The sequence below is a fragment of the Desulfonatronum thiosulfatophilum genome (assembly GCF_900104215.1).
GTDB classification, from domain to species: Bacteria; Desulfobacterota; Desulfovibrionia; order Desulfovibrionales; family Desulfonatronaceae; genus Desulfonatronum; species Desulfonatronum thiosulfatophilum.
In genome coordinates this window covers 230,686-275,463 of the sequence record NZ_FMXO01000002.1, presented here as the reverse complement: position 1 = coordinate 275,463, position 44,778 = coordinate 230,686, and the positions used below count along the sequence as shown (strand labels likewise).

Genomic DNA, 44,778 nt, shown 5'->3' with positions numbered 1-44,778 from the left:
GCCTCCCAGGTTCCCTGACAATTCCTTGAGTACATGCCGTCTCCAAACACCCCGGGCGGATGGTGCGACGCTCCTGTTTTCCCATCGCACCAATGGCAGATTTCCCCATGTAGTTGCAGGGTCACCTCCGCCAGTTTGCTGTAACGAGGCCGAAGCGAGTTCACTTGCGTTAAGGCCTGCACTCTGTCTCGGCCTTTCGGCCTTCTTCCGGCTCGCTTGGCGTCTCGGGTCACCCCTGCTCGCCGAGCCTGGACTTCGTGGTGAACAGGCAATTACCACGGTGGGAACTTTGCATCCCACTGGAATCGCCAGGACTTCGCCTGGCGCACAACTACTCAGCACGTTTCATGACAGACATTTAGTGTTCCGGCTTGTCTCGATTTATTGGCATCGCCTGTTTGACTGAGCCAGGACTCGTTCATTGAACCATTGCCGGACACCTGAAGCACCAACTGATGTTTATTCAGGCAATGGTTCAAGGTTACGAAGCCGGCGAAGAAGTTGCGATGCCGCAAAATCGAGACAAGCCGGAACGCGCAGCTGAACAGTTACGTTGGTGGGCTGATTCATGGCCTCGGTTTACATGACGGTATTGGTTTTGTCCTGAGCTTCGTACTCACCTTTTCCGCCCATGCACAAGGCGCGGGACCTCCAAGCAGCCGGCGGCATGTCCATGGTCTTGGGGTTTAGGTATCTATGCTCATACCTGTTGATGAATGGATGAGGCAAGATGCAGCGGCTGTTTTTTGAATATGCCTAGACGGGTATGGATTCGCAAAAAAAAGAGGGGCCTGATGCAGGCCCCTCGAAGAGAACGCGGAAAGATCCGGCGTATGCTATTTGGCCATTTTGGCCAGCGCGTCGCGCACGCCGGCGGCATAGTCCGGATGGACCTTTTCGAAATGGCCGAGCTGGCGATCGACGATGAACTCCGGAACACCTTGCATGGCTTCGGCGATATTGGAGAACAAGCGGCTTTTCTGGCCGTCGTCGAACAGGTTGAACAACGCCCGGGGCTGGCCGTAGTCGTCGTTGCCCTCGCGGTGGTCGTAGCGATCCGCGTCGCCGCTGATCTTCAGAGGCGGCTCGGCGAATTCCGGGCTCTGCACCGGGCCGTTGAAGGAATTGGGTTCGTAGTAGGCGTCCGGGTTGGGGTTGTTGGCGAAGAAACGCATCTGCCCGTCCTTGTGATAGTGATGCATCGGGCACCTGGGCGCATTCACGGGCAGGGCCTCGTAATGGGTGCCCAGGCGGTGACGGTGGGCGTCGGCATAGGAGAAGATCCTGGCCTGGAGCATCTTGTCGGGCGAAAAGCCGATTCCGGGAATGATGTTCGACGGCGAAAACGCGGCCTGCTCCACCTCCGCGAAATAATTCTCCGGATTGCGGTTCAGTTCCAGGATCGCCACGTCCATGGGCGGATAATCGCCGTGGGGCCAGACCTTGGTCAGGTCAAAGGGATTGTAGGAAGTTTTTTCGGCATCCGTTTCCGGCATGATCTGGACCTGGACCTTCCACTTGGGGAGATCTCCCCGCTCGATGGCGCGGAACAGATCGTCCTGGGTGGATTCCCGGGTCCGGCCCACCACCTCGGCTGCCTCGGCATTGGTCCAGTGCTTGTGGCCCTGCATGGTCTTGAAGTGAAACTTGACCCAGAACCGTTCATTCCGGGCATTGATGAAACTGTAGGTATGGCTGCCGTAGCCGTTGATGTTGCGTACGCCCACGGGCAGCCCGCGGTCGGACATCAGGATGGTCACTTGGTGCAGGGATTCCGGCGACAGGGACCAGAAGTCCCACATGGCCGTGGCCGAGCGCATGTTGGTTTTGGGATGGCGCTTCTGGGTGTGGATGAAGTCCGGAAACTTGTAGGGATCTCGAACAAAAAAGACCGGCGTGTTGTTGCCCACCAGATCCCAGTTGCCCTGTTCCGTGTAGAACTTCAGCGCGAATCCCCGTACATCCCGCTCGGCGTCCGCCGCGCCGAGTTCGCCGGCCACGGTGGAAAATCTGGCGAACATCTCGGTCTTTTTGCCGACCTCGGAAAACGGCGCCGCTTTGGTGTACTGGGTGATGTCGTGAGTAATGGTCAGGGTGCCGTAGGCTCCCCAGCCCTTGGCATGGACCACGCGCTCGGGAATGCGTTCCCTGTTCTGGTGAGCCAGCTTTTCCAGTAGCTGATAATCCTGCATCAGAACCGGACCGCGAGCCCCGGCGGTCAAGGCGTTCTGGTTGTCCGCCACGGGTGCTCCCGCCGTGGTAGTCAGTTTTGGTGCATCGCTCATTCCGGCCTCCTTGTTTGTTATATGGGTTGCCACATCTTCCAACACGGAAATTATCGCATGCCTGCCCAATCCCTTCTCACCCCCTACCTTCAAATCACTCCTGGCATTCTCCACAAACCCCAAAAAAATCCAGGCGATGGGTCGTGATCCGGAAGCCGGTCCGCTGGGAGACTTCCTGATTCACGTCCCTGAGGCTGGTCAGGTCCGGGTCGAGGATCTTCCGGCATTTGGTGCAGATCACGTGGGGATGCGGAAAGGGCTTGCTGCCGTCGTAGCGATTGCTGCCGTCGGGAAAGCCAAGTTCGAGAATTTCCCCGATCTCACGGAGCAGGGCCACGGTCTTATACACCGTGGCAATGCTTGTGGTGGGAAAAATCCTCTGAACCTTGGCATAGATTTGCTCCACGGTGGGGTGGTCGCTGCTGGAAGCCAGGATCTTGAGAACTTCCAGCCGTTGAGGCGTGATCCGGAAGTTCTGCTCCTTGAGTCTGGAGACCATCTGCTCCAGCCGGGAATTGTTTTCAGGATGAGTCAATACGTTGTCCATAGCCTTTCTCTTTCCTAAGATAAGTTCTCTTTGGATAATGGTTATCCATTTTTTCGTCAACTGTTTCAATAACAGAAAATTCCGGATATGCGCCTGATGTTCGGGTTTCGCATGTGCGACGTTATTTCCTCAATCCAAGGACTCCCTGCCATGCCCATTGATTACAATCTCCTGAAGGTTTCCATCGACCTTCAAGCCATCCAGGCGAATTACCGGTTTTTGTCGTCCCGGGGGAAACGGCTGATCGCCGTGATCAAATCCGACGCCTATGGTCACGGCCTCATTCCCGTCGGCGAAGCTCTTGCCGCGGTCGGCGCGGATTTTTTCGCCGTGGGCACGGTGGAGGAGGCGGCCCGGTTGCGGCCCGCTGTGCGGGGGACCGTGCTGGCGCTGTTGGGGCCGCAATCAGTAGAGGACATCCAGATCGTGGCGGAGCAGGGTATCCTGCCGCTGGTGGCCCGGCTCGATCAGCTGGCCGGATTAGAGCGCGAAGCAGCTCGCCTGGGGCGACAGATCCCCATTGCCCTGAAGTTCGATACGGGCATGGCCCGGCTGGGCTTTGCCGCAGCCGACGTGGAGGCGGTTGCGCGGGCCCTGGGGAAAATGCGGCTGCTGCGGCCGGAATGGCTGATCAGTCACCTGGCCACGGCGGACGAGCCGCATCAGGCGGAATTCGTCCATGAACAGGCCGCCCGCTTTCAACGAATAGCTGACCGTTTGGCGCTTGCGGGCCACCATCCGCAACGCTCGCTGGTCAATTCCGGCGGATTGCTGGCCTTTCCGGAACTGGCCTGGAACGCCCAGCGACCCGGCATCGCCCTCTACGGCGCCAACCCCTTTCATGGCACGGACCTGGCTCCTCTGGGCAGGGAACTTCGTCCGGCCATGCAGGTTCAGGCTCCGGTTCTGGCCGTGCATGCCCTGCCCAAGGGCGCTTCCATTTCCTACGGCCGAACCTATGTCGCGGACATGGACAAAACCGTGGCCATTGTCGCCGCGGGATATGCGGACAATTACTCCCGCGGCCTTTCCAACAAAGGCTGGATGCTCATCCGCAGTCAACGGGCCAAAATTCTCGGCCGGGTCTGCATGCAGCTTACCGCCGTGGACGTAACGGAGATCGCCGGGGTTGCGCCGGGCGACGCGGCCGTATTGCTCGGGGAGCAGGACGGTCAGGCAATAACTCCTGAAGAATTGGCCTCCTGGTGGGGCACCATCACCTATGAAGTTTTTTGCCTCCTTGGCATGAACCGGCGGGAATATGCCACCTCTTGATTTGTTGGAGAATACAGAAGCCAAACTTGCATTCACAAGCCGACCGGGATGATTAACATAAACCGCCCACGGCAGTGATGCATCTTGTAAAGCAAGTTTTTCTTTGCCCGTGAATCCCCAGTGGTCAATCTTCCGCGGAATTTTCTGCTCACAATAATGTCGCTGTGGTGACAAGCCACGTATCTCTTGAACCAGCTGAGGTCTCTCTTGGTTGCATGGGAATGTATGCCGATGTGGGCATTGTTGACCTCTGCTTGTGTTCCATCTATGCATCTTCAGTGTTAATAGCAGTGACAGGTGACGAAGCAGCATCCACATTGACCGGCATTCGGGCATCGTATGCCGTAGATGCACCAAACGGAGAATCATCATGGTTGAGGAGCGTCAGGCCAGAATTCTTATGGTGGATGATGAACTCGTGAACATTGAATTGATCGCAGACATCTTCGATCAGGATCATGAGGTGCTGTTTGCGGTCAATGGTGAAAAAGCCCTGGAAGTCGCCATGATTTCGGCGCCCGACGTCATCCTGCTGGACGTGTTGCTGCCGGGAATGGACGGATTTGAAGTGTGCACTCGGCTGAAGGCCGATCCACTGACCATGGACATTCCCGTCATCTTCATCACCGGACTGGGAGACATTGCGGCGGAAGCAAAAGGCCTGGAGCTGGGGGCCATGGATTATATCGCCAAGCCCATCAATCCGCCGGTGGTCAGGATGCGCGTCCGCAACCAGATCGAGCTGAAGCGCGCCCGGGACCAGCTCTCCCGGTTGGCCTCCACGGACGGGTTGACCGGCCTGGCCAACCGCCGTCGATTCGACGAGGTTCTGTCCATGGAACATGCCCGCCATATCCGTTCCGGCGCGGAACTAGGGCTGATCATGCTGGACATCGACCATTTCAAGCTCTTCAACGACACGTACGGTCACGTGCACGGAGATGACTGCCTGCGTGCCGTGGCCGACGTGCTGCGGGAGTCGCTGCACCGGACCACGGATCTGGCGGCCCGCTACGGCGGGGAGGAGTTCACCTGCATTCTTCCGGACACGGTCAAGGCGTATGCCGTAGCCGAACGAATTCGCAAGGGAGTCGAGGATTTGCGCATTCCCCACGGCCACTCGCCCACGGCTGATCACGTCACGATCAGTCTCGGCGTCGTCGATACATGCTGCACGCGCGAAACGAGCCCATCCCAGATCGTCGCGCGCGCCGACCAGGAACTCTATGCGGCCAAAACCCAAGGCAGGAACCGGATCAGTTATACCCCAAGCGTGCATTGCCGGACTGCGGCAGTTGGTGAGAGCGAAACCGGTCCACGGGATGCGGCTGTCTCTTGATCCATGCGACATGGGTCAGCGGTCATTGGCAGGGTCAAGATCCGGATTTGTCCTGCGCGCCCAATCCAGAGCGCGAGCAGGCGGCTGAGCTTCTTGTCGCATCTGCAGCGCACTCTTTTCAGGTAAGGTTGATGGCCATGTTCGTGAACATCCGGGCCTGGATCGCACTCGGGCTGTGGTTGCTGCTTCCGTGCATGGCGTCCGCCCTGGAGTTGACCCCCGCCGAACAGGATTACCTGCGGGAACTGGACCGGGTGAGCATGTGCGTGGATCCGGAATGGCCGCCCTACGAACGGCTGGACGAGCAGGGCAACTTCACCGGAATAGTGGAACGACCGTTCAATTACCAGATCGTGTTCAAGATCTTCGTCGCGATCGCGCTGTTTGTTTTTTTCGCATTGAATTGGAGCAGCCAGGTTCGTCGTCGCAACAGGCAGCTCGATCTTCTCAGCCGGCAGCTCAAGGAGGATATCGCGGCCCGGGAGCAGATCGAACACCGATTGAAGGAGCAAAGTGACCATTTGCGGCTCGTCATCGACACTGTGCCCAACTACATTTTCGCCAAGGACATCGATGGCCGATTCCTGTTGGCCAACAAGGCCATGGCCGACGTTTTCGGTCTGCCCCCGGAAGACGTGGTGGGCAAGACCGATCGCGACCATTCTCCTTCGGATGAAATGGTGGAATTCTTTCGCAAGGCCGATCTCGCCGTGATCGAGAGCGGCCGGCCTCTCTTCATTCCCGAGGAAAAGTCGTTGCGCAAGGACGGCACCGTGGGATGGTTCCAGACCATCAAAATACCTTACCGGCATCCTGAGTCGGACAGGCCGGCGATTCTCGGCGTGGCCGTGGACATCACGGAGCGCAAGCTGATCGAGGAGGCCGTGCGTGCCAGCGAGCGCCGTTTCCACCAGCTCGCGGAGCAGAGCCGGACCGTGATCTGGGAAGTGGACGCCCAGGGGCTGTTTACCTACGTCAGTCCGCTGGTCCGAAAGTTCTACGGCTATCACCCAGAAGAGCTCGTGGGCATAAAACATTTTTTTGATCTCATTCCGGAATCGGATCGTGAGCATTGCAAGTCCCAGGGCTTGCGGATCATCTCCCTCAAGGAATCCATCGAGAACATGGAGAGCAGGATTCAGACCAAGGACGGGCGCATCCTGTGGGTATTGTCCAACGGCGTGCCTTTGCTCGACGAGAATGATCAGGTTCTGGGTTTTCGGGGTGCGGACGTGGACATCACCCCGCGCAAGCATCTGGAAGAACAGATCCGATTCAAAAACGCCCTCCAGAAGTTGATCGCCCGGGTTTCCTCGGAGTTCATCAACGCCACCTCCACGAACATCGCGGACAAGATCAACGCCATGCTCAGGCAGTACGGCGAGTTTCTGCAAGTGGACCGTACGTTCCTGTTTCAGCTCTCGCCGGATGAACAGCTCATTCTCAAGGTCCATGAATGGTGCGCTCCGGGCGTCGAGGCGATCAACTCCGTGTTTCGCGATGCCGTGGTGGCGGAATTGCCCCTGCTCGCCGAGGCCGCCGCAAAGCGGGAAATGCTGATGGTCCGAGACGTGGATCAGCTTCAGGAAGGACCGGACAAACGGCTGCTCGTGCGCCAGAACGTGCGGTCCATGCTCTGCCTGCCCATTGTCAAGAACGACCGGCTATGGGGATTCTACGGGTTTGATGCGGTCCGCGCCAAACGCATTCCGGATCCGGAGCAGATCCAGGTGCTGCGAATCATGGGGCATATCCTCGGCGACGCCCTGTCGCGAAACCAATTCGAGCTGGAATTGCAGCAGGCCAAGGAGCAGGCCGAAGCCGCAACCCAGGCCAAGAGCCAGTTCCTGGCCAACATGAGCCACGAAATCCGCACTCCCATGAACGCGATCATCGGGATGACCCATTTGGCGCTGCGCACGGAAATGACTCCCCGGCAGCAGGACTACCTGGCCAGGATCGACAGCGCCGCCAAGACCCTGCTCGGCGTGATCAACGACATTCTGGACTTTTCCAAGATCGAGGCCGGAAAGCTCGAACTGGAGCATGCCGTTTTTGATCTGGACGAGGTGTTCGGCAACCTGGCCGCCATTGTCGGGCTCAAGGCCGAGGAAAAGAAGCTGAGGCTGATTTTTTCCGTGGCGCCGGAAACGCCGCGCCGTCTGGTGGGCGATGCCCTGCGCCTGAACCAGGTATTGATCAACCTGGTCAACAACGCGATCAAGTTCACCAGACAGGGTGAAGTGGTCGTTTCCGTCGAGCTCTGTCCCGATCACATGTCGACAGCTTCTTCCCTGAACCATGTTTCCGACAATCATGCGTGTCTGCTGTTCACGGTCCGGGATACCGGCAACGGCATGAGCAGGGAACAGGTCAGCCAGCTGTTTCAGGCGTTCACCCAGGGCGACGCCTCCATCACCCGCAAGCACGGCGGCACCGGTCTGGGCTTGGTCATCAGCCGGCAACTGGTGCAGATGATGGGAGGAGTCATCCAGGTGGAAAGCGAGGTGGGCCGGGGCAGCGTCTTCAGCTTCGCGCTGTTGCTGGAAAAGGCCGCGGACCGCGAGCCGTCGCCGGATCTCGGCAACGCTCCCGTCTTCCGTACGGCCGCGAGTCGCCTGCTGGTGGTCGAGGACATGGAAGAGGTCCGGGAAGTGCTGGCAAGCATGCTGGAGCATTACGGCTTCCGCGTGGACGTCGCGCAAAACGGCAAGGAGGGCATGGCCATGATCAGGGATGCATCGGATCAGGGCGAGCCTTATGACCTCGTGCTCATGGACTGGCGGTTGCCGGACCTGGACGGCATCGACGCCATCCGGCGGATCAGGGGCGAGGCATCCTTGTCTAAGGTTCCGGAATTCATTCTGGTCACGGGCTTCGCCCGTGAGGAGATCATGCATCAGACCAGGGAAATGGGAATCGGTCTGCTCTTGAAGCCTCTGAACAGATCCATGCTCTTCGACGCCGTGGCCCAGATTCTCCAGCCCGGATCGTCACGGACATCCGGAACAGGAGATCAGGTGTTCCCGGAACCTTCGGCCCCAAAAATCAGCAAGAACCTGGCCGGTCGCCGGATCCTCCTGGTGGAGGACAACGCCCTGAACCGCGATCTGGTCAGGGAACTTCTGACCCCGACCGGCGTGGCCTTGGAAATGGCGGTCAACGGACGGGAAGGAGTGATGCGCGAAGCGGCGGAACACTTCGACCTGATCCTGATGGACGTGCAGATGCCCGAGATGGACGGTCTGGAGGCGACGCGGGAGATCCGGAAGCGAGAACAGGCAACGTCCCCGCCGCGCAGAATACCCATCATTGCCATGACCGCCCATGCCATGGCCATGGACCGGGAGAAAAGCTTGGCTGCGGGCATGGACGACCATCTGACCAAGCCCGTGGATCCGGAACAGCTGAAACAGACCCTGTTGCGCTGGATTGCGCCGGAACGGACGGAACAGCCCATGAGCGGTGCACCTGAAGCGCCGGCGGCAGTTTCTCCGTCTGGCGGACAGGGGGCGGGCTCTGGCTCCGAATCACCGCGCAACCTGACCCTTCCGCCCGACATCCTGCCGCCCTTCGACATTCCCAGGGTTCTGGTCCGCTGCAACGGGAATCGCGACCTGCTGCGCAGGCTGCTGGCTGCTTTTGGACAGGAGCATGCCGAATCCATGCCCAGGCTGCATTCCCTGATTCGGCAGGGCGACTTTGCCGGGGCGCGCATCCATGCCCACTCCCTGAAAGGCGCGGCCGCCACCCTGGAAGCCGCTGATCTCGCCGACGCGGCCGGGAACGTGGAGGCGGCGCTGCGCGACGGGCAACTTGACCAGCTCCCCGACCTGCTGGAAAAGCTGGCCGTGTTCCTGGAGCAGGCCCTCCTTGCTGCGGTCGCCGGCTTTTCTGTTACGGAACCGACAAGACCGAGCCGGACCCGGACCGACATCGCCCTTGGCCAAAACGTTGGCGAGGACGTGTTAACCTCTTTGTCCGAGCTGGAATCCCTGCTCCGGGACAACAACCTCCGGGCCCGCAGAAAGTTCGCCGAACTGGCTGGACAGTTCTCCGGTCACGACGTGGACGACCAAGTGGGCGCATTGCAGAGCAGCCTGAACAACCTGGACTTCGAGGGCGCTCTGCATGCCCTGAAGCTGCTCATGGACCGCCTCGCCGATAAAAAATCCTGACAACTGCCCGGCATCTTCTTGAAGAGCATTTTGCCTCTGCGGCAGTTTTGGGCATCTGCCTGGGCATTACGGTCTCTTTGATCGGCATCGTCAGGGCCGGTCCGGAAGTGGCTCTTGTCGTGGCTCTGACCATGGTCTGTACCGTGCTGCTTCGGCAGCCTGGCGGGATGTCGCTGCCCTTTCTGCTCAACAGAATGAAAATAGACACGGCCACGGTCAGCGCCCTCTGGTCACATCCATTGCCGATGTCGGCGGCGTACTGATCTATTTCTCCATCTCCACCTATCTGCTGCGCGACATCATCGCAGCCGCGGGTTAAAGGGGTTCCTTCAGGCGATGGGCTTTTGCAACATGACGTCAAGGGCAGGCGTGGACGCCTCTGGTGCCTCTTCCGCAGTCGGCGATTTTGTAGATGCATCTGTTTCTGCAATCATCGTTCAGGCAACCGTCCAGGCATTGGATGAACTTCGATCGACAATTCTTGACCAATAGCCGACGCTGTTGATGGTGGGCAACAAGTGCCGCTTTTGTTGGCATACGGAGCGGAGTTGCTGCAGCCTGCGGGGTCATTAATCGAGATGCGGCTTGTCCTCACATGAGCAGTGCAATACCATGCGCAACATGCGAACGGACATTTTTTTCGAGCACGCGGCCGAGCAGGCCGCACAGCGGGGCCTGTACCGAGTTGAACTGCATGAACTGGCGCAAGCGGGGTTTGTGCGGACAGGCCTCGAGGCAGGGTTTCTGAAAGCGGCTCATGCGTTGAAAGAGGCTGCCTTTCCAGGGCAAATTCATGTTTGCGCCATCACCAGCGCAAAGACCGGGCGTTGTGGTGAAGATTGCGCCTTCTGCGCCCAATCCGCACGTTTCTACACGGATCTGACCCCGCATCCACTGCTCTCCGAAGATGAATTGGTCCGGCGCGGGGAGGAGGCCCTTGCGTCGGGCATCTCGCGGTTCGGGCTGGTTGCCAGCGGCGGACGCCTGTCTCCCAAGGAAATCGTCGTGGTCTGCCATGCAGCGCAGCGGTTGACGCAAGCCGGAATCGTCGTGGACGTATCCCCGGGAATGCTCAACCAGGAAGAATTCAAGCAACTACGCGAGGCCGGCATCGGCTGTATCCATCATAACCTGGAAACCTCGGCCGGATTCTATCCGCGAATCTGCACCAGCCACTCCTGGAAACAACGTGCTAAGGTGGTGCAAGCAGCGACCGAGGCCGGTTGCAGCGTCTGTTCGGGGGGAATCTTCGGCATGGGCGAGAGCTGGGCGGACCGGGTGGATTTGGCGCTTTGTCTGCGGGAACTCGGCGTGCATTCCGTGCCCCTGAACTTCCTGAACCCCATTGCCGGCACGCCTCTGGCGCATTACCCCGTACTCGCCGCCGAGGAGGCACTGGCCATCATTGCCCTCTTCCGTTTTGCCCTTCCCACGGCTCACATTCGCATTGCCGGAGGCCGGCAGCGAGTCTTTGGCAACGCATTGCAGGACATTTTCGCCTCCGGCGCTTCCGGAGTGATGGTCGGCGACTACCTGACCACACCTGGCATGAGCATGAAAAATTTCAAAGCAGCCGCCCAGTCCTACGGTCTACGTCTTGTGTGAAGGCGAGTAAAAATTTGCTTCTCGAGGTCTGGCTGAACTGGAAATCTCATAGTGCACGTCAAGGGACGAAGCTGGTCTATGTCCGCACGTAAGATTGAAAAATGAGATTCAAGTCGACCAGGGTAATGATTTTCTCACACAGGAGGAGTCATGCCGCATCAAGGGCAGGGTTGCCGCCGGAGCCGATCATTTTAGGAGCCTTCGTGAAGACAACAAGCAAAGTTTTGAACTGTTATTCAACAGACACAGGAGCAGTTTGAGTAAAGAGGATATCCATGATAAGAAGCCCGAGGAGCAGGCTTGTATCCGATTTGCCAACCATATTTTTATGTACCGCACCGCTCTCGCGCTGCCTACCGAACATGATTTTTTGAAAGGAGCCCAATGAGCAATCGAATCTTGTTGATCTTGTTGATGTTAGTCCTGGCCGTCGGCAATTTGTACTTGATGGGCTGCGCCGGAACCTCCGTCGCGGTCGGAAACGAGCCGCACTATACGGGCAGAGGACCTGGCGGCGGCCCCCCGCCATGGGCTCCGGCTCATGGTTACCGCGCTAAACACAGGTATGTTTACTACCCTTCGTTTCAGATCTATTACGATACTGCTCGCAGTCTTTATTTTTATATGAGCGATGGCGTTTGGCGGACATCGGGCAGGTTGCCGCAGGGGAGCCCAGCCAGCCTGGGCGGCAGCGTGGTCTTGCATATGGATACGGATCGGCCGTTCCAGTTCCATTCCGAAGTGGCGAAACGCTATCCTCCGGGTCGTTCGGACGAACGACGAGGGGGACCGCCTCCAGGCAAGCGTCGTTAACAGGCTGTTAAAAATGCTCCAAGTGTTGGGCAAAGTTCGATGAACGAATCCTGGCTCAGTCAAATCTGCGAGACCTCAAAGTCAAGGCAAACCGGACCATTCCTATGTACGATTAGAATATACTGAAAGTTGCCAACTCAACTTTCGGAGTTACGGCTTATCCAATCTTTTTCTGCTCCTTTTATTTTGGGGTTGGTGTCTCGTTGTTTCGCTTTTGTTTGTAATTATTGCGTTTTTCCGGGTGGTTAGTTTTGAATAAGTTTGGCATCCATGTTGATAACGACATGAGACGCCTTGCCCCGAAAAATGATCACACGTAAAACGTCAGCATTCGCGGGTCTGGCTGTTATCTATAAACCAAAGCACCAAAGAGGTACGTTATGACGGAAACCATAACGCCAGCTCTGAAGTGGCAGTATGAACAACTGCTAAATGAAATGCTCCTGCTGGAGAGCCACTCCGCGGACCAGGGGTGCTCCTGCGAAACAGAAAGCGAAGTTTGTATTCGCAAGCATCTTCTGGCTATTGAAACCTATGCCCAGGAATCCGTGCCTTTGGAAACGGATGAGGAATTACAGACAAAGCTGCAACAGCTTGTCGCTGAATCGAAGCTGAAAAGAAACGCCGAAGAAAGAAAGCTTCACGGTGAAGATCACGGATCGGCGGAAGGTGAATCGGAATGGGTCGACGCATGGCGTAGCCAAATCATTGAAGATCAAGGGCTTGCGGAAAACCATTCGGAATGGGTCCGCGGATGGCGTAGAAAATTTGCATCCCGCGGTCTGGATGAACCGGAAATCTCATAGTGCGCGTTAAGGATCCAGGCGCTGCAGGTGGCGCATTATGTTCACGGTTGAAGAACGATTACTCCAAGGCGTTCGGAGCGGATGGTCGGCGGGGACGCGGTGTTTTTCCAGCGGACGGTGACGGCGCCATGTTCCGAAGAATTATAGAGAGGAATACCCAGGTCCAGCAGGGAGCGTACGATTTCCGGATGAGGATGGTTGAAGCGGTTGAGGAAACCGGTGCTGACCAGGGCGAAGTGGGGGCGTACCCGGGCGTATAGTTCCGGCGAGAAGCTGGACCGGCTGCCATGGTGGGGGACGATGAGGACTTCGGCGCTCAGGTCCGCGTCACTTTGCAGCAAGGCCGCGATGGAAGGCAGTTCGATGTCGCCGGGGAGCAGCGCCAGGGGGCGGTCCTTCCAGATCAGCCGCAGGACAAGTGAGGCGTCGTTGTCCTTGTCCGCTTTCATCCATCGATCATCCGGATGCAGGACTTCAAACCCAATATCCGGCCCCAGGATAATGAAATCCCCCTTTCTCAAGATACGTTCCGGGATATTTTGGCGGGACAGGATTTCCGCCAGGAGTTGTCCGTCATGTCCCGTCGGCCCGCGCCCCTGGGAGACGTACTCTTTGACCCGGAAATAGCGCAGGGGGTAGTACAGGCCTCGGTAGTGGTCGAAATCCGCGTGGCTGAGCGCGATGCCGTCGAGTCTTGGCGGCTTTCCGTGGGTCAATGTCGGCGTAATGACGGCCTGTCCCAGGTCGTAGTCCCAGGTCCAAAATCCGCCGCCGTCCACCAGCCAGCGTTTTCCGCCCGGCAATTCCAGCAGCACGGCCTGTCCTTGTCCGACGTCGAGCATGCGCAGGGTGATGCCTTGGCGCTGTTCCTGGAGCAGGGTGTACAAGACGGGCATCATGAGCAGCCCGACGGCCGCGAAAACCAAGCCCGGCCGAAGCGCTCGCGGCCGCATCCACCAAGCCGCCACGGCCAGTGGAAGCATCCAGTAGCCCAGGAACTGCGGCCAGAGCGGCCTAGCGGGAATATTCACCCAGAGCCAGCCGGCTTCATCTAGAAAATGCAGCCCGTTAACCATGTTTTCAAGGACAAGGCAGGCCAGGCTAAGAACAGGTGCGGCCAAAGCGGCGGCGCCGGGAAGCAGCAGTAAGCACAAGCCGGTCAGCCCCAGTGGGAAGACGAGAAGTCCGAGCAGCGGCAGCCAAATTACGTTCAGGTACAGGTGGGGGCTGATACGTCCGAAATACCATGCCTGCAGCGGGAGCAGGGCCAGGGTGGCCACCGTGCTCACGGCCAGAATGCCAAACCCGGCTGCCAAGGGTTTCTGCCACCAGGGGCGCTGCGAGAAACGCATGGCTTCCCGCCCCAAAGGCCAGACCAGGGCCAGACCGGCCACGGCCAAAGCAGATAGCTGGAGGCGCAGATCAAAGACCGTCAGCGGATCGAGCAGGAGAATCACAAGCAGAGCCAGAAACAAGCCGTCCAGGAGCACTCGCTGGCGATTGAACATCAGCAGGATACCCCAGCAGGCGAACATCAAGGCGGCGCGCGTCAAAGACGGGACAGCCTGGCCAAGCCACAAGTAACCCAGGACCAGGGGGACGCTGAGCAGCACGGCCAGCTTTGGGCGCGGCAGGCGCAGATAGACTCCCGGCGACGCCCGGCCGATCATTGTCGCCGCCAACCAGCCCAATCCGACCACGAATCCCAGATGCATCCCGGAAAGAGCCATGCTGTGCGCCAAGGAGGCCCGCTGAATGACGTCCATGGTCTCCGGGTGCAGCAGCGAGCGGTCACCCATGAGCAAGGCCAAAAGCATTGCCTGCCCCTGCCCCGGGGGGCTGGTTTCGAGGAGGTCCTTCCGGATCCGGAGGCGCGCCTCCCAGGCGGGATTGATGGCGTCGGACGTCTGGAAATCGGAGTCGTCTCCCCGTGAGTAGGCCCGGTGACGAATCCCTTGCCGTGCCCAGTAGGTCTCGCTACGGGACATGCCCTGATTGGCCATGCCCTGAATCGGCCGGATGCGCAGCGTAGTCCGCACCTCCTGGCCAGGTCCGGGAACGTCGGCGGAGGTCTTCCGGTTCCAGAGCAATTTCCCACCCAGAGGAACGGCCTTTCCCTGTCCGTCGTGCAGTTGCACGTCATCCAGGATAATCTGATACAGCTGCCCCGGACGCGGCCGCACCTCGGCCACCCGGCCGGTGATCTCCACAGGCGCGCGATGCTCCACCATCGGAGTCGACGTTCCCGGGTAATGCGTTTGCGGATGCAACAGGTAAACGGTTACGATGCCCGCAAGGAATGAGAAAATGAGGAGCACTGATAGCCGCGTTTGGCGAAGTATTTTCAGCGCAGCAGCCGTGCTGAAGCTAAGACCGTGGAACGGAATTTTTCGTGTTTGAAGGGGCTCTGAGGGCTCTCGCGCAGATTCAGACAAGGCCCAAAGATACAGAAGGATGGCTGCAGTCGCAGGGGGGGGCCATTCCCAGGCCAGCATGCCGATGATCCAGCCGCAGAGCAGGTGCTGCCAGGGCAGGAGGCCGGGCCAGAGAGTCTGGACCGGCAGATTGTCCTGTGGATTTTGATCCCTGATCATGATAGTGACTTTTGTCCCGAAACCTGTGGGTTCAACCAGTTATGCCCGCACAAGGAGTACAAAGCATGGCCAGCATCCGCAAGAGTCTCTTGCAGCTCATTTTTTCCGGATCATTCATGAAACGCTGGAACGACAAGCTGCGGCCCATGGAGTTGCTGGAGGTGGACAAGCAGGCGCACAAGATGATCGTGGCCTGGATGCTCTTTGAGCTGAACTCCCGGGATATGGCCCCCGATCAACGTCTGGTTCTCGGTCGGCGGATCGTGGAGGGGGGGATTTTCGAGTACCTGTATCGGCTGGTGATAACGGACATCAAGCCCCCGGTATTTTATCAGATCAAGGCCAATCCGGCCCATTACCGCCAGTTGACGGACTGGGTGCTGGAGCAGTTGAAACCCCGAGTTGATTGCCTCGGAGCCTCTTTTTGGGAGCGGTTTCGACTCTGGCTGGACCATCCCGAAGAAGGTGACTTGGCCCGGAGAATTCTGGATGCGGCCCACAGCTATGCCAGTCGATGGGAGTTTCACCTGATCACCAATATCGGAAACTACGACGACGAACTGGAGGAGATTGAGGAAAGCTTCCGGGGACAGCTGGAAACGCACAAGGATCTGCTGGGCATGCCCGAGCTGCTGCAGGGCACGGGAAGCCACCTCGGCAGGCTCGCCCATCTCAGCGGGCAATTGCGGTTCCAGAAGCGCTGGTCGCAGACCCCCCGAGTTCCGGAGACTTCGGTCCTGGGGCATATGTTCGTGGTAGCCTGCTTCGGATATTTTTTCAGCATGGCCGTGGGCGCCTGCAGCGCCCGAAGCCAAAACAATTTTTTTGCCGGCCTGGTCCATGATCTGCCGGAGTTGCTGACCCGGGACATCATTTCCCCCGTGAAGCGCTCGGTGGCCCGGATCGGCGACCTGATCCGGGAATATGAGATGAAGGAGTTGGAAAAGCGGGTCTTCGCGCCCCTGGAGCAGGGCGGGTATACGCACCTTGCCGAACGCCTGTCCTACTTTCTCGGGCTGAATGTGGGCTCAGAATTCGTGAGCACGATCATCCTGGAAGGGCTGATCCGGGAAGTAACCTGGGAGCAGCTGCAGGAATCCTACAACCAGGATCGCTTCGACCCCAAGGACGGCAACCTGTTGAAAGTCTGCGACAACCTTGCGGCCTTCATGGAGGCGTACACTTCCTTGCGCAACGGGATCAGCAGCGACCAGCTCCAGCAGGCCCTGTGGCGGATTCGAACCGAGTACCAGCAGGTCAGTCTCGGAGACGGGATGCACATCGGGGCCCTGCTGGCTGATTTCGACTGATGGAAGCTATCCGGCAACTCTGATTCGAAGCTGGCGAGGGAGTTTGCTGGGCCCCAAAATCAAGGCAAGCGGTCCTCGGCTGAGGAGCCGCTTAATAACTGCCACTACAGCGATATGTTTGAGTGAGAAGAGCCGTTGAAGATGAACCGGCGGGGATCATTCTGGCCGGTGCTGATATGTGTGCCCGGGGGCACCCAAGCAGATGCCCAGGTCAGTGAAGCATTGCCAATCGCTTGAAGCACATTTATAGTTTTCCGCATGGCCCGGATGCGACGCGAGTGACATTAGGAGATTTTGTCCGGCAGGCCATGGAAAGGCTCCCGCAGAACCATGGCAGAACCATAGCGGAAATGAACAAATAAACAAATTGCCTCTCACTGACTTTATTTAACACGCCTCATGAGGGCTTACCGCCCGAGTCTCACTTCCCCGCAATTACCTGCAGTTCCCCTGTTTACCCCAATATGATCGCCTGCAGAGTGCGCACTATTTTTGCGTTTAGCCCCGGGCTTTGACTAAGGGCTTTCAACGCTTCTTCGCGGGATTGGGCCTCGGCATAGGGGCGGTGGGTGATCATGGCGCAAAATGAATCCGCAACGGCGCAGATCTGAGCGACGATACTGATCTGTTTACCGGAGATTTTTTGAGGATATCCCTTCCCATCCAGTCGTTCCTGATGTTCCAGGATCTGCTTGAGCACGGTATCCGAACGAATGTTGAGAGAATGCAAAGATTTTGCTCCCACCCAGCAGTGTTCCCTGATCTTCTCCAGTTCCTCCCTTGTCAGCGGTGTGGTCTTTTGGCGGATGAACGCTGGAATTTTGCTCATGCCCAGATCATGGACCAGCAGGCCAAGGGCGACTTCATCAAGATGTTTGCGGCGGAGCTCCCTCTCATAGAGACGTAGATAGAGAGCCAAGCCGATGAAAGTCGTATTGACGCTATGCTTGGCCAATGTGTGTTCCGGCCAGAGACATTTTCTGAATTCTTTGATCCGAAATGGATCTTGCCACAGGTATTCCGTCAATACCAGGGAGTCGGATTGGAGGTTCTCGAATACCGGAGCCACAGGCTGGTCCATGAAGGCTTCCACCTGTTCGGTGAGGGCGTGTTGAAAAATCAACGCTATCTCCGACGGCTTCAAGTTGGTATCCATGAGGATCAGGTCAAGTTGTTTGCTGATATGCTTGGCATATGTGGGATGATCCTTCCGGGATAAAAAAATCAAGCCTTGATTGCTGTTTTTCAGGATCTCTTCGCGCTGATCGGCACTGATACGTTCGTTGGCTTTTGACAGGAGAAGCAACTGGGCTACCTGTTCCTTGAAAAAAAATATGTCCAGGGGCGGCCGAAAGCGGGGAAAACTTTCCAGGATTCGTGGGCTGGCCTGGTAGTATTCTTCATGAAGATCGAGTGGTTGCGTCTTGATGTTTTTCATTCATGAGTACCTGTTTCAAAGGGCGGCAACTTCCGGAAGCGGAAAGCATCATTGGTCTCACCGCGGCGGAACGCTTGCCTGCTGAGTGTGACGTAATTCTCGGGATTTTCTGCGTAACCGATTATACGACATACAATCTGCGGGGAAAAAAGTTAGCTCTTTTCTCTGCGACGTGCGAATTCAAAAAGACAAGGGCAACAAACAGCATATTCTTCTTACAAGCCCGATATCAATTACTGTGAGTGCGGCTCAAAAAGCAACCTCTCGTTTTCAACATTCTTCTACAGCTTGCGGATGTTCAACGAAAACATGTCGAACCCCATTTCTCTCCGAGCCTCAATTGCGGGGTAATCTTTCGCCAAATTTAATGTGTTCTTCGTTTGTTATGATGTATCATGATTTTCTGTTACGTATGCGGAATCCAGAAATTCTGGATCAGAGAAGGTTTTCCATGCCGGCGCTAACATTGATCATGTACACCTTTTGGGCTTTCCAGCGGAGCTGACAGAGAGCGCAGAAACCCAATAAAGTGAGGATTTTTTTTATTTAAACTTTTGTATCTAGGCAAATTTATTGATATCCAAATTATGATTTCGATCTCGGCGGATAAAGTTAACTTCTCAATGAATTTTGGCATTTTTCTCTTTTTTTTGTTTAAAGTTAAAAATCCTTGACATTTAGTAGGATGTGCGGAAGAAAGTGGGAAAAAGTGGGAAAATGTGGGAATGAGTGGAAAAGTGATGACCTTTCGTGGACACGCCTATCGAAGCCTGGATCCAAAGGGACGCTTAATGCTTCCTCAGGAATTTCGGGATGTTGTTCTTTCCGCAGGGCAGCATGGAAGGGTTATTTTGACAAATTTTGACGGATGCGTGGTGGGATATTCACTTCAGGAGTGGGAAAAAATCGAGGAAAGTTTTCAACGTATCAATATGCTCAATCGACAACTTCGTGATTTCCAGAGATTTTTTATCTCCGGGGCCATGGAGTTGGAACTGGATAAGCAGGGCAGAATACTTATACCCCCACATTTGCGAACATACGCCGGCCTGACCAGGGAAGTTGTGCTTGCCGGTGTTGGGCGAAAATTTGAAATTTGGGATCAGGAGCGGTTCGAGGAGCAGCGCCGTAAGATGGAAGAAGGCTTCGATCTCGTAATGGATGCATTGGCCGAAAGCGATTGCGAGTTGCGGATCTAATTGGGACTAATTGCCAGTCGACGCTATGTTCATGGAAAACGATGTCTGAATCCTTGGAAATAAAGCCGCATCAGGCCGTTCTGGTGGAACAGGTGCTGGAGCACCTCTCCCCGGTTTCCGGTGGGCGATATCTGGACGGAACCCTCGGCTTCGGAGGCCATATCTCCGCGGTACTTGAGAAAACCAACGGCGTCGCCGAAGTCGTTGGGTTGGATCAGGATCAACAGGCCCTGGATTGGACCGCGAAGGAACTCCGCAATACATGGCCCCAATCCCAGATCGTCCTTCGGCATGAGCGGTTCAGCCGATTTTCGGAAGTGTTGGACGAACTGGGCTGGGACAAGCTCGACGGTGCCTTACTGGACCTGGGATTTTCTTCGTTTCAAGTGGACACGCCGGAACGCGGGTTCAGTTTCCTGGCGGACGGACCGTTGGACATGCGCATGGATCCCCAAGGCACGGCACTGACGGCACGTGAGGTGGTCAATGCCTTTCCGGTGCGCGAACTGGCCAGAATCATAGGCGAGTTTGGGGAAGAGCCGTTGGCGGGGAAGATCGCGCGACGGATCGACGAGTATCGACAATACGCGCATATCGCGTCCACCCGGGAACTTGCCGGAATTGTCGAACAGGCCTATCCGCCCGCAAGACGGGCCCAGGCCCGTAATCATCCGGCGACCCGGACCTTCCAGGCCTTGCGCATGTTCGTGAACGACGAGGTCGGAGAGCTGACCCGCTTCCTGGATGCAATCGTTCCGTATCTGGCTGAAAACGGTCGCGTGGTGATCATATCCTTTCATTCCATCGAGGACAGGATCGTCAAGCATTTCTTCTTGAATCACGCCAAGAAATGTCTTTGTCCGCCCCGTCAGCCCTACTGCCTGTGCGGTCACACGGCGACTTTGAAGGTGCTGACCAAGAAGCCGGTCATGGCTTCAGATGAAGAGAATCTTCGCAATCCCCGCAGCCGCAGCGCCAAGCTGCGAGCGGCGCAACGCATCTAGATGCTCGATTCGAGGGATCGATATGGGCGCAAGCATGAAAAGATCATCCGCCATTTATTGGCTGACGGCGGTGCTCGGGGCCGGCGTACTGGTGCTTGGCTTGCTGCTGGTCTGGATAAACATCGAACGAGTGGATTTGGCGTACGAGTTGAAGCAGTTGCAAACTGAGTTGGAACAGAAGACCAATTTGCAGGCCAAGCTGGAAGTGGAGCGGATGAATCTGCTCTCCTCATCACGGCTGCGGTCCTTGGCTGAGGAAAGTGAATTGCGGCAGGCCAGGCCGGGCCAGATCAGGACCCTGGCACCTTGAAGCGCTTCCCGGTTGCAGATGAAACGATCGCTATGAAGAACGACCGGAACATAAAAAAAACGTCCTGGGATTGGGTCAAGATGCGCATGCTTCTGGTGGGCGTGCTGATTTTGATGCTTTGGGGCGGGTTGTGGTTCCGGGCGTTTCAGGTCCAGATCCTTCGCGGTCCGGAACTGACCGCAATGGCTGCCAGGCAGCACAAGGCCGCGGAGTTCGAACGGGGCATGCGCGGTGAAATATTCGACCGCCAAGGTCGATTGCTGGCCAAAAGCACGGCTGTGCAGTCGGTCTACGTCCGCCCCCTTGAACTGCAGGATCCCGCGGCAGCCGCCCCGATCCTGGCCGCAGCCCTGGAAATGCCACTTAACCAGATCCGCGCCCAGTTGCAGCGGCCCCAGAATTTCGTGTGGCTGGCGCGGCAGATCAGCGATCGCAACGCCCGCAACATCATCAACGCGGGATTGCGGGGAGTGTATCTGACCGAGGAGTCGGCCCGATTCTATCCTCATGGCCATCTGGCCGGGCAGGTCCTTGGATTCGTGGGCCTGGACGGCGAGGGGCTGGAAGGAATAGAGCGCACCTTCGACAATGTCCTTGTGGGCAAGAAGGCCACCTATATCGCCCAGCGAGACGCTTCCGGTCGGCGGATGTATCTGGACGCACAAGGCCGGGAAGAGGATTTGCGCGGAGCCAACGTCACCTTGACCCTGGACGCGCAAATCCAGTTTTTCGCCGAGGAGGCGCTGGGAGCGGCGGTCAAGTCCTTCAACGGGAAGTCCGGAATGGCTCTGGTGGTGCATGTTCCCAGTGCGGAAATTCTGGCCATGGCCAACTATCCTTTTTTCAACCCCAACATGCCGCGACAAAATTCCGAACAGTGGCGCAACAGAATATCCCTGGACGCCCTGGAGCCCGGTTCGACCCTCAAGCCCATGCTCATGGCCGCCGCCCTGGAAGAAGGCGTCATCAACCATGATACGATCTATTACTGCGAGGAAGGAAGCTGGCGGCTGACCGGCGTGAACATCCGGGACGTCAAGAGCCGGGGATGGCTCCCGGCCAACAAGATATTGCGGTATTCCAGCAACATTTGTTCGGCAAAAATTGGAATCGACCTGGGGGCGACCAGATATCACGGCTACCTGCGAAAAATGGGTTTCGGCGAACGAACGGGCCTGCCCTTGCCGGGTGAAAATCCAGGTTTGTTGCGACCTCCCAAGTCCTGGTATCCCGTGGATCTGGCAGCGGTTTCCTTCGGCCAAGGCATGTCCGCCAACGCCCTGCAAATGGCCAGGGCGTATCTTGTTCTGGCCAACAACGGCGTCATGAAACCGTTGCAGATCGTCCGGGAGCCGGAACAGGATCAGGAACCGATGACCGTAATCTTTCGCGAGAAGGTTGCCCAGACCGTGATGAGCATGCTTCAGGAGGTCGTCGAGGAGGACGGAACCGGCACCGCGGCGCGCATACCCGGAGTGATCGGCGCCGGCAAGACCGGCACGGCCCAGAAGGCCACGGCGTCCGGCCGCTACGGAGACCGGTATCTGGCCTCCTTTGCCGCGTTCTATCCCGGCGACAGGCCGGAGTATTTCATCTACGTGGCCGTGGACGAACCGCATCCCCAACATTACGGGGGCGTGGTGGCCGCTCCGGCAGTCCGGGACATCGGCCTCCGCGCGCTGGCATACGCCGGAAAACTTCCGGAAGAGAATCAGCATGAAACTTATCGGACCGTGGTGGCGGAATCGCACGGCGGTCGGATAGGCAAGGAACTCATCGTGAATGCCTCTCTGGTCACCGAACTGGCCGGCGGGGAGGACCGGGACGACATGGTTCCGAATCTGCTCGGCTTGAGCGTGCGACGGGCCGTGGAGCAGCTGCGCGGATACGGCGTGATGCCCGTGATCGAGGGCGGCGGGGGCATTGTTGCGAGACAGTCGCCGGAACCCGGCCAACCGTGGACCATGCCGGAACGCCAGCTGACGCTATGGCTGGAATTGTCCTGAAGGATCATGCACATGTCATTTAATGAAGCTTGGCACGCCTTGAAGACCGAAGTCCGCAACGGACGCATGGTCAGAACCCACTCCGGCCAGGTCCAGCCGGGCGACGTTTTTGTGGCCTTGGCCGGAACCAGGGTCAGCGGATCAACGTATATCGCCGAGGCGATTGCCAGGAATGCCGGCTATGTGGTGACCGGTCCCGGTCAGGGCGGGGATTCTTCCGACGGCGCCCTGCTTCTTGAACATCCTGATCCCAGGGAGGCATTGGGCGAACTGGCCGCGGCGCATTTCGGCACGGATGCTTCCTGCCCGCTCCTGGTGGGCGTGACCGGCACAAACGGAAAAACCACGATTATCCATCTGCTTGAACATTTGCTGCGTTCGGCGGGAATGCGGGTGGGACTGATCGGCACCATCGGCGCCACGTGGCCCGGAGGATCTTTCACCAGCGGCATGACCACGCCGGACTGCTGGACCTTGCACCAGATTCTGGCCCGGATGCGCGACGACGGCGTGACCCATGCCTGCATGGAAGTCTCCTCCCATGCCCTGCAGCAGAAAAGAACCGCCGGCTTGCGATTCGAGGTGGCGGCGCTGACGAATATTACCCAGGATCATTTGGATTACCACCAGGATATGGAAAGCTACTATCAGGCCAAGGCCCGGCTGTTCGCGCCCAACGCAACCCAGCCGGAAGGCCCGAAACATCGGGTGATCAACGCCGATGATCCGTACGGCCAGCGCCTGCTGAACCAGTGGGGAGGGGTAGCCTACACCTTGCATGACGGAGGCCGACTCCCTAAGCGGGGGCAGGATTCATCCGCGGCCATACGCATCCTGCACGGGGAAATGAAATCCTGTGACCGGAGCGGCCTGGAACTGCGCATGGACTTTGAAGGGCAGAGTTGGGTCCTGGATTCCTCTCTGGTGGGCCGCCATAACGCATCAAACCTTTTGGCGGCCCAGGGAGTGGGATTGTGCCTGGGCCTGGAATCGTCCCGGATGACGGCGCTGGAAGATTTCTCCGGGGTGCCGGGACGGCTGGAACGGGTAACAAATCCCCTGGGGTTGAACATATTCGTGGATTACGCCCACACGCCGGACGCTCTTGAAAATGTCCTCAATGCCCTCCGGGAACTCCGATTTGAACGCCTGATCGTCGTGTTCGGATGCGGCGGGAACCGCGACCGGGCCAAGCGCCCGCTGATGGGCCAGGCAGTGTGCCGCTTCGCGGACATCGCGGTTCTGACCTCCGACAACCCCAGACATGAAGATCCGGAGACGATTTTGAACGATGTCCAAGCCGGGCTCGGGGGGGGCGCGGCGGTGATCAGGGAAGTGGACAGAAAGCGGGCCATTGAAAGAGCCCTGGAAGTGATGCGGCCCGATGACGTCCTGCTGGTGGCCGGCAAGGGTCACGAGGCGACCCAGCAGATCGGAGAAGAATATTTCCCCTTTCATGATCCTACTGTAATCCGCCGGATCCTCGGCGAAGGTCCCGGGCATGCCTCCGGCCGGGTTCTTCAGGCGGTGCGCCCATGCGCCTGACGCTCCGTTGGATGGCCGATGTCCTGGACGTTCCCTTTGCCGGCGAAGTATCGGAGACGGTAATTTCCGGAATCTGCATCGACAGCCGCCGGGTTCGGCCTGGGGAGCTGTTTGTCTGTCTCCCGGGAACACGGACCGACGGCCATGACCATGCGCCCTTGGCCGTGGAGAACGGCGCAGCGGCTGTCCTGGCGACGAAAGAGCTGCCCGGAATTGCGGATCGAGTGCCGGTACTGGTGGTTTCCGACGGCGTGGCCGCTCTGGGCGAGCTGGCCAGGGCCTGGCGGAAAATGTTCCGGGGCAAGGTCATCGGGGTGACCGGCACGGCCGGCAAGACGACCGTCAAGGAATTGCTCTCCCAGGTCTGCTCCCTGGCCGGGCCGACATGCAAGAACCAGATGAACTGGAACAATCAGATCGGCCTGCCGATGTCCATCCTCTCCTGCAGCGGCCAGGCGGAGTATTGGGTCTTGGAAGCCGGGATCAGCCGGCCCGGGGACATGGACGAACTGGGGCTGATCCTGCAGCCGGACATGGCGCTGCTGATCAATGCCGGGGCGGCCCATCTGGCGGAACTCGGCTGTGTCGAGCAGGTGGCCAAGGCCAAGGCCCGGTTGACCAACTACCTGCGCCCCGGCGGGATCGCCCTGACCAACCGGGACTGTCCGGACCTGTGGCGTGAGAGCTTGACGTACGGCCGCCAGGTCCATGGCTTCTCTGTCCAGGATTCCGGGGCGGACTTTTATTCCGGTGGCCAGACATGCACGCCGTCAGGCGATGTGCACATGGAACTGCGCCTTCAAGGCCGAAACATGGAGTTGACCTGGACAGCGGGCCAAGCCCCGGTGGCGGAGAACGTCCTGGCCGTGGCCGCGGCGGCGACCTTGTTGGGCATTGATTCCGAATCAATTCAACATGGCCTGACCACGCCCATGAACCTTCAGGGCCGGTTCGCGGTCCAGCGCCATGGCAACTGGACAATCATCGACGACACCTATAACGCCAACCCGCTGTCCATGGCACTGGCCCTGGACAGAGCCCGAAGACTGGCGGGCGAGGGGCATCTGGTCTGCGTGCTGGGCGACATGCTGGAGTTGGGGGAGGTCGCATCGGATGAACATCGCAAGCTGGGCCGACTCCTGGCCGAGAAAGGATGTTCCGTGGTTTTCTATCATGGCCGGCATTTCCCGGATGTCAGCTCCGGACTGGAAGAGTGTTCATGGCAGGGGCGGCTTGTCCCCGCCGATTCCCCCGCGGAATTTCTCGATCAGTGGCGGCAATGGGTCACACTGATCTGTGGCGCCGGAGTCGTCCTGTTCAAGGGCTCCCGGGCCAGTGGAATGGAAACCTACTATGACGTGCTGCGCACGGAGCTGGACGCATGATATACCACCTGCTTTTTCCCCTGGGGAGCGAATACATCCTCTTCAATGTCTTCCGTTATATCACGTTCCGTTCCATCTACGCCTTGCTTACGGCTCTGTTGATTTCCATTCTTCTCGGACCCCGCTTCATTGCCTGGCTGAAGCGCCTCAAGTGCGGTCAGTACATCCAGGAGGACGTGACCACGCACAACGGCAAGGCCGGAACACCCACCATGGGCGGGTTGCTCATCGCGGTGTCCCTGCTCACCAGCGTCCTGCTCTGGGGAGATTTGACCAATGTCTATCTCTGGCTGACCATCTTTGTTTTTGTCGGATTCGGCGTCGTCGGATTCTGGGATGATTTTTTGAAAGTTGTCAAAAAGAAGAATCAGGGTCTTAGCGCGGGCGGCAAGCTGATGGGGCAGGTGGTAGTCGCTCTTGGAGCCATTTCTTTGCTGCTGCTGCAGCCTGCGTACTCCACTATTCTCTACTTTCCCTTCTTCAAGATACTGCAGCCTGACATGCTTTGGCTGTATATCCCTTTTGCCGTGCTGGTCATGGTCGGCTCGTCCAACGGAGTGAACCTGACCGACGGTCTGGACGGACTGGCCATCGGACCATTGGTCGTGGCGGGAGCCTGTTTCGGGATTTTTATCTATGTGGCCGGTCATGTCCACATCGCCAATTATCTGCAGGTCGCCTACGTGCCCGGAGTGGGTGAAGTGGCGGTTTTTTGCGCCGCCCTTGTGGGTGCCGGCCTCGGTTTTCTCTGGTTCAACGCCTATCCGGCCCAGGTGTTCATGGGCGATGTGGGCAGCCTGAGCCTAGGCGGCGTGCTCGGATTCATCGCGGTGCTGGCCAAGCAGGAACTGTTGCTGCTGGTTGTGGGCGGATTGTTCGTGGTTGAGACACTCTCGGTGATTCTTCAGGTCGGTTACTTCAAGGTCAGCGGCGGCAAGCGCATCTTTCGCATGGCGCCGCTGCATCACCACTTTGAACTGAAGGGCGTTCCGGAGTCCAAGATCATCGTGCGTTGCTGGATATTTTCGATCATCATGGCCCTCATTTCCTTGAGTGCCTTGAAACTGCGGTAGGTAATGCGACAGATATGAAAACCATGCTGCCCAAATTGCCCGACCACGCCTCGAAGCGCATCATTCCCGGCGCATCCTCCGTGGTGGTGGGGGCGGGGGCGTCCGGGATGGCTGCCGCCGAACTTTTGGATTTTTTGGGGGCCGGAGTGCGGATCGTGGATTCGGGCAGGCTTTCTGATTCGGTCCGCGAAATGGCGACCAGGCGAGGATGGGAAACGCGGGAAGGCGGTCATGGTCCGGAGCAGTTCGCGGATGCGGAGCTGGTTGTTCTGAGCCCCGGGGTGAATCGCCGCAAGCTGTCGCCCTGGCTGGAGCAACTTGGTCCGGACCAAGTTATATCCGAGCTGGAGCTGGCCCTGGGCTTTGTGGACGAGCCGATCATCGCGGTGACCGGAACCAGCGGAAAAACCACCACCACGACATTGATCGGCGCATTTCTGGAAGCCATGGGCCGCAAGGTCTTCGTGGGGGGGAACATCGGTACGCCGCTGTGCCGCTATGCCTTAGACCGGCGGACGAACAACCGGGAGAAAGCGGACATTCTCGTTCTGGAAGTAAGCAGCTTTCAGCTTCTGAATACAACGTCCCTGCATCCCAAAGTGGCCGTGCTGCTCAACATCAGCCCGAATCACCTGGATTACCATCAGGACATGGATGAGTACGTCCAGGCCAAGCTTTCCCTGTTCGCGGGGCAAGAGCCACAGGACACGGCGATCATTTCCGGCGAACTGCGGGAGCTGGTGGAAAGCCATCTTAAAATTCGCTCGCGGAAAGTGTTTGTTGAACCGGTTTCCCGGCTGACCTGCCCGGCCCTGCCAGGACGGCATAATCAAGGCAATATTGAATCGGCCTTCCAGGCCTGCAAAGCCTTTGGACTGGACGAGGCCGCCGCGCAGAAGGCCCTGGACGGATTCGAGGCGTTGCCCCACCGACTGCAGGGTTTTGCGGAATACCACGGCGTGCTCTTCGTGGACGACTCCAAGGGCACCACGGTTCAATCTTTGCGGGCGGCCCTGGAGGCCTTTGACCGGCCTCTGCTGTTGCTGGCCGGTGGGGTGTTCAAGGGAGGGGATCTGGCGGGTCTGAAGCCCTTGCTTACGCAAAAGGTTCGCCATGTCGGGCTGTTCGGCGCAAGTCGCGAAATATTTGAGCAGGCATGGACTGAAGCAAATGTGCCGTTGTCCTGGGAACCGACGCTGGAAGCGGCCATGGACCGGCTCTGGGCTACGGCGAAAGAGAAGGACGTGATGCTGCTCTCCCCGGCCACGGCCAGTTTCGACCTCTTCGCGAATTATAAAGAGCGGGGCATGGCTTTTCAGCGTCATGCCAAAGTCCTGGCGGAGCGCGACCATGGCTAGCCTTCTTTCCGAACAGGGAACCGCGGCGCGGCGGGCGGGACAGCAGCCCGACATGGATTATTGGCTGCTGACCTTAACCATCGTGCTGTGCGGGCTGGGGTTGATCATGGTCCTCAGTTCCAGCGGAATCATGGCGGAGCGGTTCTGGGGGGACAAGTACTTTTTTTTCAAGCGGCACATGGTGTTCCTGATCGTGGGACTCTGCGTCATGGCCGTGGCGGCGCTGCTTCCGCGCCAACTCTATCTGCGATTCGTGTATGTCTGGCTTGCGGTGGCCGCTGGGTTGCTGGCGTTGACCATTTTCACCCCACTGGGAATACAGGCCGGGGGCGCGAAACGCTGGTTGTCCCTGGGCCCCATTGCGGTTCAGCCGCTGGAAATCGCCAAGGTGGCGCTGGTTCTCTACCTGGCCTCGTTTTTCAGCCGCAAACAGGAAATGATCCGCTCCTTCAGCGTTGGCTTTCTGCCGCCGCTGTGCATAACCGGCATGCTGTGTCTGTTTCTGCTGGCCCAGCCTGATTTCGGCGGCGCGGCATCCCTGATGCTGTTGCTGTTCTGCATCAGCCTGGTCGGCGGGTCCCGGCTGGTCCATTTGGGGGCAACCTCCTTTTTAGCTTTAATGGCCGCAATATTCCTGGTCATGAGTTCACCCTACCGCTTCCGGCGATGGTTCGCCTTCCTGGATCCATTTCAGGACGCCCAGGATGTCGGCTACCAACTGGTGCAATCCTTCTACGCTCTGGGAAGCGGGGGGTGGCTGGGCGCCGGCCTGGGAGCCGGAAAACAGAAGCTCTTTTTTCTGCCCGCGGCGCATACCGACTTCATCCTGGCGGTGATCGGCGAGGAATTGGGATTTCTCGGGATATCCATGATCTTCATTCTCATGGCTCTGCTCTTCTGGCGGGGCATGCGCATCGCCAGAATCCAGGAAGGGATGCAGGAACGGTTCATCGCCTTTGGGATGTTGCTCATCCTGGCTCTGGGAGCCGTGCTGAACATGGCCGTGGTGCTGGGGGTGGTTCCACCCAAGGGGGTGCCCATGCCGTTTTTGAGTTACGGCGGATCGAGTCTGGTCATCTCCATGTTCTGCGTGGGCGTTTTGTTGAATCTTTCCAGGACAGGCGGTCGCGCATGAACAGGGTGATTTTAACCACGGGCGGCACGGGCGGCCATATCTTTCCGGCCCTGGCCGTGGCCGAGGAGCTGCGAGCCCGCCATCCAGCGATTGAATTGCTGTTTGTCGGCGGTACACGTGGTCCGGAGGGAAAATTAGCGTCCCAAGCTGGGTTGGCCTTCGAGGCCCTTCCCGTAGCCGGGGTTCTGGGGCGGGGCTGGCGGGCCCTGGGCATCCTGGGATGGCTTCCGCGCAGCGTGGTTCAGGCCATGGGGATTCTGCGCCGCTTCAAACCCGACGTGGTCCTGGGACTGGGCGGGTACGCCGGGTTTTCCACGGTTCTGGCGGCCTGGATGAGCCGCATTCCCACGGCCATCCATGAACAGAACGGTTTTCCCGGTATGACCAACAGGCTCCTGGGCAGACTGGTGCGCAAGGTGCTGCTTTCCCTGCCCGATGAGCGCGGGTTCTTCGATCCGGACAAGGTCGTGTACACGGGGAATCCCCTGCGGCAAGCGGTGCGCGAACTGCGAACCATTGAGCCCGCCGGTGAAAGTCCCCGGCGCAACGTCCTGATTCTGGGGGGCAGCCAGGGTGCTAAAGCCATCAACCAGGCGGTGTTGGAATCCCTGGACGGATTTCAGGAAGAACGAATTTCGCTATGGCATCAGACCGGACCGGCGGATCTGGAACGGGTCGCAAACGGATACAGTCAGGCGGGGTGGGACAAGGCCCGGGTGGAACCGTTCATCGATAATGTCGCCGAGGCCTATGGCTGGGCGGATCTGGTGGTCTGCCGGGCCGGGGCAACCACCCTGGCGGAATTGACCGCCATGGGCAAGCCCAGCGTGTTGATTCCTTTTCCCTATGCCACCCACAACCACCAGATGCTCAACGCCCGGCATCTGGAACAGGCTGGAGCAGCCATGGTGTTGATGGAAAGTTATCTGGCGCGGGTCCAGTTGTGGGCGGTGGTCAAGGATTTATTGGATATTCCCGGCAAGCTGCGGGACATGAGCAAGTCTGCCTGGGAACTGGGGCGGCCGGATGCCGGCGCCGCGGTGGTCCGGGAACTTGAAGGTTTGGTGCACGGAACATGAAGTCGAAAGTCAAATCCATACACATGGTCGGTCTGGGCGGTTCCGGGATGAGCGGCATTGCGGAGGTGCTGCTGAACCTGGGCTATGAAGTGTCCGGGTCGGATCTGGCTACCGGACCGGTCCTGGACCATCTGAGGTCGTTGGGCGCAATCACTTCGGTGGGACACAGTCGCGGAAATCTGGGCCGAGCCCAGGTCCTGGTCAAGTCCACCGCCGTCAGGGACGACAATCCCGAGGTGCAGGAAGCCAGGGAACGCGGCATACCGGTCATCCCGAGGGCGGAGATGCTGGCGGAGCTGATGCGGTTGCGCACCGGCATCGCCGTGGCCGGAACCCATGGCAAGACCACCACCACCTCTCTTTTGGCGACCATTTTCATGGAGGCCGGTCTTGACCCCACGGTGATCATCGGCGGGCGTTTGCGCAGCTACGGCAGCAACGCCCTGCTGGGGCAGGGCGAATACCTCATCGCCGAGGCGGACGAATCCGACGGTTCCTTTCTGTGCCTCTTTCCGATCATCAGCGTGGTGACCAATATCGATGCCGACCACCTGGATTTCTATCCGGACCTGGCGACCATCAAAAGCGCCTTCGTTCAGTTCATGAACAAGATTCCCTTCTATGGTTTGAACGTGGTCTGCGGCGACGATCCCGGCGTGCAGGACGTCCTGCCCCAGGTGCGGCGGCCCGTGGTGACCTACGGATTCGGCCAGGACAACGACGTGCGCGGAGTGCCGCTCAGAAATCATCCGGGCAATCATTTCCAGATCTTTTGGCGCGGCCAGCCGTGGGGAGAGGTCAACCTGGGCCATCCGGGACGACATAATGTCCTGAACGCTCTGGGCGCGGTGGGCGTGGCCATTGAAGCCGGGCTGCCCAGGGATGCAGTGTTGCGGGGATTGAAGAACTTTGGCGGCGTGGGACGGCGTTTCGAGATCAAGGGTGAGGGCGGCGGCGTCACCGTGGTGGATGACTACGGGCACCACCCTAAGGAGATCGTCGCCACGATTCAAACCGCGCTGGAATATTTTCCAGGACGTCGGTTGGTGGTGCTGTTCCAGCCGCATCGCTTTACCAGGACCAAGGCACTGTTCGGGGATTTCTGCCGCGCTTTCGAGGGAGTTCAGCAATTGCTGCTTCTGGAGATCTATCCGGCATCCGAAGCTCCACTGCCGGGAATCAGCGGGATCAGTCTGGCCCAGGGCATCCGGCAGGTCAGCAAGACTCCGGTGACGTTCTTTCCGGACATGGAAAAAGCCGGTGCGGCTCTGCCCAAGATTTTGCGGCCCGGGGACGTGTTGCTGACCCTGGGCGCGGGAAGCGTGTGGCAGGTGGGTCAGAGCTATCTGGAGGCGGTGTGAGAATCCTGACTGATCCGGTCCTGGCCGAAAGGACGACGTTGCGCCTCGGAGGTGCAGCCATTGCCGAAATCATCCTGGAGGATGAGCGGGACCTGGACGGTCTGCAAGTGCAACTCGCGTCCCTGGGTGGCGAGGCGCTGGTTCTTGGTGAGGGAAGCAATGTTTTGGCCAAGGATGGACGCTTGCCCCTGGTGCTGGTCCGCCTGGTCCAACCCGGTGAGCCGGAGGTTCTGGAAACGGGCCGGGACTTCGCCCTGATCCAGGTGCCCGCGGCGCTGCGTCTGCCTCGCTTGCTCGCCTGGTGCCGTTCGCGAGGGTTTGGCGGATTGGAGCAGTGGACGGGGATTCCCGGTTCGGTGGGCGGCGCCGTGGCCATGAATGCCGGATCGTACGGCGTGGAAATGGTCCATGTTCTGGAACAGGTACGGATTTGGACGCCTACCCAGGGGTGCGTCTGGAAGGAAGCAGCGGACATGGAGTTCGGATACCGGCGCTTCGACTCCGGGATGGATGACGCCTTGCAGATCGTGGTCGCGATCCGCTTGCGGCTTGGATTGTCCACGCCTTCCATGATCAGGAACCGAATGCAGCAATGGTATGGCCGGAAAAAGCAGACCCAGCCGGTGACCATGGCCTCGGCGGGGTGCGTCTTCAAGAACCCGGCTCCGGAACAACCGGCGGGCAAGCTCCTGGACCAGGCCGGCTTGCGCGGTTTTGAGCTCGGAAAAATGGCCTTTTCAGACAAGCACGCCAATTTCCTGGTGAACCTGGGCGGCGGCTCGGCCAGCGACGCCTTCGAGCTGCTGGACATGGCCAGGGAACGGGTTTGGAAACATTTCGGGGTGGCATTGGCCACCGAGGTCAGGATCATTCCATGAGCGTGGCCGTGGTCCGTGAAAGGTCGGGCGGATGGTTCGCGCCCACGTCGCGCAAGAGCAACAAGTGGACGCGCAAGAAGGCAGCTCCCGCCGCCCCGAGGCAGAAGCCGACCAAAGCTGCCAGAAACGTCGCAACCGCGCAAAGCCGCCGGGGTGGTACGACGCTGACAGTCATAGTGCTTCTGCTTCGCGCAGTGGGTTGGAGCTTTGTTCTGGCGATCATCCTGGCCCTGCTGGGCGGGATCAGCCTGGGGCTGATCTACGGTTACCGCACCCTGACTTCTTCCACGCATTTTGCGGTTTCGCATGTGGACGTCAATGGCAACCGTCAGTTGTCCACAGTGGAGATTCTGAATCTGAGCGGCGTTGGCGTGGGGATGAACATCCTTGAAGTCAGCCTGGGAGAGATGAGCCGCAAGCTGCAAAATAACCCCTGGATTGAAAGCGTGACCGTCAGACGGACGTTGCCCGACGGTCTGGTCATAAACATTGTGGAGCGGGAGCCATTTTTCTGGATCCAACGCGGCAGCGCCCTGTATTATGCGGATCGGAACGGAGTTCCCATCGTCGCTCTGGAAATCGGGAAATTCGTTTCCTTGCCCGCCCTGATCATCGAGGAAGGCATCGAGCCGAACTGGCGGTTGATGGACGAATGGGTGCGCGCGGTGGAGCGGCTGGAATTTCCGTTCAGTTTCTCGGAAGTTGCCTGGCTGAAAATTGAAGACGCCAACATCGTGCGATTATATCTCGAGGATCGGGGCATGGTGGCCCATTTCGACCTTTCCGGGTGGCGCGAGCACCGCGGGATCATGAACCGGGTGTGGGAGGATCTGACGGCGAGAGGGGAACTCCAGAACACCGCGCGGTTGACGGTCATGTCGGGCAAGGCGTGGGTCCAGCTGAGACAGCCCTGACGGAAAAACTATCGAGGAGCAAAAGGATGGCCAAGAAATCATCGTCCAAGTCCGATCTCATCGTCGGCCTGGACATCGGAACCACGAAAATCTGCACCGTGGTCGGAGAGGCCACTCCCGGCGGCGTGGACGTCGTGGGAATCGGTACGGCTCCGTCCTCGGGACTGCGCAAAGGCGTCGTGGTGAACATCGAACAGACCGTGCAATGCATCAAGAAAGCCCTGGAAGAAGCGGAATTGATGGCGGGGTGCGAGATCCGCTCGGTCTATTCCGGCATCGCCGGCAGCCATATCAAGGGTTTCAACAGCCATGGCGTGATCGCGGTCAAGGGCGGCGAGGTCACGCAAAAAGATGTTGAGCGGGTTATCGACGCTGCCAAGGCCGTGGCCATCCCGTTGGACCGGGAAGTGATCCACATCCTGCCCCAGGAATTCATCGTAGACGAACAAAACGGCATTGCCGATCCCATCGGCATGGCCGGCGTGCGCCTGGAGGTCAAGGTGCATATCGTCACCGGAGCGGTGAGCAGCGCGCAAAACATTATCCGCTCCTGCCACCGGGCCGGATTGGATGTCGCGGACATTGTCCTGCAGTCACTGGCTTCCACGGAAGCGGTGCTCACCCCGGAGGAGCGGGAGATCGGCGTGGCCCTGGTCGATGTGGGGGGCGGAACCACGGATGTAGCCATTTTTTCCAACAATTCGATCAAGTACACCTCGGTCCTGGCTTTGGGCGGGAGCAACCTGACCAACGACATTGCCTTCGGCCTGCGCACGCCCATGCTGGCCGCGGAAAAGATCAAGATCAAGTACGGCTGCGCGCTGACGGACATCGTGCAGAAGGATGAAATCATCGATGTGCCCAGCGTTGGCGGACGGGAGCCGCGGCGGGTATCCAGAAGGGTCCTGGCTGAAATTTGCGAGCCGAGGATGGAGGAAATTCTGGCGCTGGTGGAACAGGACCTGAATCAGTCAGGCTGCAAGAACCTGATTGGGGCGGGTATCGTGCTGACCGGGGGGTCTTCGCTGCTGGACGGAATGGCCGAACTGGGAGAGCAGATTTTTAATCTCCCGACCCGGGTCGGGTACCCCCGGGACGTAGGTGGCTTGAAGGACGTGGTGATGAATCCGATGTATTCCACCGCGGTGGGATTGCTGATGTACGGGGCGCGCAAGGAAGGCCTGGATCAGCGGTTTCGGATTCGGGATACGCATATTTTCAACCGCATTCTGAACAGAATGCGAAAGTGGTTCTCGGATGTCTCCTGACCTGTGTCCGAAAATCGTCCTGACGAAAGAAAAAACGAAATGATGCCGGAAGATCGCTTGTTGCGGAGCTGGATTCTGACTGAAGACAATTTGACCATGGGAAACCGAAGCAGGGAGGAGTAGAGATGCAATTCATGGAACTTGAGAATGACACGAATGCCTTGATCAAGGTCGTCGGCGTCGGCGGGGGCGGAAGCAATGCCGTGAACAACATGATTTCCTCGTCATTAAAGGGAGTCACTTTTATCGCGGCCAACACGGATCTGCAGGCCTTGAATCGATCACGGGCCGAATACAAAATCCAGCTCGGGGAAAAGCTGACCAAGGGGCTGGGAGCCGGCGCCAACCCCGACATCGGTCGGGACGCCGCGCTGGAGAGCGTGGACCAGATCCGCAAGATGCTCGAACCGGCGGACATGGTTTTCGTAACCGCGGGCATGGGCGGCGGAACCGGAACCGGCGCCGCTCCGGTCATCGCGCAGGTAGCCCGGGAAATGGGAGCCCTGACCGTGGCCGTTGTTTCCAAGCCGTTTTATTTTGAAGGCAAGAAGCGACTGCTTCAGGCCGAAAAGGGCGCGGCAGCTTTGGCCGATGCCGTGGACACCATCATCACCATCCCCAATGACCGGCTCCTCTCGCTGGCCTCGCAGAAAGCGGCCTTCCTGGACATGCTCAAAAAGGCCGACGAGGTCCTGTTCTACGCGGTCAAGGGCATTTCCGACCTGATCATGGTTCCCGGCCTGATCAACCTGGACTTCGCGGACGTCAAGGCCGTGATGTCCGAAATGGGGCTGGCCATGATGGGCACCGGCATTGCCAGGGGCGAAGGTCGGGCCAGGGAAGCGGCATTGAAGGCCATCAACAGCCCGCTGCTTGAAGACGTGAGCATTGATGGCGCCAAGGGCGTGCTGCTGAACATCACCTGCGCTCCGGACATGACCATTGACGAAGTCAGCGAGGCCGCCAGCATCATTCATGAAGCGGCCCATGACGATGCCAAGATCTTCTTCGGTACGGTGTTCGATGAGGAAGCCGGCGACGAAATGCGGATCACGGTCATCGCCACGGGCATCGGCACGACATCCGCTGCATGCGGACGCGGCGAGGACGCTTCCCGGGTGATCGACCTGGGGGGGGTACGCAGCAATGTCGGCAATTCCGGAAATGTCGTCCGCAAACCGTATGTTCCCACCGGGAACGAAGACAGAAGCATTCCGGCATATTTGCGCAAGGGGTTGAAATCGGAGCAGAGCCATTCCGCCCATGGGAGCTATTCGGCTCATCCCGGTCATTCCGCTCATGCGGGACATTCCGGTCCTTCCGGTCAGGCGTCGAACAAAATGCTTAGGGTTGCGTCCGGCGGCGGGGGCGATGACTTCATTTTTGATGAAGAGGAATTCGAAATTCCATCCTTTTTGCGCAAACAGGCGGACTAGTCACGATTTGTAAATCAGCGCGGAGGCTCGGGTGAAGCGCCGTCGGCGGGAAGCCCGGCTCATTTCCGTCCCGGAACGGGAATGGGGCGGGCGGTTGCCCATTGCCCTGGTCTTTCCGCAGAAGGCCAGCCTGGCCTATTCCAGTCTGGGATGGCAGGCGGTCCTGCAACTCCTGGAAGCCAAGTCCAATTTGGCGGTTGAACCGGTGTTCTGGGACCCGGATCAGGCCAAACTCGTGCGGCCTGCCGGGAGCCGTGGACTGAACGAGTACGGCGTCGTGGCGTTCAGCCTGACCTATGAGTTCGACTATCTTGCCCTGCTCCGCATCCTCAACGTTTCAGCAATTCCTCCCTTGGCTGTCCAACGCTCCTCCTGGCCCCTGATCATGGCCGGAGGGGCGTTGGCTTTTTTGAATCCGGCCCCAATCACGCCCAGCGTGGATCTGTTTTGGGTGGGCGAGGCCGAGGCCGGGCTGGCGGAGTGTCTGACGACCCTGGCCGATATCTACATTCGCAATGGTTCCCGCTCACTGGCCTTGGAGACCGTGGCGACCATACCCGGCGTCTACGTGCCGGGACAAAGCCCGCTTCCGGTGCGCCGGGCCGTGCATGTCGGCGACCGGTCCGCAAGCGAACTTGTCGCACCGGTGACATCCTGCTTCACGTCGCCGGACGCCGTGTTTCGGGATACCCTGCTGCTGGAGGTCAATCGCGGCTGTCCGCATGGGTGCCGCTTTTGCGCCGCGGGGTACATGTATCGCCCCCCCCGTCTGGCGGCCGTGGAGGTTCTGCGGGAGCGCGTGCTCCAGGCAAAGCCGCGCAAGGTGGGGCTGGTGGGCACGGCCTTGACGGACTGGCCGGATTTGATCCCGTTTCTGGTCTGGCTGCGGGAGCAGAAAGTGGATGTCTCCCTGTCCTCCCTGCGCGCCGAGGGCGTGAGCGAGGAACTGCTGGACATCCTGCGCGGGCTGGGCACGAGGACCGTGACCCTGGCTTTGGAGGGGTCCAGCCATGGGCTGCGTTGCTCCATGAACAAGCATGTCCGGGAAGAGGCGTTTTTGCGCACCGTGGAACTGCTTTCGCGCAAAGGGTTCAACCATTTGAAAATTTATCTCCTGGTGGGCTGGCCCGGGGAGACGGAAGCGGACTGGGAAGAGTTCGGACGCTTTCTTCAGGAAGTGGACTTGGCCAGAACCAGCGGCGCGGTGAAGCGCAAGACGAACCTGAAGCTGATCTCGCTGGGACTCGGTTGCCTGGTGCCCAAGCCCTGGACGCCGCTTCAGTGGGCGGCCATGGCCGATGAGCAGACTTTCAAGGAACGGATTGCCATGGTGCGCCGATCGGCCAAAAAGATACCCGGAGTGCAGGTGCGCTCGGATTCGCCTTGGCTGGCGCGCTTGCAGGGGTTGCTGGCCCGGGGAGACGCGCGTGTCCATGATTTGATTCATCTGGCCGCGGCCAATCAAGGCCGGGAACAGGATGTCTGGGCCGATGCCCTGTCCGAATGGTCCGGTGATCCGTCCTGGTATCTGGACCGGGAGCGGGGGAACGACGAAGTGTTTCCCTGGGAAGTCATCGATTTGGGGGTCAGTCGGAAATATCTTCGGCAGGAATGGGAAAAAGTCGGAGCACGGCGCAAGACCCCGCCGTGCCCTTCGATACTCGTCTCGGGAGAATCGGGGGCGGGTTGTCCGGGCTGCCGCCGGTGCGGCCTGGATGAGTGGCTTCAGACCTGAAGCCGAACTACACGCCTCAGGAAAATCCTCTCCCTGAAGAACAGCCGGAAGCGGGTGCAGAGTGCCCGGCGAAGGAACCGGCACTCGAGCCCGCGGTAGCCGGCTTGCTGCAGACGGAAAGAATCTTTGCGGCTCTGTCGGACCGGCATTGTGGGCAGGTCTTGTCTCCCTGATCCGAAGCCCGGGTCAAGTCCTCGAAAACAAGATTGCAGTCCGGACAGGAATATTCAAAAATAGGCATATCGTTCTCCTCGATGGATAACAGTGCGGCGGTCTCGCCATGTCCTGAATTTAGCGCACAAGGGTGTTATTGTACATGGCACAACCGTTCAACTGAGGCCCGGCTCATCTTGATTTCGCGGTCTCGCACATTCTTTTGCCGGTGATCCTCATGTTTATCGCCAAAAAAATTATCGGGCTGCTCTGCATGCCGTTGAGTCTCGCCGGTTTGGTGTTGCTCGCCGGACTGATTGTTTTGTGCTGTAGCCGGCGGCAGAGATTGGCAAAGGGCATGCTCGTTCTGGGGACCGTGTTCTTCCTGGGAGCCGGATGGAGTCCGGTCGCGGATCGATTGCTGGATCCGTTTGAACGCAGGCATGATTCGCTCCGGACTGTCGAGGGGCTCGCGAATATCCGCCATATTGTCGTCCTGGGTGGAGGGCATCAGTCCGATGCTCGTTTGCCGCATACGGGGCGGCTGTCAGACGCCTCCCAAGCGAGGTTGATCGAAGGAATCCGTTTGCATCGCCTGCTTCCGGAGAGTGTGCTCGTCTTCACCGGCGGAGCGATTTTCGATCCCGTGTCCCATGCCGAGGTCATGGCCGACGCCGCCATGGCACTTGGGGTCGACCCGGAACGGATCATTGTGTTCACCGAGTCGCGGGATACCGCTGAAGAAGCGCTGGAACTACGCAGGAATTTGGGTTCGGAGATGGATTTCATCCTGGTCACGTCGGCCTCACACATGCCGCGGGCGGTTCTGTTCGCCCGGGCAGCGGGGTTGAGTCCCGTTGCCGCTCCCGCGGATTTTCTGGTCAAGGATTCAGACGGCCAATTTTCACCTGGGGAGTTTTTCCCCTCGGCAAGCGCCCTGCGCCGCACCGAGCGAGCCATCTATGAGGCCATGGGACTGGTCTGGGCAAATTTGCATGTCCTGCCGCGACTTCGCAGGACAACGGGCGGGGAATGATCACGTTAACGTGAGGTTTATGGCATGACGCAGGATCAGATGACGATCATGGCCATACTCGTGGCCGCAATGGGCATGTTCATCTGGGGCAAATGGCGCCATGACATGGTCGCCGCCGGAGCCCTGCTGGTCTGCGTTTTCATGGGGCTGGTGCCCGGAGGCGAAGCCTTTGCCGGATTCGGCCACCCGGCTGTTATTACCGTGGTTTGCGTGCTGGTACTCAGCCATGGCCTACAGGTTTCAGGAGCTGTGGATGACCTGGCCAGAAAGGTTCTGCCGGCTGCCGCCGGTCAGACCATGAGCATTGCCTCGCTGACGGGGTTGGCGGCGCTGCTGTCAGGTTTCATGAACAATGTCGGAGCCATGGCCCTGCTGATGCCCGTGGGCGTCAAGACTGCCGCCAAACAGGGGCTGTCCCGGGGCAAGGTTCTGATGCCGCTGGCTTTCGGCTCCATTCTGGGCGGAACCATGACCTTGATCGGTACGCCGCCCAATCTCATTGTCTCCGGCTTCCGGGCCGAGGCAGGGTCCGCCGGTTTCGGGATGTTCGACTTCCTGCCCGTGGGATTGGCCGTGACCCTGTCCGGGTTAGCCTTCATCATTCTGATCGGTTGGCGGTTGGTGCCGGAGCGCAAGGAAACGGACACGGACGATTTCGATACGGCCGTGTATACCACTGAAGTGCGCGTTATCAGCGACAGCAAGGTGGTGGGGAAACCGTTGCGGGAGGTGGAACGGACCCTGGATGCGGCCGATGCCTTGATTATCGCCATGGTTCGCAGGGGATTCCGTCTTTCCGCGCCCTATCCCGGGCGCATTCTGCAGGACGGCGATATTCTGGTCATCCAGTCCGAACCGAAGTCCCTGGCCACTGTGCTCTTGGATCTGGGATTGAAGCTCGAAGAAAATGTCCTGCCGCCGCCTGAAAGCGACGAGGAGAACCAGGGCGGAAAAGAATCCGGAGCGAAAATCGATACCAGGAATGAAGAGACGGAGAAAGCAGAGCCAACGTCAGCGAAAAACAACAAAGAGAAAATCGAGACCAGCGAAATAGTCATCCAGGAATTGGTGGCCATGCCGAATGCCACCCTGATTAGCCGCTCCGCCAGGGATCTTGAGCTGCGCAGCCGGTACGGAATCAACCTGCTGGCCATCTCGCGCAGCGGTCATCGCTCCATCAAGCGGTTGCGGGACACGTCCATTCAAGCCGGTGACGTCCTGATGCTGCAGGGCAGACCGGAAGTGCTGTCCGGCTTTGCGTCGGAGTTCGGCTGCCTGCCCCTGGCGCCGCGCGATGTCCGGGTTCCGGAAAAGGGACAGGCCCTGAAGGCGACTCTGATCATGGCTGGTGCGGTGGCCGGTGCGGCCTTGGGGCTGGCCCCGGTTGCGGTGTCCTTTGCCTCGGGCGTGTTGGCCATGATGGCCTTGCGCGTGGTTTCCCTGCGCTCGGTGTACCATTCCGTTGATTGGCCGGTAATCGTTTTGCTGGGGGCGATGCTGCCGGTGGCCGGCGCCATGGCTTCCACCGGAGCGGCGGACATGATCGCTCGATTCCTGCTGGACAACGTGGCCCAGGGGCGGGCCGTATTGGGATTGGCGGTGATTCTGGTCGTAACCATGCTCATGACCGACTTCATGAACAATGCCGCCACAGCGGCGGTGATGTGCCCTGTCGCCCTGAGCACCGCGGCCCAGTTGGGCGTCAATCCGGACTCCTTCCTGATGGCCGTGGCCATCGGCGCGTCATGCGCCTTCCTGACGCCCATCGGGCACCAGAACAACACTCTGATTCTCGGCCCGGGCGGCTTTCATTTCGGAGACTACTGGCGCATGGGCCTGCCCACGGATCTCCTGGTTATCATCGTTGCACTGCCCATGCTGCTTTGGGTCTGGCCGTTGTAGGAGTCACGAATTTGTTAGTGGGGAAAAACTCCGACTGCTCTCCTAGAAAAACATGGAAATCCCAACCAAGCCCAATCCCGGAACGAGGGCCATGATCCACTCTCGTGCAGAGACATGGCGCTCCGGCCTCCAGGCTTCCGGCTGATCCAGATCTCGGGCCGCAACGGCCAGGGTCTGGGTCCAGGTGGCTTGGCTGAGAACCCGCAGCAGGGCCTGGGGGACCAGGCGGATGCGACTGGTCCACGGACAATGGGTCCACCGCCTGGAGAGGCCCTGGTTCAGTCCGCTGGCGGCGGCCAGGGAGAGGGGCAGGAAATGGATCATCAGGGCCAGGGACAGGGCGACTTGCCAGGCTTTATTTCTCAGGACCGGCCGGAGATACCAGGCCAGTCCCACTCCGAGCCGACGCGGCGACGCGGAGAGCGTCAGGGTGAAGCCCAGGAGCATCAGAGTGCTCAGTCTGAGGCCGAGGTCCGCTCCGGCAGCCAGACTTGCCGGGAAACCGCCTCCTCCCACAAGATCCAGACCGTTTTTCAGCCCGGCCCAGACCAGGACAAAGATGAGCGCCGCGCGCCACAAGTTTCGATTTGTCTGGGAAAATGCGCTCAGGGCATGACAGGATACGGCTCCCAGCAGCGTTATCATGAACAGCACCGGAAGGGGCAGCTGCCACAAGACCAGCCCGGCCAGCACGGCAAAGGCCAGCTTGGGTCGCGAATCCAGGTCCATGAGCAGGCGGCCCCAGGCGTTGCGCGGGGCGGGGGCGAGGAACGGATTCCGGGCCATATTTTTCAGTGCCGGGGTGCTTGCTCGGGAGCATCCCAAGGAATGATGCCCAGCCCGGCTTTCCAGGAACAGGGAGGGCGCACGTCCATGGCCTCAAGTCCGGGAAAAACCTGCTGCGGGGAGCCGAACGCCGCCTGGCGGCCGTGGGCCAGGACCAGCCAGAGGTGCGCCAGATCCGCCAGAGGCTCCAGATCGTGGACGGCGATGACCTGGGTCAGTCCGGCTGCCTGATTGGCTTGAAGCATGGCCCGGATTTCGCGGATGCCGGGGTAGTCCAGCCCGGCGAAGGGCTCGTCCAGAAGCAGGATCCGCGGTTTGCGCAGCAGCGCTGCGGCCAGGCACAATTTACGTTTCTGGCCGTGGGACAGGATGTGGACGGGAGTTTGCGGATCAGGAAGGTCAAGGCGTGCTGCCAGGGCCAGGGCCTCGGGATGTCGTTCAGGAGGCAGACCCAGGCAGATGTCTTCGGCAATGGTCGAACCGATGATGGTCAGGTCCGCTTCCTGGAGCACCAAAGCCGTCAGTCTACGGATGGCGCTGCTTTGGGTAGAAGCATCCAGGTCGGCTATCTCGAGCCTGCCGGATACGGGCTGGAGCAGGCCGGCCAGCAGGGCGAGCAAAGTCGACTTGCCGGCTCCGTTGGCGCCGACCAGCCCCAGAATGGCACCGGATTCCAGGGCAAATCCGATGTCATGCAGGATGGTACGGCTGGAATCATGGGCGAAATGAAGAGCTACCGCATTAATCACCGGGGCAGCAATCCTCGCAGATGCATGAACCGCCAAGTAGCCACGGCCATGACAAGCTTGACCAGGTCCTGGATGATGAAGGGCAGAAAACCGACGGCCATTGCCTTTTGCCAGCCGATGTCCAGAATCCGCACTAGATTCAGGAGGCCACAGGCATACACCAGGGCCAACCCCACGAATCCGGCTCCCAGTCCGAGAATCCATCCCGGAGCAATGCCGGGCGACCATTCGGCCTTTCGGGCTCTGGTGATCAGGCCGATGGCGCCCGCGGCCAGGACAAAGCCGATGAGATATCCGCCGGTGGGACCGAAGAGTACGGCCAGACCGGATTTGCCGCCGGCAAATACAGGCAGGCCAATGGTTCCGGCTCCGACAAAGAGCAGAACCGCGAACATGCCGTAGGGCCAACCCAGAAGAAAACCGGCCAGCATCACGAAAAACGGCTGCATGGAAAAGGGGACTGGCCCAAGAGGGATGGACAAAAACGAACCTACGGCGATCAAGGAGGCCATCAGTGAGACCCAGACCATGGTATGCAGGCCCTGGAGAGATGTTGCGTACATTGTAAAATGTTCCTTTACTTGAAAACAAAACAACCGGCATGCCAGCCGGTTCACGATGCCCGGATTGGTAACTCAACCGGCACTGAAGCGCAAGATCCCTGTCCGTTTTCAAACAGGGAATCTATGCGGGCCGAGGAGACGGCAATAATCGCGGCTTCTCAGTCGCGGGTGGTCATCTTGTTCAGCAGATCGAAAAAAGAACCCAGATCCTCAATGTGTCCTTCGTGGTAATAAACGACCTGAACCCGGGAATCCGGCAGGATTCGCACCAGATAGATCAGCGGAATTTCGCCGCCGCCCACGGAATCGAACAGAATCCGGCGTTCATCGGCCAGAAGCGGGTAGGGCACGTTGTGCGTTCTTTTGAAACGCAAGACACTGCGCTGGCTGTCTCCCACGCCGATCCCGATCAGTTTCAATCGTTCGCGGAGTCCGGGATCTTCCTGGATCATGGCAAACAACCGGTTGTACAATTGGGCCTCCTGAACGCATTGCGAACAATGTTCGCTGTAATACTTGAGCAGTACGAACTCGGCTGGAACATCGGCCAGTAAAAAGTTCGCGGACGGCTGCGTCATTTCCAGATAGGAGAAATCCTGCTGTCTGTCCGAAACCGTAAGCAGACAGGGCGGAAAGAAATGGTCCGGCTGGAGACGCTGGGTTTGCTCCTCGCAGACCTGCAGGTCCGGGTACTGTTCCTTCCAGGCAATGTATCCCGCCGGGTAGCGGATGACGTTGGCGTATCCCAGGCGCACGGCCCAGGCGGCGGCGATCTCGCTGAGCAGTCAGCGAAAGTCGCGGCAGTAGACCACGATGGGCCGCTCCTTGTCCGGCCCGAAGACATCCAGCATGGCTTCGCGGCGTTCCCGGGGCAAGTCGCCCCGGTCGCGCAGATCCACGGGCAGGCTGATGGCGCCTGGCATGTGGCCGGAGACGAATTCATAGGCGAAGCGCACGTCCACAAGGAGCACGTTGGGGTTTTCATCCATCAGCCGACGCAGTTCCGGGGTGGTGATCAGCGTGTAGCCATCTTGTTCCGCGCTGCGTTGGGCTTGAATGAATAAAGGAGAAGCCTCTTCCGCGGCCTTGGCTGTGTTGTCTTGGGGCGCGGCAAGGGCCGGCCAGGAGCTGACGAAAACGAACAGGAAGAAGGCCAGCGCCTTGGAACGGTTGGCGGAGTGGTTTCGATTCATGTGCATAAGAGCCTCCCGTGCCGTGACGTGAACAAAAAAAGCCGTCCTCCCCCCGCGTACGGGGCTTGGACGGCCTGCGTTAATCTATTCGAACGAACCGCGATCAGAGCATTAGTTGATCGCGAATTCGCCAGTCGGAGTGTAGCTGACGTTTGCGTCCACATAGTACACTTCCTGCAGATCCGGACGCATTTCCATGAACAGATAGAACGCCTCTCCGCTGCGAGCCCCGGTGGAGCAGATGAAGACGATGGGCTTTTCCGCGGTGGAAAAGCTCTTGATGTTGTCTTCCAGCATGTCCACGGTCATGTTCCTGGCGCCGGGGATGTGTCCGGCGGAGAACTCGGCCGGGGAGCGGACGTCGATGAGCTGGATACTAGCTGGATTGTCACGCATCAACTGGACGAAGAAGTCGTTGTCCACTGTCCCTTCCGCGCTGCCGGGCTTCAGTGCGCCGGCAGGAGCCGCGGCCTTGGCCGGAGTTGGCGCCGGGTCCTGGGCCTGACGCGCGCCGTCCGCG

Annotated in this window: 38 protein-coding genes (1 of these 38 only partly in view); 27 read left to right on the top strand and 11 right to left on the bottom strand. The window is 59.1% G+C overall.

All coding sequences use genetic code 11. The annotated features are described in order from the left end of the window. Positions 1 to 836 precede the first annotated feature (836 nt). Both BLP93_RS02700 and BLP93_RS02695 read right to left on the bottom strand, forming a co-directional pair. The gene (locus BLP93_RS02700; RefSeq protein ID WP_092116947.1) at positions 837 to 2,285 is read right to left on the bottom strand and encodes a catalase; all 1,449 of its coding nucleotides are present in this window, start codon (positions 2,283 to 2,285) and stop codon (positions 837 to 839) included. Between the two features lie 94 nt (positions 2,286 to 2,379). Then, complete coding sequence (locus BLP93_RS02695) at positions 2,380 to 2,832, bottom strand: Fur family transcriptional regulator (protein WP_092116945.1); 453 nt, start codon at positions 2,830 to 2,832, stop codon at positions 2,380 to 2,382. A 150-nt stretch (positions 2,833 to 2,982) separates the two neighbouring features. Between BLP93_RS02695 and alr the strand changes: the two genes are divergently transcribed. The 8 genes from alr (at position 2,983) to BLP93_RS02655 (ending at position 12,848) form a co-directional block, all read left to right on the top strand. Beyond that, on the top strand, positions 2,983 to 4,107 hold the full coding sequence (alr, locus tag BLP93_RS02690; protein ID WP_092116943.1) for an alanine racemase: 1,125 nt from the start codon (positions 2,983 to 2,985) through the stop codon (positions 4,105 to 4,107). A gap of 370 nt (positions 4,108 to 4,477) precedes the next feature. Further along, a complete protein-coding gene (locus BLP93_RS02685; protein WP_092116941.1) occupies positions 4,478 to 5,446 on the top strand; it encodes a diguanylate cyclase domain-containing protein in 969 nt (322 codons plus the stop codon). Positions 5,447 to 5,577: 131 nt separating this feature from the next. Beyond that, the gene (locus tag BLP93_RS02680; RefSeq protein ID WP_092116939.1) at positions 5,578 to 9,624 is read left to right on the top strand and encodes a response regulator; all 4,047 of its coding nucleotides are present in this window, start codon (positions 5,578 to 5,580) and stop codon (positions 9,622 to 9,624) included. Then, entirely contained in the window at positions 9,618 to 9,887 is a 270-nt protein-coding gene (locus tag BLP93_RS02675; protein ID WP_425248212.1) for a magnesium transporter, read from the top strand. Before BLP93_RS02680 ends, BLP93_RS02675 begins: the two co-directional genes overlap by 7 nt. A gap of 349 nt (positions 9,888 to 10,236) precedes the next feature. After that, positions 10,237 to 11,229 carry a biotin synthase BioB gene (gene bioB, locus BLP93_RS02670; RefSeq protein WP_092116935.1) on the top strand — a complete coding sequence of 331 codons (993 nt, stop codon included), beginning with the start codon at positions 10,237 to 10,239 and terminating at the stop codon, positions 11,227 to 11,229. Between the two features lie 94 nt (positions 11,230 to 11,323). Next, positions 11,324 to 11,617 carry a hypothetical protein gene (locus BLP93_RS02665; protein WP_092116933.1) on the top strand — a complete coding sequence of 98 codons (294 nt, stop codon included), beginning with the start codon at positions 11,324 to 11,326 and terminating at the stop codon, positions 11,615 to 11,617. After that, complete coding sequence (locus BLP93_RS02660) at positions 11,614 to 12,042, top strand: hypothetical protein (RefSeq protein WP_092116931.1); 429 nt, start codon at positions 11,614 to 11,616, stop codon at positions 12,040 to 12,042. Before BLP93_RS02665 ends, BLP93_RS02660 begins: the two co-directional genes overlap by 4 nt. 380 nt (positions 12,043 to 12,422) lie before the next feature. Then, complete coding sequence (locus tag BLP93_RS02655; RefSeq protein ID WP_092116929.1) at positions 12,423 to 12,848, top strand: hypothetical protein; 426 nt, start codon at positions 12,423 to 12,425, stop codon at positions 12,846 to 12,848. A 41-nt stretch (positions 12,849 to 12,889) separates the two neighbouring features. Here the strand turns inward: BLP93_RS02655 and BLP93_RS02650 are convergent, their stop codons facing one another. Continuing rightward, on the bottom strand, positions 12,890 to 15,442 hold the full coding sequence (locus BLP93_RS02650; protein WP_092116927.1) for a DNA internalization-related competence protein ComEC/Rec2: 2,553 nt from the start codon (positions 15,440 to 15,442) through the stop codon (positions 12,890 to 12,892). A 65-nt stretch (positions 15,443 to 15,507) separates the two neighbouring features. On the opposite strand from BLP93_RS02650, the gene BLP93_RS02645 reads away from it, so the two are divergent. After that, positions 15,508 to 16,752: an HD domain-containing protein gene (locus BLP93_RS02645; protein WP_092116925.1), complete on the top strand. Its 1,245-nt coding sequence runs from the start codon at positions 15,508 to 15,510 to the stop codon at positions 16,750 to 16,752. A gap of 454 nt (positions 16,753 to 17,206) precedes the next feature. Here the strand turns inward: BLP93_RS02645 and BLP93_RS02640 are convergent, their stop codons facing one another. Further along, on the bottom strand, positions 17,207 to 18,190 hold the full coding sequence (locus BLP93_RS02640; protein WP_092116923.1) for an HD-GYP domain-containing protein: 984 nt from the start codon (positions 18,188 to 18,190) through the stop codon (positions 17,207 to 17,209). A gap of 740 nt (positions 18,191 to 18,930) precedes the next feature. On the opposite strand from BLP93_RS02640, the gene mraZ reads away from it, so the two are divergent. Genes mraZ through murB form a run of 12 tightly spaced genes read left to right on the top strand, consistent with a single transcriptional unit; the run spans position 18,931 to position 32,523 of the window. Further along, positions 18,931 to 19,389 (top strand): division/cell wall cluster transcriptional repressor MraZ, encoded by a 459-nt coding sequence (gene mraZ, locus BLP93_RS02630; RefSeq protein WP_092116919.1) that lies wholly within the window; start codon positions 18,931 to 18,933, stop codon positions 19,387 to 19,389. A 41-nt stretch (positions 19,390 to 19,430) separates the two neighbouring features. Beyond that, entirely contained in the window at positions 19,431 to 20,393 is a 963-nt protein-coding gene (rsmH, locus tag BLP93_RS02625) for a 16S rRNA (cytosine(1402)-N(4))-methyltransferase RsmH (protein ID WP_092116917.1), read from the top strand. 34 nt (positions 20,394 to 20,427) lie between these two features. Continuing rightward, on the top strand, positions 20,428 to 20,703 hold the full coding sequence (locus BLP93_RS02620) for a hypothetical protein (RefSeq protein ID WP_092116983.1): 276 nt from the start codon (positions 20,428 to 20,430) through the stop codon (positions 20,701 to 20,703). A gap of 32 nt (positions 20,704 to 20,735) precedes the next feature. Then, positions 20,736 to 22,709, top strand: a complete 1,974-nt coding sequence (locus BLP93_RS02615) for a penicillin-binding transpeptidase domain-containing protein (protein WP_092116915.1) — start codon at positions 20,736 to 20,738, stop codon at positions 22,707 to 22,709. 12 nt (positions 22,710 to 22,721) lie between these two features. After that, positions 22,722 to 24,254: a UDP-N-acetylmuramoyl-L-alanyl-D-glutamate--2,6-diaminopimelate ligase gene (locus tag BLP93_RS02610; RefSeq protein ID WP_341844729.1), complete on the top strand. Its 1,533-nt coding sequence runs from the start codon at positions 22,722 to 22,724 to the stop codon at positions 24,252 to 24,254. Next, positions 24,245 to 25,639 (top strand): UDP-N-acetylmuramoyl-tripeptide--D-alanyl-D-alanine ligase, encoded by a 1,395-nt coding sequence (locus BLP93_RS02605; RefSeq protein WP_092116911.1) that lies wholly within the window; start codon positions 24,245 to 24,247, stop codon positions 25,637 to 25,639. Before BLP93_RS02610 ends, BLP93_RS02605 begins: the two co-directional genes overlap by 10 nt. Then, entirely contained in the window at positions 25,636 to 26,712 is a 1,077-nt protein-coding gene (gene mraY, locus BLP93_RS02600) for a phospho-N-acetylmuramoyl-pentapeptide-transferase (protein ID WP_092116909.1), read from the top strand. Before BLP93_RS02605 ends, mraY begins: the two co-directional genes overlap by 4 nt. A gap of 14 nt (positions 26,713 to 26,726) precedes the next feature. Continuing rightward, the gene (gene murD / locus BLP93_RS02595; protein WP_092116908.1) at positions 26,727 to 28,070 is read left to right on the top strand and encodes a UDP-N-acetylmuramoyl-L-alanine--D-glutamate ligase; all 1,344 of its coding nucleotides are present in this window, start codon (positions 26,727 to 26,729) and stop codon (positions 28,068 to 28,070) included. After that, positions 28,063 to 29,205: a putative lipid II flippase FtsW gene (ftsW, locus tag BLP93_RS02590; protein ID WP_244148621.1), complete on the top strand. Its 1,143-nt coding sequence runs from the start codon at positions 28,063 to 28,065 to the stop codon at positions 29,203 to 29,205. The genes murD and ftsW overlap by 8 nt, the downstream gene beginning before the upstream one ends. Continuing rightward, positions 29,202 to 30,284, top strand: coding sequence for an undecaprenyldiphospho-muramoylpentapeptide beta-N-acetylglucosaminyltransferase (murG, locus tag BLP93_RS02585; protein WP_092116906.1), 1,083 nt, complete (start codon positions 29,202 to 29,204; stop codon positions 30,282 to 30,284). Before ftsW ends, murG begins: the two co-directional genes overlap by 4 nt. Continuing rightward, a complete protein-coding gene (gene murC, locus BLP93_RS02580; RefSeq protein ID WP_092116904.1) occupies positions 30,281 to 31,645 on the top strand; it encodes a UDP-N-acetylmuramate--L-alanine ligase in 1,365 nt (454 codons plus the stop codon). The genes murG and murC overlap by 4 nt, the downstream gene beginning before the upstream one ends. After that, entirely contained in the window at positions 31,642 to 32,523 is an 882-nt protein-coding gene (murB, locus tag BLP93_RS02575; RefSeq protein ID WP_092116902.1) for a UDP-N-acetylmuramate dehydrogenase, read from the top strand. The genes murC and murB overlap by 4 nt, the downstream gene beginning before the upstream one ends. Here the strand turns inward: murB and BLP93_RS16990 are convergent. Next, positions 32,513 to 32,698 carry a hypothetical protein gene (locus tag BLP93_RS16990; protein WP_161946172.1) on the bottom strand — a complete coding sequence of 62 codons (186 nt, stop codon included), beginning with the start codon at positions 32,696 to 32,698 and terminating at the stop codon, positions 32,513 to 32,515. The two genes, murB and BLP93_RS16990, sit on opposite strands and share 11 nt — an antisense overlap. 1 nt (position 32,699) lies before the next feature. On the opposite strand from BLP93_RS16990, the gene BLP93_RS02570 reads away from it, so the two are divergent. From BLP93_RS02570 to BLP93_RS02555, 4 genes are all read left to right on the top strand, one after another. Next, the gene (locus tag BLP93_RS02570; protein WP_161946171.1) at positions 32,700 to 33,437 is read left to right on the top strand and encodes a cell division protein FtsQ/DivIB; all 738 of its coding nucleotides are present in this window, start codon (positions 32,700 to 32,702) and stop codon (positions 33,435 to 33,437) included. A gap of 26 nt (positions 33,438 to 33,463) precedes the next feature. Then, complete coding sequence (gene ftsA, locus BLP93_RS02565) at positions 33,464 to 34,705, top strand: cell division protein FtsA (protein WP_092116898.1); 1,242 nt, start codon at positions 33,464 to 33,466, stop codon at positions 34,703 to 34,705. 125 nt (positions 34,706 to 34,830) lie between these two features. Further along, positions 34,831 to 36,141, top strand: a complete 1,311-nt coding sequence (ftsZ, locus tag BLP93_RS02560; RefSeq protein WP_092116896.1) for a cell division protein FtsZ — start codon at positions 34,831 to 34,833, stop codon at positions 36,139 to 36,141. 31 nt (positions 36,142 to 36,172) lie between these two features. Next, on the top strand, positions 36,173 to 37,876 hold the full coding sequence (locus BLP93_RS02555; RefSeq protein WP_092116893.1) for a radical SAM protein: 1,704 nt from the start codon (positions 36,173 to 36,175) through the stop codon (positions 37,874 to 37,876). A 16-nt stretch (positions 37,877 to 37,892) separates the two neighbouring features. Here the strand turns inward: BLP93_RS02555 and BLP93_RS02550 are convergent, their stop codons facing one another. Next, the gene (locus BLP93_RS02550; protein WP_092116891.1) at positions 37,893 to 38,117 is read right to left on the bottom strand and encodes an FmdB family zinc ribbon protein; all 225 of its coding nucleotides are present in this window, start codon (positions 38,115 to 38,117) and stop codon (positions 37,893 to 37,895) included. A gap of 150 nt (positions 38,118 to 38,267) precedes the next feature. Here BLP93_RS02550 and BLP93_RS02545 point away from each other — a divergent pair, with 150 nt between their 5' ends. Together BLP93_RS02545 and BLP93_RS02540 are read left to right on the top strand one after the other, a co-directional pair. Further along, entirely contained in the window at positions 38,268 to 39,065 is a 798-nt protein-coding gene (locus tag BLP93_RS02545; RefSeq protein WP_092116889.1) for an ElyC/SanA/YdcF family protein, read from the top strand. Positions 39,066 to 39,089: 24 nt separating this feature from the next. After that, a complete protein-coding gene (locus tag BLP93_RS02540) occupies positions 39,090 to 40,967 on the top strand; it encodes an SLC13 family permease (RefSeq protein WP_092116887.1) in 1,878 nt (625 codons plus the stop codon). Positions 40,968 to 41,009: 42 nt separating this feature from the next. Here BLP93_RS02540 and BLP93_RS02535 read toward each other — a convergent pair whose 3' ends face one another. From BLP93_RS02535 to BLP93_RS02510, 5 genes are all read right to left on the bottom strand, one after another. After that, the gene (locus BLP93_RS02535) at positions 41,010 to 41,753 is read right to left on the bottom strand and encodes an energy-coupling factor transporter transmembrane component T family protein (RefSeq protein WP_092116885.1); all 744 of its coding nucleotides are present in this window, start codon (positions 41,751 to 41,753) and stop codon (positions 41,010 to 41,012) included. A gap of 5 nt (positions 41,754 to 41,758) precedes the next feature. Then, complete coding sequence (locus tag BLP93_RS02530) at positions 41,759 to 42,502, bottom strand: energy-coupling factor ABC transporter ATP-binding protein (RefSeq protein WP_092116883.1); 744 nt, start codon at positions 42,500 to 42,502, stop codon at positions 41,759 to 41,761. Continuing rightward, positions 42,499 to 43,065: a biotin transporter BioY gene (locus tag BLP93_RS02525; protein WP_092116881.1), complete on the bottom strand. Its 567-nt coding sequence runs from the start codon at positions 43,063 to 43,065 to the stop codon at positions 42,499 to 42,501. The genes BLP93_RS02530 and BLP93_RS02525 overlap by 4 nt, the downstream gene beginning before the upstream one ends. A gap of 158 nt (positions 43,066 to 43,223) precedes the next feature. Continuing rightward, on the bottom strand, positions 43,224 to 44,264 hold the full coding sequence (locus BLP93_RS17520; protein ID WP_279615050.1) for a rhodanese-like domain-containing protein: 1,041 nt from the start codon (positions 44,262 to 44,264) through the stop codon (positions 43,224 to 43,226). 105 nt (positions 44,265 to 44,369) lie between these two features. Further along, positions 44,370 to 44,778: the final stretch of a rhodanese-like domain-containing protein gene (locus tag BLP93_RS02510; RefSeq protein ID WP_092116875.1), read on the bottom strand. It continues 890 nt past the right edge of the window; the window shows 409 of its 1,299 coding nt (coding positions 891-1,299); its start codon lies off the right edge, out of view; the stop codon is at positions 44,370 to 44,372.

What these genes read in the sequence shown, in the direction of transcription:
- murC (WP_092116904.1), top strand. Translation starts at nt 30,281, where the DNA reads ATGAAGTCGAAAGTCAAATCCATACACATGGTCGGTCTGGGCGGTTCC.
- rsmH (WP_092116917.1), top strand. Translation starts at nt 19,431, where the DNA reads ATGTCTGAATCCTTGGAAATAAAGCCGCATCAGGCCGTTCTGGTGGAA.
- ftsZ (WP_092116896.1), top strand. Translation starts at nt 34,831, where the DNA reads ATGCAATTCATGGAACTTGAGAATGACACGAATGCCTTGATCAAGGTC.
- BLP93_RS02615 (WP_092116915.1), top strand. Translation starts at nt 20,736, where the DNA reads ATGAAGAACGACCGGAACATAAAAAAAACGTCCTGGGATTGGGTCAAG.
- ftsW (WP_244148621.1), top strand. Translation starts at nt 28,063, where the DNA reads ATGGCTAGCCTTCTTTCCGAACAGGGAACCGCGGCGCGGCGGGCGGGA.
- BLP93_RS02545 (WP_092116889.1), top strand. Translation starts at nt 38,268, where the DNA reads ATGTTTATCGCCAAAAAAATTATCGGGCTGCTCTGCATGCCGTTGAGT.
- alr (WP_092116943.1), top strand. Translation starts at nt 2,983, where the DNA reads ATGCCCATTGATTACAATCTCCTGAAGGTTTCCATCGACCTTCAAGCC.
- mraZ (WP_092116919.1), top strand. Translation starts at nt 18,931, where the DNA reads ATGACCTTTCGTGGACACGCCTATCGAAGCCTGGATCCAAAGGGACGC.
- BLP93_RS02605 (WP_092116911.1), top strand. Translation starts at nt 24,245, where the DNA reads ATGCGCCTGACGCTCCGTTGGATGGCCGATGTCCTGGACGTTCCCTTT.
- ftsA (WP_092116898.1), top strand. Translation starts at nt 33,464, where the DNA reads ATGGCCAAGAAATCATCGTCCAAGTCCGATCTCATCGTCGGCCTGGAC.
- BLP93_RS02680 (WP_092116939.1), top strand. Translation starts at nt 5,578, where the DNA reads ATGGCCATGTTCGTGAACATCCGGGCCTGGATCGCACTCGGGCTGTGG.
- BLP93_RS02620 (WP_092116983.1), top strand. Translation starts at nt 20,428, where the DNA reads ATGAAAAGATCATCCGCCATTTATTGGCTGACGGCGGTGCTCGGGGCC.
- BLP93_RS02660 (WP_092116931.1), top strand. Translation starts at nt 11,614, where the DNA reads ATGAGCAATCGAATCTTGTTGATCTTGTTGATGTTAGTCCTGGCCGTC.
- BLP93_RS02610 (WP_341844729.1), top strand. Translation starts at nt 22,722, where the DNA reads ATGTCATTTAATGAAGCTTGGCACGCCTTGAAGACCGAAGTCCGCAAC.
- BLP93_RS02650 (WP_092116927.1), bottom strand. Translation starts at nt 15,442, where the DNA reads ATGATCAGGGATCAAAATCCACAGGACAATCTGCCGGTCCAGACTCTC.
- BLP93_RS02685 (WP_092116941.1), top strand. Translation starts at nt 4,478, where the DNA reads ATGGTTGAGGAGCGTCAGGCCAGAATTCTTATGGTGGATGATGAACTC.
- BLP93_RS16990 (WP_161946172.1), bottom strand. Translation starts at nt 32,698, where the DNA reads ATGACTGTCAGCGTCGTACCACCCCGGCGGCTTTGCGCGGTTGCGACG.
- mraY (WP_092116909.1), top strand. Translation starts at nt 25,636, where the DNA reads ATGATATACCACCTGCTTTTTCCCCTGGGGAGCGAATACATCCTCTTC.
- BLP93_RS02655 (WP_092116929.1), top strand. Translation starts at nt 12,423, where the DNA reads ATGACGGAAACCATAACGCCAGCTCTGAAGTGGCAGTATGAACAACTG.
- BLP93_RS02640 (WP_092116923.1), bottom strand. Translation starts at nt 18,190, where the DNA reads ATGAAAAACATCAAGACGCAACCACTCGATCTTCATGAAGAATACTAC.
- BLP93_RS02700 (WP_092116947.1), bottom strand. Translation starts at nt 2,285, where the DNA reads ATGAGCGATGCACCAAAACTGACTACCACGGCGGGAGCACCCGTGGCG.
- BLP93_RS02525 (WP_092116881.1), bottom strand. Translation starts at nt 43,065, where the DNA reads ATGTACGCAACATCTCTCCAGGGCCTGCATACCATGGTCTGGGTCTCA.
- murD (WP_092116908.1), top strand. Translation starts at nt 26,727, where the DNA reads ATGAAAACCATGCTGCCCAAATTGCCCGACCACGCCTCGAAGCGCATC.
- BLP93_RS02540 (WP_092116887.1), top strand. Translation starts at nt 39,090, where the DNA reads ATGACGCAGGATCAGATGACGATCATGGCCATACTCGTGGCCGCAATG.
- bioB (WP_092116935.1), top strand. Translation starts at nt 10,237, where the DNA reads ATGCGCAACATGCGAACGGACATTTTTTTCGAGCACGCGGCCGAGCAG.
- BLP93_RS02695 (WP_092116945.1), bottom strand. Translation starts at nt 2,832, where the DNA reads ATGGACAACGTATTGACTCATCCTGAAAACAATTCCCGGCTGGAGCAG.
- murG (WP_092116906.1), top strand. Translation starts at nt 29,202, where the DNA reads ATGAACAGGGTGATTTTAACCACGGGCGGCACGGGCGGCCATATCTTT.
- BLP93_RS02645 (WP_092116925.1), top strand. Translation starts at nt 15,508, where the DNA reads ATGGCCAGCATCCGCAAGAGTCTCTTGCAGCTCATTTTTTCCGGATCA.
- BLP93_RS02535 (WP_092116885.1), bottom strand. Translation starts at nt 41,753, where the DNA reads ATGGCCCGGAATCCGTTCCTCGCCCCCGCCCCGCGCAACGCCTGGGGC.
- BLP93_RS02550 (WP_092116891.1), bottom strand. Translation starts at nt 38,117, where the DNA reads ATGCCTATTTTTGAATATTCCTGTCCGGACTGCAATCTTGTTTTCGAG.